This is a genomic window from Pseudalkalibacillus decolorationis, assembly GCF_024609785.1.
In the GTDB taxonomy this organism is placed as follows: domain Bacteria; phylum Bacillota; class Bacilli; order Bacillales; family Fictibacillaceae; genus Pseudalkalibacillus; species Pseudalkalibacillus decolorationis.
The window spans coordinates 1-57,671 of sequence record NZ_JANHJQ010000013.1 but is presented as its reverse complement, the minus strand read 5'-3'; the positions used below and the strand labels follow the sequence as shown (position 1 = coordinate 57,671).

Genomic DNA, 57,671 nt, shown 5'->3' with positions numbered 1-57,671 from the left:
TTCTTATATTGACAATCTTTCTATTAAATTGCACGAACATAGCGTGAACGGCAACAATTATATTATGCAGTCTAACGGCGGGACGACAACCTTTGAACAGGCAAAACAAACACCGATAAATATGGTCGAATCCGGACCGGTTGCCGGGATTTATGGATCTGCTGTTTTAGGTGAGATTTTAGGGGAAGAAAATATTATAGCATTTGACATCGGTGGAACAACAGCTAAATGTTCCTTAATCAGCAACGGTAAAGTGAAAATCACAACAGATTACTATATTGAAAAATCGGAAAGAACGTCTGGTTACCCGATTAAAGTTCCGGTCGTAGACATTATCGAAATCGGGAACGGCGGCGGCTCGATTGCTTGGATTGATGAGAGCGGTTCATTGAAGGTAGGACCGCAGTCTGCAGGGTCTACACCAGGTCCAGTCGCTTACGGTAAGGGCGGAACAGAACCCACTACAACCGATGCAAATCTCGTCACCGGCCGCCTTTCAAAAGAAAATTTTGATTATGAGGTAGATTTAGAAAAGGTAAAAGCGGCGGTTGATGAAAAAATAGCGAAGCCTTATGACACGACAGAAGAAGAAGCCGCTTTAGGTATCATTCGAATTGCAAATTCGAATATGTTGAATGCGTTAAAGTTAATTTCTGTTCGCAAAGGATATGATCCAAGCGAATTTTCATTGGTTGCATTTGGCGGCGGCGGGGCGATGCATGCGCCTGCACTTGCGAAAGAATTAGGGGTTAAAAAGGTCATTGTACCTGTTGCTTCTTCCGTATTTTCTGCATGGGGAATGTTGATGACCGATTTACGACATGACTTTATCCAAACGCATATTAAGCGCCTGAAAGAAGTGGATTTAACATCATTAAACGGGGAGTGGGAAAAACTGGATTCACAGGCCGTATCCCAATTTAAAGAAGAGGGAGTCGAAGAAAATCGCATCATGTTTAGCCACTTGGCTGATATGCGATATTTAGGGCAGGAGCACACGGTCAAGGTTCCCGTTCCAACTGGTGCTTGGACAAGGGAAACGCTAACAGAAATCATTGAGCGATTCCATCACCTTCATGAGCAAAATTATACGTTTAAACTTCCTGATACACCAACGGAAATTGTGAATTTACATGTAACAGCCTTCGGAAAAGTAGACAAGCCGGTGCTGCAAAAATTAACAGCGACTGGTAGATCATTGGATGCTGCTTTAAAAGAAAAACGTAACGTTTACTACGAGGAAGAAGGCTGGATGGAAACAGGCATTTATTCACGAGATTTTCTAGAGCCAGGCATGAAAGTGGAAGGCCCAGCGATTGTCGAAGAACGCTCATCTTCTACCGTTCTTTATCCAGGACAATCTCTCATAGTTGACGATTATGGTAATCTAATTGTTCATACAGGAGTGAAATAAAAATGCTATCGCAAACAAAAAGTGAAATAAATCCATTTACAATCGAAATTATTAAAGATTCGTTAATGTCCATTGGAGATGAGATGTTTTATGCGCTTGCCCGCACATCGATGAGCCCGATTATTTATGAAGTGCTCGATTACGCATGCGGCTTAACAAATGCAAAAGGAAAATTGATCAGTCAAGGGAACGGTGTTGCGAGCTTTATTGGAATGTTAAGTCCGATGGTTGAATCTGTCTTGGAAAGATATAATGATGGCAAGGATTTAAAAGACGGAGATATTATCATTATTAATGATCCGTATGTCGGCGGCGGATCGCATTTATCAGATGTCGGTTTGGTAATGCCGATCTTTCATAAGGGTGAGTTGGTTGCCTTTTCGGCGAATAAAGGGCATTGGACGGAAGTAGGAGGAAAAGATGCCGGTTCGTTTACAACAGATTCTACCGAAATTTATCAGGAAGGATTACAGCTTCCGGGTGTTAAACTATTTCATGAAGGCAACGTCAATCAGGCAGTTGTCGATATAATTGAGTCAAATGTTCGCTTTCCTGACTTGTCACTCGGCGATATGTGGGCTCAAGTAGCCGCATTAAAGACAGGTGCGAAAAGGTTTATTGAATTATGCGACAAATACGGGAAAGATTTAGTTGAGGCTTCGATCGAACATTTATTAGATCAAGGAGAACAGCTGGCGCGAAAAGAATTGACTAAATTGCCAATAGGATCCTTTACTGCTGAAACCTATATTGAAGATAATGCAGGCGGGCCGTATAAGGTTCAAGTGAAGGTAACAATTACAGATGATGCGTTTATTTGTGATTTCAGAGGCACCCACCCTCAAGTGTCGACACCTGTCAATTGTTCATACTATGGTTTACTTGCAAGTGTACGTGTCATGTATTTAGGGGTCATTAGGCCCACTCAAAATGTAAACGATGGCTTTTTTGCCCCATTAAAAATTATTACAGACGAGAGATCGATTGTTTCGGCTGAACGCCCAGCACCTGTTTCGATGAATTTTGAAGGGCGGATTTGCGGAGCAGAAGCTATTTGGGAAGCGCTCGCACCTGTTACACCTGATAGATTGACTGCAGGTCATTTGATGTCTGTTTGCTCAGTCGTCTTAACAGGAAATCATCAAGATTCGAAAGATCCCTTTTTAATTGTCGAACCATCTGTAGGCGGCTGGGGAGCAGGACAAGGTATGGATGGAGCACGAGGCCAGTTTTGTATGGGGCCTGGTGAAACCTATAACGTTCCGATTGAAGTGGCCGAGACAAGATATGGCGTAATGGTCGATGAATACAACTTCCGCTGTGACGGAGCTGGAGCCGGAGAATATATTGGTGGATCAGGTGTTATTCGCTCTTATCAAGCATTAAGTGACAATCAAAAGCTGTCGGTGATCTTTGGCCGTCACAAATTCGCACCGTGGGGAATGAAAGACGGAGAAAGCGGATCTCCAAACTATGTTTTCATTAAAAAGGCAAATGGAGAAACAGACGGTCCGTTTGGCATTACAGCGAGGTATCCGCTAAACAAGGGCGATGTCGTTCAACTCGTCACCGCAACAGGAGGCGGATATGGTAATCCATACGATCGACCAGCGGAAAAAGTAGCGAAAGATGCAAAGAACGGATACATCACTCTTGAACAAGCTAAGGAAACATTCGGTGTTATGGTTCATTCAGAAACGTTTGAGGTGCAAGATCTGACTTTCGAACGGAAAAATAGAAAATCAGAATAGAAACTATCGAGAGAAAGCCGTCCTTCATCTTGTTCAGTACAAGATAGAGGATGACCCCTAAATATAAATATAAAGCCCTTATGAAACGTTGGTTCATAAGGGCTTTACTTGGGTTAAAACACTTTAACTTTGAAGAGTCCTTTTAGGTCATCCTCTTTACTCTTTAGATCCAAACAAGCGATGGTTCCTTTTCCATTCAGAGTACTTCATTTTCGGTTGAATTATATTGAAAAGCTTTCTATTTCAATCTATAATAAACACAAAATGGTTCTAATATAGAGACAAAGGAGGTGCAACATGGCATTAAAAACGTTAGATAATTCATTAGAGGTTCTCAAATATTTCAATAAACGAAACCCTTCATGGGGTGTACGTGAGTTGGCAAAAGAAATGAATATTAGTCATTCTATTATTTATAGAATATTGTCTACATTTGAAAGTCATGGATTTTTGATTCAAAATCCAGATACAAAAAAATATGAATTGGGACTTCGCTTTTTAGAATACGGTCAAATCGTAAAAGAAAAAATGAATCTTTCCGATTTCGTTTTTCCAATTATGAAAAGTCTTTCAGAGGAAATCGAAGAGTCTGTATTTTTAACATGGCTTGACGGGGCAGAAGGTGTAACGGTAGAAATTGCAGAAAGTTCCCAAACCATTAAGTTTACGGTTACTATGGGAACAAGAACTCCTCTTTACGTCGGTGCATCTTGTAAAACGATCATGGCCTACCTTCCAGAGGAAAAGCAGATTGAAATTATCAATAAAGGAATTCAGAAATTTACTCCTATAACGATTTCAGATCCTGAAGACATGTGGTTAGATTTAGAGAAGATTCGAAAACAAGGATGGTGCTTTTCCATTGGGGAATACTCGCACTCTGTATTCGGACTAGGAGTACCGCTGTTTAATAGTAAGGAGGAAATTATTGCTTCACTAACAATAGCAGGACCGGAATACCGTATGCCTGAGGAAAAAGTTCCAGAAACATTAAAAATACTACAACATGCATCGGAAAAAATTCAACGTTATTTTGACCAATACAGCTATCGTTACTATAAGGAATAAATCAGGAATCTGTTTTTTGTAAACCATGACATGTTGATTTTAGACCCATTCCTTTTGGAAATAGCTCTAAAATCAACATGTTTTTGGAATGATCAAGGCTTTATTTACCTGCATCCCCGTTTTCTCCTAATTCTTTGATTAAAGCAACAGCCCGATCAATTTCGTCTTCAGTATTAAAGTAATGCGGTGAAAAACGAGCCATTTTGTTTATCTTATATCGTTCCATAATCGTATTTGCCATAAATGTGCCAGCTTCAATAATGATGCCGTGTTCTTCTAAATATTCTGTTATGTGATCAGGCGACAATCCTTCGACATTAAAAGGTGTGATTGATATGCGGTTTTCAATGTTTTCAGGCCCGTAAATCGTAACACCGGGAACCATTTTGAGGTGTTCAACCATATATACAGTTAATTCTTTTACACGATTATAAATGCTTTCAATTCCTATTTCGTTCGCATAATCGATCGCTGCACCTAATCCTAAAATACTTGGAATTACAAGGCACCCTGGCTCAAAACGTTTTGCTGTAGAAGGGAAAGAATATTCATTTTTCTTAAAATCCCAATCCGCACCTCCCCAACCGATCATGATTGGAGTTACATCTTTGATCAATTCTTGGCGAACATAAATGATACCTGAGCCTTCAGGTCCTCTAAGCCATTTGCGGCCGCAACTAATTAAGAAATCACAATCTAGATCATTTACATTCATTGGGACTAATCCAAGTGTTTGATTTGCATTAACTACTGTCAGGACGTTATGTTTTTTAGCAAGACGGCAAATTTCTTTTGCAGGCTGAAATGCTCCTGAAGCATTTGGCATATAAGCGAATGTGATGAGCCGGGTGTTAGGAGTGATTAACTTTTCAAGTTCCTTTACATCGATAACACAATCCGTACCTGTTTTTAAAACATTCAATTTAACGCCTTTTTTCTCCAAAGCAAGCCATGGCACATAGTTGCTTAACATTTCCGTATCAGGAACGATCACCTCATCGCCTTTATGCCAATGCAAACCGCCCGACACATAGTTTATAGGCATTGAACCATTTGGAACGAAGGCCACTTCCTCTTTTGTCGCTCCGATAAATGCTGCTGCTTTTTCACGAATCAATTCGACTTTGGCATATGTTTCTTTACGGAAAGCAGGCAAGTAAGGACCAATGCTTGCTTGTTTTTGCAAGTAATCTGTTATAACATCCACTACTGGCTGCGGCATAGCGGAAGCGGCAGCAGTGTTAAGATAAGCGTATTTTTCATGAAGCGGCATATCTTTACGGATTTTTTCAATATTTATTTCGGTAACAGTCATCGGAACCTCCTTTCTTATAAGACGATTAAATCTTTCGTATAAGACATTAAATTTAAATGGCCCTCTTCCGTGACAATAATGTTATCTTCGATACGAACGCCGCCTTTATCCTTCAAATAAATGCCAGGTTCAATTGTAAATGCCATACCCGATTTCAGAACAAGGTTATTTTGTTGCATCATATAAGGGTCCTCATGTGCGCTTAACCCAAGTCCATGTCCAAGTCGATGTGTGAAGTATTGTCCGAAACCCGCTTCACGAATAATACTTCTAGCCGTTTCATCAATATCATGTGCTGTCACACCGGGTTTAACAGCTTCTATGGCCGTTTCATTTGCTTTCTTGACGATCTCGTATACTTTTTTTAATTCATCAGAAATTTCGCCTACAGCTACAGTTCTTGTAATATCCGCTACATAGCCTTTATAGATGGAGCCGAAATCAAGAACGATTAGATCTCCCGATTCGATTTTTTTATCAGCAGCACGGCCATGCGGGAGTGCACCGCGATATCCGGAAGCAACAATTGTTCCAAACGGTGTTCCTTCCGACCCGCGCCGTCTCATTTCATATTCAAGCTGTGCGGCGATTTCAATTTCAACTGCCCCTGGCTTTATATAATCTAAAGTAGCCTCAAGGCTTTCTTCAACAATTTGAACAGCCTTTTTCATTAATTCAATTTCATTTGCCTCTTTTTGCATGCGCAATTCATTAATACAATGACTTAAATCAACTAAATTCTCGTAACCAATTGCTTCAGCTGCTTTCTGTTCCATAACGCGCATGTAACCAAACTCAACACCTACAATACCTAAAGAGCCGGCATGTTCTTTTAATTGACTAATCGCGTTTGCCGGACCCTCCTCATCCGTGTACCAAAAGGTTGACTTATTTGCAACCGTTTCAACTTTGCTTAATTCGACTTGCGGTGCTAAAAATGTCAGCTTGCCGTCTCTTGCTAAAATGGCAAGAGTTAATCGTTCGCTTTGTTTTAATTTCAAGCCTGTAAAATAATACAGGTTTGAACCAGGAACGAATACAACGGCGTCCATTTCTCTTTCCTTCATAAGAGAGAGTAGATTTTCACGTCTTTTTTGAAACATGATGAAGACCTCCTTGAACCAATATACAAAAAATGAATAGGGGATATTGCAGTCCCCATTATTTGCTTGCTTTTATTATAGAGTTGAAGAAGTTATACAGCGCATCTCCAGCAATAAATCCTGCGGCTAAAATAGACATTGGTATTTCTGCTTCTTTTCCTTTTACTTTTAACACAATAGATCTGATTAGGATCCCAGCCAATACAGTCCATCCGGCTATCGGATAAAAGATCAATAAACCAGTGGAAAAGAGGACTCCCATTTGTCTCTTCGGTCCGCCAATTAGCTGCAGCAAGGCACCAGGTATTGCCCAAAGGACTAATTGTTTGGCGACTTCGGTTGAAACACCAGCTTCAATTGTTGCTGCATATACACGATCTACAGGTGGCACGAGATCTTGCATAAAGTAGTTATTATAAGATAATAGAACAACAATTGCTGCAACTCCAAATGCAATTAGACCTGCATAAAGCTGTTGTCTTCTTCCGTTTTTTTCGAATTTCGGGTCTTCTCCATTCCCGCGAAGCATGTAACCAGTCTTTAAATCGTATCCCATATCTGCAAAGGCAACACCTGTTGAAGCACTAAAGCCAACTAAAATCGCCAAAGCTGTAGTCGGAAAACCGATTAACATCCCAATGATCAACGTTATGAGTGCTACGGCAAAGGCAGGAAACCAACCGGAATGCATCGCGGCTATTCCAACAATTAATTCGTGAACAAAAGCTGCAAAGGCAGCGAAAAGCATAAATCCAATTAACATTCCAAAAGACATATCTGTGATAATTCCACCTAATAAAGCTAGTAAAAGAGCGATAGCGGTATAAGCTATGAATCCATAACCAAAGCCTTGTGAAAGGTCTTTTTCTGAACGTGTAAATAATTGATCATCAGATGGATGATTTTGGATAATATTCTTCTTTTTCTTTACGATAATAAAGACAACTTGAATAAGGGCAACGAGTCCTGCACCGATCATAAACCCGTGCGGAATGTAGTGTTCATTTAAATCTATTCCAAGTAAAGGAGTTGAGTAGCCTCTTAAGAGCAAACCAATACCGAACATTGTTAATGCCCATATATTTCCGATAAAAGCGACACCAAAAGCAGACATTGGGATTTTCAGGATAGCTCCAAGTATTCCGATTCCAATTCCAACGCCGAGTAATTTTGCTCTATTTCCGCCTTCATCACCCGCTTTTATAGCTTCCGCAGTTGCAATACCAGGAGGCCAAGCTTCTTTTGCTGGAAAAACTTTCGTATCAAAAAATTTATAAAGAAGAATTGCATCGATGAACATCGCACATGTAACACCAATAAACATCGGGATGATTAACTCAGGCATCCCCATAACAAAAGGTATTCCGATTGGTAGAAGCAGGCTGTTTGCTGCCCCAAAGGTAGCTGCCGAAATGGCTGTCTGCACAATATTTTGACGGTGTACAGATCTGAATTTGATAAACATACGAATAGGAATTCTGGCAATAATCATTGCAAATAGCGCTCCAATGATAGAGGTATTCGCAGATATACCTAAGCTAGTAATTAATTGAAGACCAATAATCGCTCCGACAATGCCCAGTGCGACAATAATTAGAAGGGTAAGCGGTTCGAAAGCCGTTGGATGCTTTTTGGTCTCATTGTTTGAATTCTTCATAGAAGTCCTCCTTCTTTTTTAAAAACCTTCCAACATATAGCTATCCTTAAAAATTTCCTTCATTCGAAAAGCACATCACCTCCACAACTTAATTCCTGTCTTTCATTTCATAATGGGTTAAATAAATTAAACCGCTTTCATAAATAATTTTGTTTATTTCTAGGTTGAAAATCCATCAAAACTTTTTAAAAACTCGTTTCTTATTGTATCTATAATAGAAACATCGTATCTATAATTAATTCATAGCTTTATTATAAAACAATTAAAATGAATTTTCAATAAATTTCTTATTGCAAATAATAAGTGAAAATTTGAGGTTTAGGAACGAATTGAAAGACGAATTACAGTCAAAAGAGGCGTAGGTAGGTAAAGAAAATGTTATAATTATTAACTCAAACTTCGCACTTAAATAAGTAGACTCAATCGTTGAGCCTACTTAAAATCGGTAATATTTCCCTATTGGAATAAAAGTTGAGTAAGTTAAAGTATATGATATAAACTAATAGCTCCTAACTAGGGGTGTCCAATGAGTTGGGCTGAGAGAGAAACATGAGGAAGTTTCTTGACCCTCGGGGCCTGATCTGGTTCAAACCAGCGTAGGGAAGTTACACTGATATGCATTTTCGCTTACTTTTGATACGAGAAAATCAGCTGGGTCCTAAACATTAGTATCCGGGTTTTTGACACGTTAAGAAAGTATAAAAATACTTTCTATAGTATAAGCGCAACTAAGGCTCAGCCGGCGCCAAAGGCTTGGCTTTGCCAAGTTTTCTTTATTTTACAAGGAATTTTTATTTCCTTCTATATCATACATCCAAAAAATGCACTAAGTTGTTATAATGAATAATATTAGGGCTATTAAATATTAAAAGGCAATTAAGTTTCATATAAATTGCTCGTATTCGAAAGAAAGTTGACGAATAATTTAATGTAGTAGTACCTTTGAGAAAGGATTGAAAAAATGGCTGTTCAATCTGTTGATCGAGCACTTTCTATAATTGAAGTTTTAGGTAACCATCCCAATGGGTTAGGAGTAATTAACCTCTCCAAGACATTGAACTTACCTAAAAGCACCATTCATAGGTTATTAAATAGTTTAATAACAAGAAATTTTGTTTATCAAAATGAGGAAAATGAAAGATATTACTTAGGCATGAAATTAGCCCAGATATCATCGAAAATCATCGAAAACTTAGATATAAGAGTGCTGGCTAGACCATATATAGAGGATTTGTCACAAATTACAAATGAAGTTGTTCACCTTTGTATTAGAGATGGTAATGAGGTTGCGTATATTGACAAGGTGGAGAGTAACCGAACCATTCGGATGTATTCTCAAATTGGTAAGAGAGCGATGCTTCATTGTACTGGAGTAGGAAAGGTATTGATTTCAGGATTACCTGATCATAAAATAATCGACATCGTAGACCAAGTTGGACTACCTAAATTTACTGAAAACACCATTACCTCTAAAGAAGCATTCATTCAAGAAATACAATTGATTCGTCAAAATGGGTATGCTTTAGATCAGGAAGAGCATGAAGATGGCATTTATTGTATTGCTGCCCCAATTTACGACTACTCTGGAAACATTATTGCAGGATTTAGTCTTTCTGGACCTATCAATAGGATTAAAAGTAGTATAGAAAACGGTCACTATAAGTCCTATCTCCTTTCTACTGCTTATCAGATCTCAGAAAGATTAGGATATATAAAAGAGAGCTGAATCAGCTCTCTTTTTGGTTTACTCTATTTCCACAATCATTTCGATTTCAACAGGTGTATTAAACGGTAATTCGTTTGAAGAAATAGCGGAACGAGCATGCTTCCCTCTTTCTCCAAAGACTTCTTCTAACAATTCAGAAGCCCCATTAATGACATAAGGTTGTTCTACAAAACCAGGTGCAGAGTTAACGAAAGCTAACAGCTTGACTACTTGTTTAACTCTATTTAAATTCCCAATTTCTCCCTTTAATACAGCTAAACAGTTTATCATAGTTTGTCTAGCCGCCTCATACCCTTGTTCGATAGTTAGATCGCTGCCAACTTTTCCTTCATATAGTAACTTGCCGTTATCTCGGCAGTCTTGACCTGATGTATAAACAAGATTACCTACCGTTTTTGCCGGAACGTAAACTGCAGCAGGTTTTGGTGGGTTAGGAATCGTAATCCCTACCTCTTTTAATCTTTCTTCTACATTTACCATTTGATCACCCCATATGATTAATCATTTTCGTTTTGTTTGAAAGAAAGCAACCACATTTTTGTAACGTATGTTGCCTATTTTTCATTGTAAGTTTCCCATTAACTAATACGTATTGAATTCCTTCAGGGTACTTTGAAGGATCCTCATAGGTCGCTTTATCCTCAATATTATCGAAATTAAAGACTACAATATCTGCAGCATAGCCCTGTACTAATTGGCCTCTATTACCTAGCCCAAATCTCTTGGCCGGGAATGAAGTCATTTTTCTAACAGCATCTTCAAGTGAAATGATCTTTTCTTGTTTCACGTATTTTGAGAACACCCTTGGAAATGTTCCATACAACCTAGGATGTGGCTTACCGGTATAGCAAGTTAAACTATCAGAAGCTATTAACGAATATGAATATTTCATGACTTGTTGAACATCATTTTCTGCCATGTGAAAAAAGACGATCCCTATATTCCCATCTTCTTCTATTAGTAGATCTAAAGCTTGATCTATAGGATCCTTTCCACTTTCTTTACTTATATCAAGAATGGAGACTCCCTCATATCGTTTTAGGCTTTGCGACTGAACGGATGAAATAATGACGTTATCCCATCCAGTCGAAACCACAAGATTATCCCAATCTTCTTGTTCTTGAATGAGTTCCTGCTTAATTTTACTTCTTTCACTATAATCTTTTATTCGTTTCAATACAGATGATAAACCACCTTCTAGTGACCAGGGAGGTAATAGAGTAGTGAGCATTGTTGAACCCGCTGAATATGGATACACATCACAAGTGACATCCATTCCTCTATTTCTCGCGTTATCTATTAGATTCATAGCTTCTATTACTTTTCCAAAATTTCTTTTTCCAGCAGCCTTTAAATGGCTGATATGGAGAGTAACATTACTTTTTTCAGCAATCCATAATACTTCTTTAACGGAACGTATTAAGTTGTTTCCTTCTCCTCTTATATGAGTAGAAAGCAGCCCGTTATACTTATTAACAACAGTAGAGAGCTCTGCAATTTCCTCCTTTGTCGAATAACTGCCTGGAGAATAAAGAAGACCGATCGAAAGACCAATTGCTCCAGCCCTCATTCCTTCTTCTAGGATATATTTCATCTCATCCAATTCTTCCTTGGTTGGCGGACGTTTATCAAAACCCATTACCGCAATCCTTACAGAGCCGTGAGCAACATAAGACGCAACATTCTCTGAAAGCAAATTGTTCTGAAGTTCATTAAAGTATTCATTTATCGTGTTTAATCTCCAATCCTTATTCGCTTTTCCGAGAACAGGCTCAACATAATTTTGTAGCTCGTTTTTATATAACGGATTGACAGGTACTGGAGCGAGGCCGCAATTTCCAACAACCTCTGTAGTCACGCCTTGCTGTAGTTTGATTTCACTTTCTGGATAATCAAGGATCATTAGATCTGAATGGCAGTGACCATCAATGAAACCCGGAGAAACCATATTTCCAGTTACGTCCAATATCTCTACTGCTTCTTCTGTTACATTTCCTATGCTAACAATTTTGCCTGCCTTAATTCCAAGATCCCCATAAAACCAAGGATTCCCAGTCCCATCTATGATCTTTCCACTCTTAATAATAGTATCAAGCATTTGAATACCTCCTACTGGATCATTCCTCTTGCTTCAATTGTTAACTTTTCGTATTCATCATTATCTTTTTTCAAATATACAAAGTTGTGTAGATTAATCGTGCTACATATATGATTTGGAATAATCTTAAGCTGCTGGCCAATTTTCATTTCAGAACATACCGTACTGATAACCCCATGCTCTTCATTCATTCGAACGAATTCATTGTCTGGATAATCGACAATTGAGCCAAATCCTTTAATATTCAACGGTGAACAATTAGGTTGTACATCTGTAGCAAATGTTTTACTTCCCCCATCTATAACAGCACGATGTTGAGAAGGTGTACTTACAACGGTACTTACTACATGCGCTGCACAATCTTCCATTCTACAAACGCCAAATCTGACTTGCATAACATCATTAAATGCATACGTTCCTGGCCTAATCTCTGTAACCCCATCCACAGCTGATACTGAGGCTGCGGTAGGAGTAGAACCTACACTAATATCCTCAATGTTATGACCACTTTTCCTTAACTCATTTGCAAGTTTAACCATTAATTCTCCTTCTTCATTACCTGCTAAGTCTGTATCCAGGGTAGCCTCCCCCTTATAAACTGCACCTTTAAACGTGAAAATTCCTTGTAAGGTAAGGTTATCCATTTCAGCAACTTGTTTAGCTAAATTGACAGCCTCTTCATAATCGACACCCGTCCGTTCAAGTCCTGTATCTACTTCCAAACGGACTAGTAGACTTTGTTGATAGGCTTTAGCACACTCACTTAAGACCTTTGCTCCTTGTATACTATCCACACAGACTATCAAATTAGTAAGCTTATCGTTCAATTCACAAACTTCTTTTGCTTTCGAAGAACTAACAATAGGGTAAGCGATAAAAATATCATCAATACCAAAACTAGCCATAACCTTTGCTTCCGATATCTTAGCAACTGTAATCCCAACAGCTCCTTCTGCTATTTGAAGCTTAGCAATATAAGGTGTTTTATGAGTTTTAATATGTGGTCTTAGCTTTACATTTTGTTTTTTTGCTAATTGAGCCATTTTTCTGATATTTTCTAATAAAATTTTCTCATCAATAACAATATAGGGTGTCTGATCCATTTAAATCCTCCTATTGTGCAATTGTTTTCTCATTTTGGGTGGTCGTTCCTTCATCAACAAAGGATCTTTCCTCTTCTAATATTCGAAGGGCTTCTTCCTTCGAAATCTTTTGAGCAGGAGTTAATAAACTAACAATAACATTGGCTAGTAACGCAACTATAACAGATGGAATAATAGGATTTCCCCAAAAAGTTAGCAGACTTTCGTTTTGTAAGATGACAAAAGATGTAGCTGAGCCTCCAATTAAACTGGCAATCCCCCCTTGCCAATTGGTACGCCCCCAAAACTTTCCTAATAAAGCTGCCACAAATAATCCTGACATAACTGTTGAAATAAAATTCGATATATAGGTTATGATGTTGTTTGTAAATAAGGTGAAAAACATTGCTAATAATAAGGTTACAACTAATGAATACCTGGACAACAGTACTGTTTTGTCCTTTTTGGGTACACTGCCAGTGACCAACTGATAGATATCACGCAATAAAATGGCTACTGCTGCAATAAAATCTGAGCTTCCAGAAGACATTGTAGCACTGAGCCCCGCTATCAAAATAATGGCTCCTAACCACAATGGAAAAACTTCGGTTGCCAAATAAGGGAATGCATATCCTGATTCAAGTTCAGGGTTTAATATATAGGCTGACATACCTGCAATTGCTGGGAATAGAGAGAAGACCGCAAATAATATTCCGGTAAACCAAAAACCCTTTTTGATCGTATTTACATCCTTACTAGAGTAAATGCGATGTCTATAAGAAGGAGTAGCTAATACTCCAACAGCTATTACTACAGCCAAAGATAGAGCTGGGATAAATCCTAACTTCTCCAAGCCCAGGAATGAACCCATTTCCGGAGTGACTTGTTTACTTATTTCATCAAATCCACCAATCGTTACTACAGAGAGTACTGTTAGTAATACAAAACCTAAAAATAATATCACTCCTTGGATAACATCTGTGTATACAACAGCAAGGTATCCCCCAATTAAGGTATATACAGCAAAACCTAGCGCAACAATAATCTTTGACAAAATAGGATCAATACCTGTAATCCAAGTTAAGTATAAACTTCCTCCTAAAATATGAGCTCCTAGCCATCCAATACATGCGATATATAGAATGATAGAAGTTAAACCCTTAACCAATTTATTAGCACCGTAATAGAAACTAAGTTCTTCAGAAAAGGTCATAAAATTATATTTTCTCACATCTGCAAACAAAATGAGTAAAAGGATTATCCCGACTGAACCTCCAATCCCATAAAGTGCTCCAGCCCAACCATTACCAAACCCAAATCCTACTGCTCCCATACTTGATCCGGTTCCAACTAATGTCGCTAAGGTGGTTCCAATTAACAATGGTGTTGACAAGCCCCGACCGCCCATTAAGAAATCTTCTCCGCTTTTAACTTTTCTACTTACCAAGACACCTACACCAACCATTGCAATAAGAAAACCGAAAAACACCGAAAGATAAACGATTTGTTCTTTTTCCATTTGTAAGCCTCCTTCATAATTTTTTATTCAGAAAGTGCCTTCACACGGTTTATGAATTCTACTAATTTGTTATCTGATAAAGATGTAAGTGAAGAGCCGATCCCTAATGCCGTGGCCCCTTTATCGAGGAATTCATTGGCATTATCCTCGTTAATTCCCCCTGTAGCCATAAAAGAGGTATTTGAAAAAGGACCTTTTAAGTTTTCAATATACTCTGGCCCCAACGTGGATGCTGGGAATATTTTTATTAAATCAGCGCCATTTTCATGGGCTGTAGATATTTCTGTTGGCGTAAAAGCACCAGGGATACTATATAACCCATGCTCTTTTGTAGCTTTTATAACCTCCACATCAACATGCGGGGAAATTATAAATTCAGCACCCAAATCTTTAACTTTTACTACATCTTCAGCTTTCATAACCGTTCCTGCTCCAAGAAAAAGATCTTTACCGTACCTCTTTTTTAATTCTAAGATCGAATTGAAAGCTGATTGACTATCTAATGTAATTTCCATAATATTTAAACCCTGTTCCATAAGCAGGTCAACTTTGCGTAACAATTCTTCATACGGTACCTTTCTAAAAATCACAACAATTTTATCTTTCTTTAACCTTTCTATCGTAAACATTGATTCACCCCTACCTTTGTACATCACTCTTATTTTTATCAAAACCTATAATTTCTTCTCTAAATGGTAGTCCCTCACAATCACCATGGACCATTGTCACCATTGATCCGATCAAATTTCCTCTTTTCACAGAATCAAATAAGGTAAGTCCGTCTAGTAGCCCAGAAATAAAGCCAGTGGCAAAACCATCGCCTGCACCAACTGGATCTTTCACATGTTCATTTGGGTAACCGCTTACAACTATACCCTCATAGTTTGTATAGTATGTCGCTCCCGCTGATCCATTTTTCACAACGATAGCTTCAACTCCAAAGTCTAATATTTCAGTGATAATATCCTCAATATCTCTATTTGGAAACAGTAAGTTTAATTCATCAGCTCCCGGGAGAAAATAGTTTGACATTTTTATTAACTCTTTTAAAATTGGCTTGAAATCTATATTTCCCCACAACTTCTGACGAATGTTAGGATCAAATATAATCTTTACATTGTGTTTTTTGGCCAATTGTGTAGCATATAAGATTGTTTCATGACAACTCTTGCTTAATGCAGGGGTAATCCCTGTAATATGAAGAAACTTTGACATTGCTATCTCTTTCTCACTGATGTCGCTAGGCTTCAAAAGGCTAGCTGCAGAGTGTTTCCGATAATAATAAATAGATGTTTGATTAAAACCTCCAGTTTGTTTGAAGTAAACACCCGTAGAGGAATAAGAATCGAACTTCACTTGCCCTACATGAACACCCTCCCCACGAATAAAAGAATACAAATAACGCCCAAAAGGGTCATCACCTAATCTACTAATCCAAGATACAGAATGCCCTAGTTTACTTAGCCCTATGGCTACATTAGATTCGGCACCACCTACTCTTTTCTTGAAATTTTCTGTGTATTGTAGTAAGCCATTTTCATTAGGTTCAAATAAGACCATAGATTCCCCTAATGTTATAACATCCATATAAAAACCACCTTTGTTCCATAATACGGAACAATGTTCCGCATCTAATATAAGTATAGATTAAAGTTTTTAAAATATTTAGTCAATAACATTTCGAAATTTTCTATAAACTTTATTTTATTTAATCATTCTTTTTCGTTGAAAAAATCATAAAAAACCACAAAAAAGAAGAGTCAAAAAAACCTGACTCTCCCCGGTCTTGATATTTTTTTATTTGTAAATCCGTCGTATGATTTCATTGGTTACTTCTGTGGTTGTCGATTCTCCTTTTAAGTCTTGTGTTTTAAATCCTCTTGCAAGAACCTCTTCGATCACCTGCATCAATTTTTCAGCTGCATCAACTTCCCCTAGATGCTCGAGCATCATTTTTCCTGTCCAGATTTGCCCGATTGGATTAGCAATACCCTTGCCTACTATGTCTGGAGCGGAGCCGTGAACCGGTTCAAACATAGAAGGATACTTTCCGTTTAAATTAATGTTTCCTGCCGGTGCGACACCGATACTACCCATAACCGCCGCTCCGAGATCGCTGAGAATATCCCCGAACAAGTTACTCGCGACGATGACATCAAAGGATTCAGGTTTTGTTACGAAAAACGCGGACAGCGCATCGATATGATTCGATTCTGTCTGGAGTTCCGGATATTCTTCCGCTAATGTATTAAATGTCTTATCCCAAAACGGCATCGAGTGAACGATTCCGTTTGATTTTGTCGCACTCGTTACTTTTTTATTTCTATTTAGAGCTAGTTCAAAGGCAAATCGCATCGCCCGTTCTGTCGCTTTTCGAGTGAACACTGCGTTTTGTATTGCGATTTCATCTTCATCGCGGTGAATGGTACCCCCGACCTCACTGTACTCCCCTTCACTGTTCTCTCTGACAATGATAAAATCAAAATCTTTGGGATCACGAAGCGGAGACTGGATTCCTTTCAGTTGCTTGGCAGGTCTTACATTGATGACCTGTTCAAACTCCCTGCGGATTTTGATTAGAAGACCCCATAATGAAATATGATCAGGGACAAGATTCGGATTTCCAACAGCACCTAAGAAAACAGCATCGTGCTGTGATAATAGTTCAATTCCATCTTCAGGCATCATTTTTCCATGATCTAGATAATATTCACAACTCCACGGATAGTGGCTATATTCGAACTGAAAACCACCATGTGTTTCAGCAAGTGCATCCAACACCTCAAGTGCCCCTGGCATAATTTCAGGTCCGATCCCATCACCAGGTATCACACCAATTTTATATGTTTTCATTACTCTCACTCCTATGTAAGCAAGAAATCGAGCAATTTAGCTTGATTTCTCATTTTAGCTATTTCAAATAAGTACAATCTTTAAATATCTTTATATTTTAATTCTACATCTTTATTATCTTCATATTTTATTACTCTTGCAATTTCTGCCTTCATATGTTGGTCTGAATACTCTTTACCATACTTAGAGGCCGACACTTTATAAAGGACAATACCTAGAGCGACCCATACAAAAACGATTACCCACTCATAAGGCCAAACAAGTGCTGATGGCATCCCTGGCATATAAAGCACAGTTATTCCCAACGCCATGATAACTGCAGCCCATCCCAGTTTCGTACCACCTCGAAGACGAAAAGGACGTACCATGTGTGGATCCTTTTTACGTAAGATAATAAAGGAAATCGCTACCATTAACCATGATACAACTAATCCAAGTCCACCAGAATCAACTAACCATACTAGGGCAGGTCGACCGAGTAACGGTGCAATCGTAGAGAATACACCAATCAACAGAATCGCTTTATGGGGCGTATTATACTTAGGATGTAACTCCCCTAATGCTTTTGGCAACATTCCTGCTTTAGCAAGTGCATAGATTGCGCGACTTCCTCCCACATAAAAGCCAATCCAGCTCGTCAAAATTCCTCCAATACCACCTAGAAGAAGTATATTCGCCATCAGACGACTACCTCCAAAAGCCTTCGCCATTGCATCAGCCGTTACAAGACCTGATCTACTCATTTCATCTGGGGTCATTATTCGTGACACACCAAAAACAACGGCAATATACCAAACGACAGCAAAAACGACGGATAATATCAGTAATTGGCCAATTCTTTTTTGTGGTAAATTAATTTCTTCAGATGCCTGTGGAATGACATCGAATCCTACAAACATAAATGGAGTCATAATGACCACTGTTAACAGTCCAGCAATTCCTTTTTCAAATAATGGTTGCATATTTTGAGCATTGCCTGAAATCGTACTACCAGTGATCAACAAAACACCTGCAATAATGATTAAGAGGGTAAGAATAAACGTAATCGAGGTAGTAAGCTTGATTCCACGATAATTAATCCAAGTAATGAGGATAGAGCCCAATATCCCAACACCGGCCCAGGTTAGCGTAACATCCCAGCCCGCAATCGTATATAAATAGCCCTGACTATAATTCGGAATTAAATATTCAAAAACAGTCGGAAGGGCAACTGCCTCAAAGGCTACCACAGATACATAACCAAGAATAATCGCCCAGGTTGTTATAAATGAGGCACCCCTTCCCATTGCCTTGTAACTATAGGCATGCTCCCCTCCAGCAAGTGGAAGGGCTGAAGCCAACTCCGCATATGTAAGCCCGACAAGTATAACTAATAAACCACCGATTGCAAAAGCAAGAATAGCCCCCAATGAACCTGCACCTGTTATCCATAAACCAGTTGTTACTACCCACCCCCAGCCAATCATCGCTCCAAAGGCAAGTGCTAGAACATCCTTTTTTCCTAAAATTTTTAATAATTTCGGATCGTTCATGTATTCCCCTCCAATTAAACGATTTTGTTTTGTTTAAAATTGAATGAATACTGATTTACTTCGTATTGCTAACCGGCAATTTTTTGATTCCACCTCCCCTTGTATAAAAAACCCGAATGGATTTATTGAAATCCAACAAACCATTCCTTTAACGCGTCAAACTTTCTGATTAATCAAAAAGTTCGATAATAGAAATGAATATCCTCCTTTTTTAAAACATTAAGAAAATGATCCTGGTAGATTCATACTAGTTCAAAACAAAGGGTGACCCTTAAATCAGGCCACCCCTCTTAATCTATTTCATTGTCCTAATTGAAGTCTTCCATTATAAGCAGCTTCATACACTGCTCGTGTTGATTCGAGTGTAAAGGTTTTTGGACTTCTCGCGAGGATACGCTTCTGTTCAATGCCATTTGCAGCGAGTTGATCCAGATCACTTTCCTTGATTCCGTATTCCTTGATCGTGCTTGGAAGGCCAACATCCTTGACGAGATCCTGAAGTCCTACTACAACCGATATTGCTAGCTCTCTGTCACTTCTTCCTTCTGTCGGTAATCCAAACTCATGAGCGAGCGTCACCATCTTCGGTAAGCACGACGGCCAAATGTGATCAAATACATAAGGTAGTAACACAGCGTTTGCCTCCCCATGCGGGATTTTAAACAATCCGCCGAGCGGGTAAGCGAGCGCATGGACACCTGCAACACCCGCATTGTAAAAGCTAAGTCCAGCAATCACACTACCCCATGCCATTTCCCTACGAGCCTCTTTATTCGATCCGTGCCACACTGCTGTACGTAGGTTCCTTGTAATTTTACGAATCGCCTCAAGCGCCAGGGTATCCGTCAAGTCTGTCGCGTTGACTGAGACGTAAGCTTCGACTGCATGCGTCAGTGCATCGACTCCACTAGCTGCGGTAACCCGTGAAGGGAGAGTATACGTAAGCTCCGGATCGACAATCGCCACATCCGCAAGCAAGTATTCATGCGTGATGACATCCTTTGTGTCTTCTAATGAAAACACGGCAATGTCGGTTACTTCTGCCCCTGTACCTGCTGTTGTCGGAATCAGTATTTTCGGAAGTCCACGATCCGCTAACGTTTTTGTCCCAGTCAAATTCAAATACTCTGCAACTGAGCCTTCATTTTTCGCTAAAACCGATGCGGCTTTCGTAATATCGAGACAGCTACCGCCCCCCATTCCGATCACGAGGTCGGCCCTAAATTCACGTACTGCAGCAACCGCTCTATCACCGACTTCAAGTGGCGGCTCCGGTTTGATTTCTGTATAAAGTGAGTACTCGACACCTTCTTGCTGTAATACCTCTTCAACCCCCTTGGAAAGGCCTACTTCCACAACAACTGGATCGGCAAAAATCATCACTTTTTTCGCATGAAAGGAATGGACAACCTCAGCAACCTTCTGGACGGATCCTTCTCCAGTAACTAGTTTTAAGGGTGAAACGAATGAATGCATGGTATCTCTCTCCTCCTATTTAATCTATCTGTTCGTTCAACCGGTTAACTCTCGATCTTTTTGCTTCGGTACGACAGGAGTCGCTACTTTCGTATACACAAACATCGTCGTCATGCCTATCAATACCCCAAGACCTGCTGCTCCGAACGGGTTTGTAAAATTAAGTCCGAATGGCAGGTACACGAACCAATATGTTAACGTTCCGGCAAGCAGTGAAATGATAGCGCCTTTTTTCGTTGCGCGCTTCCATAGCCCACCGACAATTAATGGACCCGCTGTAGCAGAAACGATTCCACCGATTCCGATCCACATGAACACCGCTAAGAACTTCGGTGGTGACCACGCGAACAGGATACCTGCAGCAATAACGACAAACGTTGAGTAACGGCTGATTAAGAGCTCGTTTCGCTCCGCCTTCTCTTTTGAAATGTTGATTCGCGGCACGATTGTTTTACGATACAAGTCATTTGCAAGCAACTGTGTCAATGATACGATCAATCCATCTGATGTTGACATAACTGCTGATAATACCGCTACCGCAAAAAACGCTGCAACAATCGGTGGGAAGATTTGACTGAACAGAATCGGAATAACCTGGTCAGGTGAGATATTTGCACCTGGGTCGACAACTGCGATTCCAAGCATTCCACCAAGTGCCATAAGTGGTAAAATCGTCGCGATGATCGTACACCACATAATCAGTTTTTTCATATCCTTGTTCGAACGAACGGCCATGAACTTGTTTCCTAAGTGTGGCAAAACACTGAATGGTAAGTGGGCAACAAACAGCAAGGCAATCAGCCAGAATGCGCCGTACGTTTTGTCACCTGGTAGAAGAAGCTGATCAAATGCACCAGCAGGGTTCCGATCCTTAATAATCTGAACCATATCTCCAAAGTTTCCATCAACCCCAACACTAAAGACGAAACAAATTAAGACAGCAATGGCGGTTATCACCATCAAGAACCCTTGAACGGCATCTGTCATGATGTCCGAGTGCGAACCACCCATGAATACATAAACAGCCAGGACGATTCCTGTAATGAATAAGCCAGTTTCATAACTAATTCCCATCATCGTTTGGAACATCGTCGCAGCCGCAACAAACTGGGATACGACATAAAAGATTAATAGAATCGAAATGACCGTAAGAACAATTCGTAAAAATTCACTGTTAAAACGGTCACCTAAAAACTCAGGGATCGTCCGTGTTCCGAATTCATCGCCGTAATGCTTGATCGCTTTTGCGACGAATAGCATTCCGAAAACAGTTGCGATCGGATACAAGAGCGGGTACCAGAGGCTCGGTGTCCCAAGACTGTAAGCGAGACCCGGCATCCCCATAAAGGTGGAACCACTCGAGATCCCTGCCCCAATAACGAGCGCAATCGTGAACGGTCCGTAACTCGAACGTGCTGTTGCGAAATCATCTGAGTTCTTCGTTTTCTTCATTCCAAGATAGCCGAACCAGACCATCGCTATCAAAAAGATCGACATAAATATCCATGAATACGTTACAATTGCATTTTCCATTCTCTACACCCCTTTACTCCTGATCTTCATCTAGTATTCTTGTTTTGAAGATAATAAGCGCCATAACTCCCCATGTCCCTAGAATAAGAGTGGCCATTATATATAGAAATGTCATGAACAAACTCCCCTTCTTTGTAAGAAATTTTTTATTTCAGGATAACGGTCTACCTTATCAGTCGAACGTGAAATTGATTCATAGAGTACAAGCTGAGGCTTCTTCTTCACCTCCTCCAAGTAAATCTCGTAAGGTAAAAACACCTGATACGAATCAACTCGTTTGATACCCGGAACACTCCAGGACCGGACTTTGTGCACATAATGCCGTCGTAAAAATTCCTGTCCTTCCTCTGCCGCATGATCATTCGTCCATTTCGTAGAGAGAATGATTTCTGGATCAATCTCAGCGTCTTCCATTTCAAGACGTTGATCAAGAAACGTCGTCTCCCCTTTTACGAGATTCGTCATCAGAAACCTGCGATCGGTTTTCTTTCGTCCGATAAAAGGCTTATATTCAACCGTCCATTCTGAAAATAAATATGGATAGTAGAGTAATAGTTCTCTTGGATGTTTCGCTGCACGATCCTGTAGTGGTATCGCTTTCATATTCATCACCTCTTTTAAAAGCGGTAGTTTAAGCTGATCATCTTGAGCCGGGTCATTTCTCTGATAGCGTACTTGACGCCTTCATGACCATAACCGGAAGATTTCACACCGCCATATGGCATATGATCAAAACGTGTTGTCGGAATGTCATTGACAAGCACCTGTCCAACATCAAGTCCATGTGCCATCGCGAGTGCCTGTTGTAGATTGTTTGTGAAAACCCCTGCGTTGAGACCGAAATCACTGTCGTTCATCAAGTTAAGCGCCTCCTCATCGTCCTTTACCGGTTGTAAGATTACAACTGGGCCGAAAACTTCCTGACAGGACACTTTGTCCGTCGATCTAATGTCGGTTAAAACGGTTAGGAGAATGCCATTTGCCTTTGCTTCCCCACCTGTTAAAAGTGTTGCTCCGCTTTCGACGGCTTCGTTGATCCATTTAAGGATCCGTTGCTGCGATTTCTTGTTGATCAAGCTTGTCACCATCGTGTCGTCATCAAGCGGATCACCGAACGGTACTTTTTTCGTTTTTGAAACAAGCGATTGTTTGAAATCCTCGAATACTGATTCATGTACGTAAATCCGCTGGGTACTAATACAAACCTGCCCGTTATAAACAAATGCCCCGGTGACTGCTTTTGAAGCAATATCCTCAAGTGAATCTTTCGATGACTCATCGACATAAAGTGCTGAGTTGCTTCCAAGCTCGAGTGTCACCCGCTTCAGTCCTGCCTGGCTTTTGATTAGCTTTCCAACTTGTGGGCTGCCCGTGAATGAAATCTTTTGAACGCGTGAATCGTCAAGCAACACCCTCCCAAGCTTCGGTCCATCTCCAGGGATTACGTTGAAAGCCCCATCCGGTAACCCTGCTTTTATAAAAAGCTCTGCTAATTTCAAACTCGATAACGGTGTTTGTTCCGCTGGCTTCACGATGATTGTGTTCCCTGCGGCAAGTGCCGGACCGACCTTGTGAACGACTAGATTGAGCGGAAAGTTGAATGGCGTGATCGCTCCAACAATACCAATCGGTTCATGGATCGTGTACGCATCACGTCCTTCACCGCCTTTTGCTGCATCAAGTGGAATGTATTCCCCACCGATGTGCTTGGCTTCGTCAGCAGAAAACCGTAACGTTTGTACAGACCGATCGACTTCACCTCTTGCAGCAGTGATCGGTTTACACGCTTCAAGAGCGATTGTCCTTGCGAAGTCTTCCTTCACTTCCTCCAGTAAATCCGCAACCCGATTCAAAATCCCAGCTCGGTCTGCCGAGGAGAGCGCTTTCATTTCACCGAAAGCTTTATAAGCACTGTCAACCGCCTGTTGCATCTCACTTTCTGTAGCATCCGCCACCTGGGCGACTACCTCTTCTGTATGCGGTTGAATCACTGCATACGTATTCGTAGGTGTAACTTCCATACCTTCAATGAATAAGCCTTTTACCATATGATTTCTCCTCCACACACTTGAATACGTATTCAAATAATCTGAAAAAAGAGAGAGCCTTTAAAGCTCCTTCGTTGTTTTTCGAACAAACACTTTCGGTTCAACTGTAATGTTGATCTCTTCCTCTTTTTTCTCCGAATTCATTAAGTCCATCAAATGTTCAATCGCAAGCTGGCCAAGGTTTTTTGGTCCATCATGCCCAACCGTGGTCAGTTGAAAGCTGTGATGGGAACTCCACTCAATGTTATCCATCCCAATCAGACTGATATCATCTGGGACTGAATATCCTTTCTCATGCAAATAATCGAGAATAAAGATCGCAATCGAATCCGTTGCAGCAAAAATCGCAGTCGGTCGCTGTTTACGAGCAAGCATTGATTCTATCGCCCGATGAACTTCAACACGTGTCGTATCGTTCACCTGAATAAAATGTTCGGGTATCTGTATTCCTTGTTCAGTTACTGCATCAAGATACCCTTTGTGCCTACCATGAAAAGTGGATGTTTTAAGATCTCCACCAATCCAGGCAATATCCCGATGACCCAATTTGAGGAGATGCTCTGCCGCAAGCCTACCAGCAGCGATATTATCAATCTCCACATAATGCCCACCACTTTGGTGCTTTCGGTTGAACATTACAAAATGAACATCCAGCTTTTTAAGCTCTTCATAAATCGGATCCTTATAAAAGATCGACGATAAAATCAACCCATCAAATTGATGGCTTAGCACATCTTTATAGAGCGACATGTTATCTCCAAAGTTTTCAAAGTGAACATTCGTGTGATACCCATGCTGCTTTGCAGAGTTCACTATTGAGGTCGTCGTCTCTACAAAGAACGGATTATGAAGTGGTCCTGATATCAACGCGATTGACTTCGTTTTCTTGTTCACCAAGGAACGCGCAACCGAGTTCGGACGATAATTCAACTCTTCCATCGCATGGAGAACACTTTCACGGGCAATTTTACTCACTTTTAATGGATCGTTCATCACTCTGGATACCGTAGACTGGGACACACCAGCACGCTTTGCTACATCTTTTGACGAAACCATGACTGCATTACTCCTATGAATACGTATTCACAACTCTTTGTTATCACATTAATAAAAAAACAACCCAATGTCAACAATTTTCTGATAATTAAATTAGCCTAACCTCTACACTTGTAAGTTGTTAGTAAAAAAGCCTTATTAGTTTTAGATGAGGCCTTAAAGTGTTTTAGTTTATTAATATTTGTCTGTAAAACTAATAACTTGATCTCCAAATCGGCGCAATTGTTCCGAATCAAAGATTTCGTCGAATTCTAATTTCTTCACACCATATTGTATTTTTAAACGTCTCTCTAATATCCCGTCCTTAAACCAACTAACATCTTTGATCGTCTGATAACGATACTTTTGCTGGAAATCAATATGGTCTGCTATAAACCAAACCCTCTTATTGGTTGCAATCAGGTACCCCTTTATTTCTTTCCTACTTGATTTATCAAACTCACAATGTACAAATGTTAGCCCGAATTCTTCAGCTTCAAATACATTTTTTATAACCTTTTCAAAAAAGTGTTTGTTTCGTTTCAATTCATTGAATTCATACTCTGTATAACTTAGCTTATTTATATCGACTACTTTAGAAAGGACCGATAAGACTTCTTTTCTTTCCTCATTTTTCTTTTCTTCACGCTTCTTTTGGAGCTGTGCTTCCCTTTCTTGGGTTTCTACTTTTTTAAGATCCCTTTTTTCTTTTTGTGCTGTCCGGTAAGTAGCTACTTTTTCCTTAATAACTGTCGTATCTTCCTTTTTAGTTAATAGCTTTACAAATGCATCCTCAACTTTATAACAAACATTTTGATAAATACCCATCTATATCCCCCCTAAATAACCATTTTTTTAGCTACATAAAACCTGCGTCCAAGCCAACCAGCTAGAAGCACACCAAACCCAACAGTTGTTTGAACAGTTTCTTCACGTTCCTTTTCTTCGTACACTTTTGCACCTAAGTCATAATGATGATTAAAAATTTCTTCTGAAGCAATATACTTTTCAGGTATCTCTAGTTCCTTTCCGGATAATCCCATGTTGTATGCCATTTCCTGTATCTTGATTACTTCTTTATTAGATTCAAATCCTTCTTTATACCAATTAATGTAATTTTCCTTATTGAAGTTCGGTTTCTTATATTTAAGAATGGTAAACGCAGCTTGGTACCCTTTGTCAAAATACGATTGCTTTAATTCTTTTTGTCCCTTTTCATAACCCTCTTGATATGCTTTTAAATAATCTTCTTCTACATCTTTTAATGCATCCTTTACATCATCTTTTCCATTTTTATACCCCATCGCCTTATACTCTTCTTTTTTTGCCTTAACTTTTTCATTTATTGCACGTTTAAAACCTGATTCGAAGGCTGATTTTAAAATGTTGTTCTCATTGTATTTTGATGGTACCTTTAGTTCATCTGTCTCTTTGCCTATAGCATAGCCTTCTTCAACAGCTTGTTTTTTTTCAGCTTCAATTTTTTCATGTCCTTCTTCATAACCTTTTATGTAGTTGGTTCCATATCCCTTTTTATAGGCTTCAGAACCCTTTGAGGGAGTTGAGTTCTTCTCCTTTTCCATATATCCATCCTGAAGGCCTTTCGCATAACCATCTTCCTTGCCCTGTGCTTTATCTTTTGCTGCATTTTGTTCAGCAATTTGTTCAGGGCTCCCGTTTATCTGTGATGTGTCATAACCATTTGGAGGTTCACATGGTATTCCATCATCTACTTTGTTTCCAAAGCCGTCTAAACGTTCAGGGTCATTAGTCTTTGAATATCCTTTTGAATTCCAGTAATTAACGACTTCCTCATAACTTGAGAAATCACTGCAATCTTTGTCTGATGATTGTGTTGTCGTTGTTCCTAGTGTTCCTCCTGAAGAGGTATCCCCACCACCATTATGGTAATGATATCCTGTACATAGGCCTTTTGCTTGTGATTTTGCTGAACAATTATGCCCTCCACGGCTGTCTGTTCTACCGGAGTGAGCTTCTGCAATATCAGAAATTGAAAATATTAGAAAAAAAGCGAATAGTAATAACAATTTCCTCATGTTACATCTCCTTCTATTTATTTACTGTAGTACCATCTTACTATAATATTTATTGCATGAATACAACTTTTATATATAAATCTTTAGGTAAATACTATTTGTTTAATTTAAATATATGAACGATTATTACTATTTTTAACATAGAAAAACCCAAAAGCTAAATTCTCTCGGGCAATACGGTGCTATAGTTCTATTAAATTTTGTATAAGCATCTTGGACTTCGTTAAACCGTTTTAAACCTAAACAGCTAATAGGTGGCCTCGGTATTGTTCCGGGGTCATCTTTTTTAATCCCCATTGGTATCGGGATGAAGTATTATATTCACATATACTTTCTTTCGTAATTCTTCAACGGTTCTACTTCTTTGAGATAAACCCAAAAAATCCCGAATAATGGACTTTTTTAAATTGTCCATTATTCGGGATATAGTTTTGAAGCTTTTTTTATTATTCTACTTTTCGTAAAACATCTTGTTCATGCTCTTGATTTGCTTCTTTTTCAGCCTTTCCTTTTTTCATACGACCTATTAAAAGAACCGCCAAAACTACAATTAATTCAAAGCCATATTTGATGAATCCATTTTCAAAAAAGCTTTTTAAAAATGGCTCTGAGACAATCATTTTAGCAGCCGTCCATGCTAAAACAGCAGATCCGATTGTAATGATGGCAGGGAATCGATCCACCCATTTCAAAATGAGTGTGCTTCCAAACATAACCACTGGAACAGAAATTAACAATCCCAAAATGACTAATAGAAAATTACCATGGGAAGCCCCTGCAATCGCTAATACATTGTCTAACCCCATAAGAGCGTCAGCAATAATAACAGTTCGAATAGCAGCCCAGAAATTACCTGCCGCTTTTACATCATGATCCTTGTCATCGATAAGAAGTTTATACGCTATAACAACTAATAATAAACCTCCTACTAACAGCAATCCAGGTATATTAAGCAGCCAAACAACCGCTAATGTAGCCGCTACCCTTATGATAATTGCTCCTAGAGTTCCCCATAAGATAACTTTTTTCTGTTGTGTTTTTGGTAGGTTTCTTGCCGCAAGTCCAATCAGGATCGCATTATCCCCCGCAAGAACCAAGTCAATGACAACGATAGATAAAAGTGCAGTAAAAAATTCAGCGCTAAGTAATTCCATGTAATCTCTCCCATCTATTTTTTATAACAATCTTACCTTTTCCTATCAAAATCAAGATTGCTTAAATACTCGTCGATCAAGTTCTGTAAAAGCTTATTTTTAAGCTTGAAGCAGTATCTTGCAATCCCTCTGAAAAACAAAAATGGCCTTTACCATTTTATTTTGGTAAGGCCATAAATAAAGACCTCTACCCGTTTCGGTAAAGGTCTTGCTAACAACGTAATAGTTGCCAACAAAGCCGAGAGTTTTAAAACTCTGGAATGACGACTTTGCTGTAAAAGCTACTCCCCTTTAGGAGAATGATTATTATTTTATTAATTATAGAATACCGTCATAGAGCATGTCTTGTCAATAATTATTTGAGATTTAAACTGCAAATAGGTTGTTTTCATAAGTTAATAAGAATCCTAAGAATCTAAATAATCCCTTGCATCCTCAATATAATATCCGCAACGACCGCAGATCCTAAATACGAACCAAGTAATACACACATTCCAACAATAATCGTTTTCCAGCCCAGTTTCGTAAATAAATCCCATGACCGACCGATTGAAATTCCCGCGTAAGCTAGAATCGGTGTCGCGATCGCTAAAAGATTAACATCAGTAGTCCAGGCAACAATTTGCTCGGAACCAGGAACACCTGGAATCGTAAGGATGAACGCAAGAATACCGATATAGGCAATACTTGGGATTTTTTTATAAGGAACCAGCTGATGAATAATCAAGCCTGCTAAACTGATCAGAGTCAATGTGATGATACCGGGAAGTGCATCAAACGGCATAACACTATATCCAATCCAATTTCCTATAAGTACCATGAAGCCAATAATGATAAAAAGCAAAACCCATTCTTTAACACTTTTCAGCATTGTTACGACACCACCCTCGAGCTCTTTTCAGAATCTTGATCTTTTTTCCTTGTCATCACTTGATAAAGTTTTTCCGTTACTGGCAATCCTATTAAAATACTTGCGTATAATCCTGTTACTGATGTTAGGAGATTACTCGCTCCAGAAAATGCTGTTATTGTCTCAGCCTTATCCGGAAAGGCAGCAACAAGCGGTCCTAAAGATGCAGCCGTCATACTTCCACTTCCTATCCCTGTCGCCATTGCAAAAGCATACGGATGAATTGGTGTGATGGTGGCCAAAAATCCTGAAGCAAGTCCCATGAAAATGGAGCCGAATACGGTACCAAATATATAGATGGCCATGACACCACGACCCTCCGGAGAAGATAAACCATATTTATCCGTAATTAATGCCAAGTTCGGCTCTCTCCCTATGGAGTGCGTCATTCCAATACTTTCACGTTTCAGCCCCAGATATACTGCAACCGGAAGTGCTAAGAATATAGTACCTAAATTCCCTATTTCCTGAAACACCAAGGCCCAACCTGCTTCAATTAATTGTGGTAAAGCCGGACCTGCTTGTACACCAAATTTCGCAATAAGCAATGTCACTGAAATAAAGACAAGCGGCTCTGCATTGATGGATTGCTTTTCCTTTACGAGTGGTGTGAAAAATAATCCAATCCCGATTATGACAGCATAAAGCATTGGCAATAACAAAATAACGCCGGGACCTACTTGTATTTCATGTATACCAATAAATTCAGTTACGATGACAATTGCAAATACAAGTACGTGCAGTCGCCAGTCTTTCCACATATTAAGTGCTTGTACAGCCATTCTTCTCTGCCCCCTTCGTTTAAAACAGGAGCCCTGTGAAAAGGGCTCCTTAAAAGCATACTAACCAACTACATTAAACGATGAATTTGCATGTTCTTTCATATATTGTAATGAAGCCTTCCCAAGAACTTTCGCAGCATGTAACAATGCACGCTCATCGATATCAAATTTCGGATGATGATGCGGATATGTTTTTTCCCATTCAGGATTTTTCGCACCGGTAAAGAAAAATGTTCCTTTTACGTGCTGCAAGTAATAAGAAAAGTCTTCTCCACCCATGATCTGTGGTGTCTCATTAACCGATTCAATACCTGGTACACCTTTTGCAATCTCCGCGACAAATTCTGTTTCTTCCTTGTGATTCACCAAAGTTGGATAGCCGCGCATATACGTATATTCATAACCGGCACCAGACATTTGGCAAGTCCCTTGTACGATTCTTTCAATTTCTTTTTCTATGAAACTGCGTGTCTCTTCTTTAAAAGTACGAACCGTTCCTGTTAATTCGGCGGTATCCGCAATAACATTGTAAGGATTTTTGGCTTCAAAATTACAAACCGATACAACAGCTAAGTCCAGTGGGTCAATTCTTCTGCTGACAATTTGCTGTAAATTGCTGATGAGCTGTCCACCGATGACAATGCTGTCTTTCGTATCTTGTGGATATGCTCCATGTCCGCCTTCACCTTGAATTTTAATATCAAAACGGTCTGGTGCGGCTTGAAGTGCACCGGTTCGGTAGCCAATTTCACCTAGCGGCATTTGTGCTTGTAAATGGGTGCCGAATATGACATCAACATCGTCCAGACAGCCATCCTCAATCATCGAAACAGCACCACCCGGTGGCAGCTCTTCAGCATGCTGATGAAGGAAAACAATCGTCCCTTCTATATCAGATTTCATTCCGTTCAACACTTTTGCTAGTCCTAATAAAGTTGCTGTATGGCCATCATGACCACAGGCATGCATGACGCCATCATTGGCTGATTTAAATGGGACGTCGGTTTGCTCCTGAATCGGAAGTGCATCGAAATCTGCACGTAAAGCAACTGTCGGCCCAGGCTTTTCACCTTTCAAATAAGCTAAAACACCATTTCCTCCGACATTGGTGCGAACCTCGTGACCTAATTTCGTATGATATTCAGCGATATATGCTGCCGTTTTTTCTTCCTTAAAAGAGAGCTCAGGATATTGATGAAGATAGCGACGTATTTCTACCATCTCATCATAGACAGCATCCAATTTACGATATAACTGTTCCACTTTTCGACACTCCTTTTTATAATCTTAAGACTTATATTATTATAAATATTCAGACAAAACCATAGAAAATTTTGGATTTTTCGAAATATTTGATACGCTTAAAAAGCAACATAGAAAAATGTTCTTGTATTATTGCCTTACCACCACATCTTCCAATTCGGCAAATACTTCATAGATTGCTGATGAATCGAGGTTACCTTTCCCTTGGTAATGGGCCAAATGAAAGAGCTGGTGGACAGACTGACTCGAAAAAGTAGATATTTGATGCTCCTCAGCCAATTTTCGATATAAGTGAATGTCCTTTTTCATATTAGCTAGTGAAAACTTGATATTTTCAAAGGTTTGATCCACTATATTTCCACCAAAAACATCCATTACACGTGTATGTGCCGATCCCTTTTGTAAAATCGAGGCAAGCTTTTCTTTCGATACACCGGCTTTCTCACCGGTCAGAAACGCTTCACTTAACAAGGTGATTATCCCGCCAACAACCATATTGTGACAAAGCTTCACCGTTTGTCCGGCACCACTTGTACCAACATATTTGATGTGCTCGCCTACCGCTTGAAGAATAGGCAAAATAGAAGGGAACGCTTCCTCATTGCCCCCTACCATAATTGATAATGTCCCTTTTTCTGCACCATCAGGTCCACCGCTTAACGGACAATCAAAAAATTCAATACCATTTGTCTGGGCTTTATCATGCAATTCCCTTGTCACATGAACATCATTTGTACTCATATCCAAAATAAAGGCCTCATTTTTCATTGAATGTATGATTCCGGTTTCCTCATCCACCACAATTTTCTTTATCAATTCAGGCGAAGGCAGGGATAGAATCATAACATCCACCTTCGCAGCCATCACTTCTGTTCGATCCGAAGCAATGGATCCTTCCTTTACCAAATTCTCCACAGCTTTTTGATTAATATCATAGACATATACTTCATAGTTATTTTTTAATAGATTCTTTGCGATTCCGTTTCCCATCAATCCACAACCAATAACACCCACTTTTTTCATAAATAAGGTCCCCTTTAGGCTTTGATATAAACCGTTTTATAATCCGTCCAAAAATCCATTGCAGTTGATCCTTGTTCACGCGGTCCCAAACTGGAAGCTTTTTTCCCACCAAAAGGATATTGATTTTCAAAATAGTTAGAGGGTATATTAACATGTGTCACACCAGATTGAATATTCCGTACAAAATGCATGGCTTTCTTCAGATCGTTTGTATAAATGCTGGAAGATAAACCAAACTCACTGTCATTAGCGACTTCCAAAGCCTCTTCATATGAATCTACTTCAATGACAGCAATCACCGGAGCAAAAATCTCTTCGCTGAATATGGTATGGTGCTTCGTCACATTACTAAATACCGTTGGTGCAACAAAATAGCCTCTATCCCTGCCATTATCGACTAATCGCTTGCCACCGAACTCTAATGTTGCACCTTCCTTAATGGAAACTTCAACATAATGCAAATACGTATTCAGCTGGTGCTCATCGATAACCGGACCATTATCTACGTTATCCTCAAAGCCATCTCCAACCACGAGCGACTCCGCTCGTGCAACCAGTTTTTCAGTCACCTTTTTGGCAATGGACTTTGGTACAATAAGGCGACTGGTTCCCGTACAGCGCTGGCCATTGTCCAAAAATCCGCTTATAACCAAATTTTCGATTACTTCATCGATATCCGCATCTTCTAGAATAATGGACGGGTTTTTCCCTCCCATTTCTGCCTGCATCCTTCCCCCTCGATTCGTCACTGATTTCCCTAAAGCAACTCCTACATCCGTCGATCCTGTAAAAGATACCGCTTTTATCTTTGGATGATTTCCAATCGCCTTACCAATGACACTCCCTGAACCCGTTACCATGCTTATCACACCTGCTGGTACACCGGCCTGCTCGAATAATTCAATAATTTTCACACTGATTAACGAGGTATTGCTTGCAGGCTTGAAGACAACCGTATTTCCCGCGACGATTGCTGGTGCTATTTTCCAAATGCCAATTCCGAGCGGGAAGTTATAAGGCGCAATCACGCCAACTACACCCAAAGGTTCCCTTACTGTATATGCAAAAATTTCACTGTCATGAGACGGTACAGTTTCACCGGTCAACCGTGTAGCTTCACCACTGAATTGTTTCATGGCTTCTATCGTTTTCCGTACTTCTCCTCGTGCATCATGATACGTCTTTCCAACTTCTTTCGTAATCAAAGCCGCCAATTCTTCTCCTTGTTCCTCCAAAAGCTGGATTAAACGGAACAATACCTCCCCGCGCTTTGGTGCTGCAGTTCCCGACCATGCCGAAAAAGCATTTTCGCCGGCAGAAATAGCTGATTCAACATCCTCCTTATTCGAGGCTTGAAAAAACCCAAGAATTTCTTCTGTATTAGCCGGGTTAATACTTGAATAAAGTTCTCCAGTTACCGAAGATACCCAGTTGCCATTAATATAATTGAAATATGTCCCTGCCATCTAATTTACCTCCTTCAAAGTGTTCTAATTATTATAATACTTGGAATCTTATAAATAAATGGACAAGCGACAAAATTAAACATTAGAGAAGAGTTTTGTGTCTTTGAATACGATAAAGTGTTTATTCAAATTATTGTAGAATGATCTTCCATTAATAGGTCACTTTTTGTAATAAAAGGTGGATTTTTAAATTAGTGTCTATTCGTAAAAATATTATCGACTTCTTCGAATTTAAAAAGGAAATCATTATCGACATATAGAAAAAGTAATGAGTAACCTTTTAGGAATGACTAAAGGGTAGCATAATATTCTCTTAAACTGGTTCTGATATCAGATGTTGTGGTACCAAGAGAGTAATAGTTTCAAATGTATTACAGTTGTTATTTTAAAAAATTATTTTTAGGTACATAGTATGGCTTAAATTTTTCAGGAGGTCCAAAATGAGAAAAATATTGCCAGGGTCGATTTTATCTTACAATCAGTATGGTTATTTAAAAGTGGCAAAAACGATTAAAAGCAAGTGTCCTAAATGCGGTAAATCAGGAGAATTTACGTTAAAAGCAAACTTTTACCAGGTTAGAAAAACAGGAGTATTCGCAGAGGGGCACTGTTCTGAATGTAAAAAACCATCAGTATTTGTAATCATGATTAATGATTATTCCGATCAAAAAAACCAAGAACAAGAAGCAGAAGTTTATATTTATGATCCTTCGGCTTCAAGAAATCGTTTGGATCAGATTGAGCAAAATAAAAATATGCCCAGAGATCTTATCAGGTCATATCGCTCTGCCTTAAATGTTAGTCAGTCAAAAGATAATTCGGCTACTGCAGTAATGTCAAAGCGAGTACTCGAAAGTGTTTTAAAAAATTACCTTGGGGAGACAATTAAAGATAAGTCTCTTTCCCAGCAATTCGATCAATTGCCGAAACATATTGATTTAACTACGCCTATTCAATCCCTTAGCCACCTTGTACATCCGGACAGTCCTTTTTATGAGATGCTGGAATTAGAACGGGAAATTGATGATGAAACAGCCGTGTTATTAATGAAATTATTAGAAGGACTTATCGAATATTTATTTGTACTACCTGAAGTTATCCGATCTGTTCAGGATGAGATCGAGAAAAAACTTAATTAGCAAAGGTTGAAGACTTCAAACAACCGAACACGTTTCTTAAGATATGCCAAGGCCCAATTATACGATCTGTGTTCAAAATAAAAAGGCATCTTTATTCATGTTTCATCGAACCAGTAATCTGTTCGAACTTCCTGAGAGTACGTATAACCTGCTAGAAGGTGTGAACAATAATACCTTATAAAATCCCCAAAAAATCGGATATAAAAAAGAGCAAACCGACTGGCTTACATCGATTGAGTAAAACGATACGATGAAACCAGTCGGTATAATTGAATGTATGCCTCCCCAAGGAACGAGCATTTGGGAAGTTCCGGAATTGGACCAAAAGGTGGACTTTCTGTGGACCTTTTAGAAAATATTTAAATCCCATTCTCTCGCTATATGCTTTAACAACTTAACTCCTGCTGCGCTATTTCCATACTCGTCGATAGCAGGTCCATATATACCAATTCCGCAACCATCAGGAAAAGGGATATCAAGGGATTTAGCACGGAGAGGAACAGATGCCATAATCCCTCCAGATACCCCACTCTTGGCAGGGACGCCAACAAAAGCTGCGAATTTACCAGATGAATTGTACATTCCACAAGTTAACATTAGGGCTTTAGTCAACTTCGAAACCTCTTTAGAAATGATTTGTTCTTTGCGGATCGGATGGTAACCATTATTGGCAAGCATTAATCCGATTAAGGCAATATCCTCCGTATTGACTTTTAAAGAACATTGCTTGAAGTAAACCTCTAAGACTTCCTCTACTTCACATTCTAGAAAACCTGTCTCTTTTAAATAATGAGCTAAAGCTCGATTTCGATGTGCGGTTCCCCATTCGGATTCGTACACTTCCTGATTGATTGCAAGGCGTCTCCCCACCACTTTTTCTATGAAGGTGCTAAGGTATTCAAATTTATCCTGCGGTGATTCCCCTGGAAGGATGGAAGCAACGGTAATCGCCCCGGCATTAATTAACGGATTAAATGGTCTTCCCGGCTTATGCATTTCCAACCGAATAATGGAATTAAAGGCATCGCCTGTCGGTTCCACATCTACCCGTTCCAATACTTGAGGAATCCCACATGCTGAAGAGACGGCTAAAAAACTAATGACTTTTGATATACTTTGCAAGGTAAAAGAAACATTCCAATCTCCTGATTTAATAGTCGTTCCATCAGGACCTATCATAAAAATACCTAATTGCGACGGGTCCGTTTTTCCTAAAGCAGGAATATAGTTGGCGCATTGGCCATCCTTGGCATAAGTCCGAAAATGCTCTACCCATTCCTTTAAAGATTCCTGAAACGTCTGTTTCTTCGATGCTGTTCCCTTACTTAAACTCATTAATCCTTGTACCATATGCATCCCCCTTCCTACAATGTATAATAACTAAAGGACGTCATTCGTTTCCTGTAGAAAACGTAAAATCTTTCCTTACGATGATATCTTTTTATTATATTTAGGTCCTTTTAGGGACAATGTCTTCATTATCATTTTATGGGATAAAACCGCTTTTTACAATTCCTTTTTTTAAAAATTTTAAAGAAAACTTGGCAATGCCGAGCCTTTGGCGCAGGCTGAGCCTTAGTTGCCCTTATACTATAGAAAGTATTTTTATACTTTCTTAACGTGCAATAAAAAAAGCACCCAAATGATGGATGCTTATTTCAATCGATAAATTGTACTTGGTCTTCCCCGGGAAGAATGGGCTTCCTCTCCAATACGCTCCGCTAAATCAGCCGCGCACAATTCAGTTAAAATACGGCGTGTATGGCGTTCCGTCATATTCAAATGTGTCGCCAAATCCTTTGTCGTAAAATCACTCCAGCCCATTCTACGGGTTAAAGCATCGATTTTATTATACGTCTTTATGCCAACATTGCCTTTTTTGATCTTTTCCATAACCTCTTTATCTTCCGTACGGTAGGCATAGGTTAATTCCTTCTCCTGCCCTACTGACTCTACAATCGTACCATCTTCCTGGACGATCACAATTCCGCGTTGATCCTTCTCTTTCGATTGTTGAATCGCTCGACGAGCATTCGTTTCTGCTAAAAGGACCGTCTTTCCAAATCCAATTCCTACTGCAACAGTTGTCTCTGCTTCAACGGACAAGTAGCGGACTGTTTCTTGCAACATCCGAATCTCTTGTTCAATTACTCCTCTAGAACTGAAAATCACATACCGTCCATTCCCTTTCTCCGAGAGAGAGCCGTCTAACTTTTCACAGAGCTGAAGCAATGTTTCTTTCAGCTTAAGTTCTAAATACTGCAAATGGTATGAGGACTTTGCTTTTTCTATAAACTTATCAAAATGTTCAATTTCGATAATTTCGACACCGATTTGTGTATCTTTAAAGTAAGACGTCCTGACCTTTTCGTCAAATATTCGAAGCGATTGGAGAATTTCCATTCGGCTTGGCGATATCCAATACGTTGGAACTTCAGCTTTTTTCAGATCCTCGAAGACAGATGGAAAACAAGTGAAAACTCCTTCCGTCTTTCCATTTTCCCATAAATCGAAATGAAATTGAAAGAGTTCCTTAGGGTCAATATCGACATCAAACGTCCTCAAGTAAAGTTCCCGCGGCGCTGTTTCTAACTGCTGTAAAGCCTCTTCTACTGTATTCGTTGACGAAGGTATATCAATACTCACCCGTTCTAATAACTTCCCTTTGGAATAGATCATATCCAGGAAACATTTATACAGGCTGGATTCGGTAAGCCAAATATGCTCTAGGTTTTCATCCGAGCCCAATGTATCTTTGGCAATCTCATACGGGATCGGGCCGGAAAGAAGCCAGGAATCAATTTGATCATTACATTCTAAGATTATTCGTTTTGTCTCTTTTGGGTCTTTATAGGGGAAAGGGATGAATTCCATCCCCTGTTCAAATTCTTTAGCCATACTCAAAATCCGTTCAACAGATCGTTCTGGACCGACTACTCCGATCTTAAACATAACGTTCACCTGTTCCTTAGATAGTTTCACTTATTATTTTATACACCAGGAACAAAGGAAGTCCAGTCATTCCGTTTTTTAATCTAAATCGTCTCCTGAAACTACCATAAGGGAGTGACTCAAACATAAGAGTCACTCCCCATAGTAAATAAATATATTTTATAGCGTTTGTAATAAAATCGTCGCGATCACAACCGAACCTGTCGTCACTGTTGTAAATCCGCCGATCAACATCGGTGACAATATTTCATTAAATATCGTCTCTTCTTCCTCTTTATTCCTCCCGACACTTCGGCTGACCTCTTCACTAATTAAATAATCCCCGGGGAAACCGAAAGTAGCCGTAAGGGCGACAGGAATACCCTTTAGAGGATCCCATTTGAACAGCTTCGAGCCGAGAAAACCACCAAATACAATTCCTATAATTCCGATAATGATAATAAGGAAAACTTCAGGAAGATACCCAATAAACATTTTGAACGTGATTTCATTCATGAAGGCGATGACTAAAAAGATTAATCCGGCCATTCCGACAGTAAAGGCATTGGCACGTTCCATGACCCTGTCTTGATAAAAACCGACAAATCTCCCTAATATCCCGATCACTAAAGCCCACAAGCTATAAGGAACACCCGTAAGCTTACCTAAAACGACAGCGATTGCCCCACCGATAAAAAGTAGGAACAACAGAATAAGGTTGCTCTGATATTTTTTCGGAATCCAGCTTCTTGTTTCCGCTTTGGCTTTATCCGAATGTCCATGTGCAGCATCCTCTAAAGAAGCGGCAACAAACTCTCCAGAGTCCATCGATTGACGGAGCTTCAAGGCATGTCGTCGGAGAAGGTTTGCCGCAAGAGGCATACCAAACAAACTCTGAAGCGCAAGAACTAAAACAGGAATCGTGATCAAGCTGGTTAAGCCTAATTTTTTCAATTCTTCTGAAGTGACAAGAAACGCAATCAACCCGCCAGTTAACGGGCCGGCTCCCGCAACAGCTGTTTTATAATCGAAAACCGTTGTCACAATAAGCAGGACGAGTCCGGCTCCAAAAATGATTCCCGTTAGAGCAATGGCGATGGCTTTCCATTGACTCTTAATGAGTTTGAGCGGAATTAACGTACCCATATGCACCACAATCGGGGCAGTTCCTAATACCGCACCAACAGTAACGAACGTTGAATCCGCAATTAGATTTTCCGGCATAACGCCTGCCCAAATTAATAAAAGATATCCGATTAATGCGATGAGCAACATCGGTACCCTTGCTCTAGTAGCTATCGAAACAACTTCGCCTAGGGCGATTAATGCCATAATGATCATCGTCGCTACCACAGGATCTTGAAACATTTTAACACTCCCCTTTAGTTAACTACTTTTTTAATAAAAGACGTTGGTGAACAATACAATCCTTTTCTAACCGTCTCTGTTTTCGATAAAAGTTAATTCTTCATCCGTGTTCCGCCTTGCAAATGTCTACATTTTCGAACTGTATCCCTTTCTTAACCTAATAATTCAAAAGGTGCATTCACAAAAATCTTTACGCCAATCGCGAGCGCGTCTTCATCAACGGTAAAACGCGGGTGATGGTGTGGGTGCACAATTCCTTTCTCTTCGTTTCTAGCTCCAACCAAAATGAAGCAGCCTGGGGCCTTTTGTGAGAAAGCCGAAAAATCCTCACTTCCCATTGCTGGCGGAAGATGCTCGACATAATCATTTCCAAATTTCTCTTGTACCATTCCTTCTACTTTCTTTGTTAATTCATGATTGTTAACAATAGAACTGTATCCAAATTGATAATCAAGCTGGCAGGAAGCCCCATGCGCTTCTGTCACTCCTTTTACAATTTTTTCCATTAAACGTGGGACTTCTTCACGGACTTCCTGACTGAAGTTGCGGACGGTTCCACCGAGCTTAACGGTATCCGGTATGACATTATTTGCGGTTCCTCCATGAAACTTAGTGACGGAGACGACCAGTTTCTCCTGCGGATCGAAATTCCTCGCCACAATGTGTTGCAAGTTGTTTACGACTTGGGAGCCGATCGCAATCGGATCAACAGCCGCCTCGGGTTGGGAAGAGTGCCCGCCTTTTCCGAAAATCGTAATGTCGAAAGTGTCAGAGTTTGCTGTAGCTGGACCGGACAGTAGACCGATTTTTCCAATTGGAAGGAAGGACATTAAGTGAATACCGATTACTTCATCTACCCCGTCCATCACACCTGCAGCGACCATTTCCCGTGCTCCACCAGGTGGTACTTCTTCAGCATGTTGAAAGATGAAACGAACCTCACCTTGAATTTGTTCTTTTAATTGCGACAATACCTTAGCTGCACCAAGGAGCATTGCCGTATGACCGTCATGGCCACAGCCATGCATGACCCCTCGATTTTGAGAAATAAAGTCAAAATCATTTTCTTCGTTGATCGGAAGTGCATCCATATCGGCCCTCATCGCAAGTACTTTTCCCGGTTGTTTGCCGATTAACCTTGCCATCACACTTGTTTTTGTCGGCTGCGATACTTCAAGACCACCAAAGGATTGAAGGGTGTCAAATACAAATTGAGAGGTTTTTTCTTCCTCAAAAGATAATTCAGGGTTTTGGTGGAGAAATCGTCTCCACTCAACCACCTGGTCTTTCACTTCATCAATGAATGTGTCGCTGTTCTTTGTTTCGATCATATTAATCCTCCTTTTTAAAATGGATGAAATAACCAAATACATAAAGCGTTTATACATAACGTTAATGCATGAAATGAATACGCTTACAATGAGAAAGGGATTTTCAAACTTCATCGTTTATTTACTTCGTAAACTTGAAATGTTAACACTTTACATTCAGGTCTTATTTAGGTTATTGTCCTAAAATAATTATAAGAATATTTTATACAATACGTCAACTGGAAAATTTAATAAAACTGAATTTTTAATATTAATTAGAAGGATGAAAAGGGAAAAGCTGCCCAATAATGGCCAGCTTTCTCTTGTTTTTTGAATAATGAAGTAAATTTGTTCATTATTATCTTATGGATGAGGGCTTCACATCTTCGGGAATTGGACAAATATAGTCTTTGCCTGCCCGTTTGTTGTTAAGCTCTGCTTTCGCTTGTTCAATGAACTTCAGGGTTGTTTAGAAGTTCAATGGCTGTGGAAGCAATCACTTTTCCAGCTTCTGAATCCTCCCACGACTAAAGCCGTGGGGTTCGAATACACAGGCCTTCTTCTAAACCGGCAGCCACAGTTCATCCCTTACAGGATGCTCGGCATTTAGGGACTTAGACACTGAACCTACTTCTATCCGAACATTCGCAGTCCAAGCAACCTCTGCTGCCATTCACGACTGCTTCTTCTGCTCTCACGAGCTCGGTGGGATCACACCGCTTATTCTTTAATTCTTTATGGATGGAGGACAATTCCTGAATTCAAAATCATCTTATTTTCTGTAAGAATATGATTTACGGTCTCATCATGGTTCCGTTTAAAGAGGGGGTATGTTTCCTGGCATCGTTTTTGAACCGGTCGTGTGCCCGTTTGATTGGCATTCATCAACAGAAAAGCGGAATACAAATCCCGTTGAACGCGGGAGCCATCCTCGAAAGGATGCCATCGTTGAGCTAATGGCTTTTTCATATACGATCGACGCTGATGACAGTATTGACTGGCTTTGAAGGATTGGGTTTGGACATGAACAAACGTCCCCTCAAGTCGTTTGACTTTTTGCTCTATTAGCTGAACCAACATAGCAGGTGCTCGATGACCGATACTTTTTCCGAATCGCTTCTTCCGTTTCATTTTCCCGGTCTTCTCCGAAACTTCCGTGTCTTTTTTCCGTTTTTGGAGTGCTTTAAAATTCATCGTCTCGATGTAGAAGCAATCACCGAAGCTTAATAAGAGGTTGGACAAGTGGTTGTGGGACTGTTTTCGGACCACCCTTTGCTTTCGATAACATTCTTGTAACCGAGTACGTAGGAGTTGATAGCGTTTGGAATAGATCCAGGTTTTCTTCCCTTTCTTGATCGTACAATCCTCGTGGTAGTTCTCTGGGTTGACCGCCCTTTTCGATCGGTCCATCTTGCGTTGAAGAAGACGAATGTCACGAGAGAGGCGTTGAACCTGATCCGCTAAATTCCATAGACCGACTTTAGCGAGGGAGGAAACGGCCAGGGTTGAGGTTCCAATATCCAACCCGACCGGCCCCTTTCCGAGTGTTTTGGTTTTGATCGGTGGATACCCACCAATGACGAGATCGGCAAAATAACGGACGTTTCCACGGATTCCCTTTTTAACTACACGTACATATTTCACACGATACGGTTCGACAAATACAGTGGGTTTGCCTTCTTTGGTTTTGGTGTAGGAGAAGGAGGTTTGATTTTCAAGTTGAGACAGAATGGTGGAGGCATACCCGTCGTTGGGTTGGATTCGTAAAGACGTTGATAGATCTTTGTAGACGAGGTGACGATCTACATACCGCCAGCCTGTCGTGTTCGTCTTCCCTTCTAGACTCACCATCTCTCCTTTTCGAATGAACCTGACCTTGGTTGCTTTTCCGAATAGTTTCTGACGAAAAGCGAGCCATACACGTGAGGCGATTTTTTGAGCCACTGCGGCATTGACTTGATTGCCAAAGTGCTGACGGATGGGTTTGATCCATTGATGGGCGGCATATTCCGTGAGTTGGTACTTTTCGCGAAGCTGGTTCAGCTGAAGGTAGAGGTTCTTCTTTTCTTCTTTTAGCGTAGGATTATCCTCATCCAAACGAAGCTTCTGATGGATTCCTTTTAATTGACGTATACATCGTTTATACACTTTTTCACGTTTGTATTGGTGTTCTCGCTTGAGATAGATTCCGAGTACCGTATTATAGATGACACGGCAACCTTCCAGTTCCTTTTCAAGGATGGAAAATAACAGTGGGTTCCGTTCCAGTTCAAGTGTGAGTACAAAGCTCGGAGATTGCCCTTTCGCCATTTCTGCCCCTCCCTCATAAAACGAACATACGTTCTATAAAAGAATACTACAAGAAGGAAGAAATGACAAGGAGTTTGATCGCTATTTCTTTTTGGAGTGATCGAATTCATCCCATTGCTAAAGCAAATGGGCTTTCTTCGATCCTCACTCAAAACTTCATCGGCTGCCCACTTTACGAATTTCTAAAACAAGAACTGCCGTTTACAATCAACATAGGTTGGGGTATTGGCAATTCAATTGATGAAGCCCGGACGAATGCATTGATTGCCAACCAATTGTCAGACAGCCGTGAGGAACAAGCTTCATTTATAATTACGGAAGGTGAACAAATTATCGGTCCTTTAGGTGAGGGCAATTGTTTGACCGTCTCAAACAGCTTGAATCCCGAAATCGAGAAGGTGAGTGAGCAAACGGGTGTCGCCTCGCTCAAGATCCAAAAAATACTGGCGGCAATGTTAAAAAAGAACACGAATGAATTTTCTGCTGATGATTTAGCTGCTTATTTAGGTATCTCGACGCGAAGCTCCAATCGAATTTTAAATAAATTTGAAGAAGCGGGTACAGCACAGGTTTTATATAAAAAGCAGCAAAAGTTACGTGGGAGACCAAAGAAGATATATAGAATAATGCTTAATATTAAGAAAAGCGCAAGCGCCCTGCTTAGCCACGAAGGTCACTGGAAGACCGACGAGGAGGCTGTTGCCGCCGCAGGAGGCCTGAAGTGATCCAAGTGGTTGGGCGCTGAAGCTGGACATTACATCCATGCCGCAAACTTTTATACTTTCTTTACTCATGAAAAAATGAATACCCCTTAATTGACAAGTCCATAAAGATAATTTATTATTGACTCAAATAGTAAATAGTTCTCCTAAAGGGGAGTAGCTTTTATAACAAAGTCGTCATTACGGAGTTGTACACTCTCGGCTTTGTTGGCAACATAATGTTGTTAGCAAGACCTTTACTGATTGGTAGAGGTCTTTATTTGTATAAAAAACCTTTACCGAAAATTGGTAAAGGTTTTTTTAGTGAAGAAATGGAAAACAATCAGCATTTACTTGATGTTATACGTTATATCAAAAAAAATTAAAGAAAGGTTTTGATGGCACAATGAAAAAAGTAAAAGTATCCTTTTCTGAGTTAATCAAAGAAAACAAAGAAGAGCTCCTTAAAGATAAGGCACAGATTGAAAGAATCGAAAAACGTATTGACGCAAAATATACAAATCTAACAAAATAATGATTTAGGAGGTTGTTCATTGATACTGAGGAAATGCATGTCCCTTTTAGGAATTGGATCGGCACAAATAGATCTTATTCTGCCTAAGGAAACGTATAGGCCTGGTGAACATATTGTCGGATATTTCTTAATCAAAGGCGGTACCATCGAACAACAAATTAAACGAATTGACAGTGATTTGGTCATGATTGATCAAGCTACAGGTATTGAAAAAGTAATTGATACAGTAACCCTATTAACATCAAAACTTATCCACTCAGGAGAATTATATAAAAAATCACTGACGTATAAACTATCGTCTACAGTCCCAATTACGACAAAAGAAATATCGTACCGTTTTAAAACAAAGATCACTTTTAGCGAAGGGGTGGAAAGCAGAGACCAGGATATTATTCAAATCATCTAGTACTATATTTCGGGAAAAATAAAACAAACAGGTGCACATGGTGTAATCAAGGATGATGATGCTTATGTACAAATCGTCATCGTCCTGAAGTAAGCAATGTATAGGTATTCAAGAGCCATGCCGAAGCATAAACTGCATAAAAGGAAGCCGCATGAATCACTTCGACGGAGTAATGCGGCTTTTATTTTTCACGTTAACAGTTTGTTTGTGTTTAAATAATGCGGACAGTAACGATGCCTTCGATTTGGTTGATTTCTTCTTCTAAGTAAGGAATGACATCGCCGTTTACTTTATTGTCAATGTCGATCATCGTGTATGCGTAATTGTCTCGGCTTCTGTTGACCATATCGGCAATGTTCAAGTTGTAGTTTGATAGTGCAGATGTGATCTGGCCAACCATGTTTGGAACGTTTTCATGGTAAGCAGTCACACGGCGTTTTCCTGTAAAAGGAAGGGAGGCATTTGGGAAATTAACTGAATTTTTGATGTTTCCTGTTTCAAGAAAATCCTTTACCTGCCGGGCAGCCATGATCGCACAGTTTTCCTCTGATTCTTTCGTCGAAGCTCCAAGATGAGGAATTGGAACGACATTTTTCATTTTCAACACCGTTTCATTCGGAAAGTCTGTAATATACTTACCGACTTTTCCGCCTTCAAGTGCGACAGACATGTCTTTTTCATTCACAAGCTCACCACGAGAGAAATTCAAAATATGAACGCCATTTTTCATGATGCTTAAGGTTTCTTCGTTGATCATACCTCTTGTCTGTTCGGTTAACGGAACGTGTATAGTAATGTAATCACAGTTGGCAAAGAGCTGTTCAATCGTCATGGCACGCTGTACGTTGCGGGACAGGGTCCAAGCTGTATCCACAGAGATGAACGGGTCGAACCCCATCACATCCATATCCAAGTCGAGCGCATCATTTGCTACTAAGGCACCAATCGCCCCCAAACCGATTACTCCTAGTGTTTTCCCTTTAATTTCTTTACCGAGAAACTGCTTTTTTCCGGCTTCTACAAGCTTTGGAATTTGTTCTCCCTGTCCTTCCAACGTCTTTGTCCAGGCAACTCCATCAAACAAGTTACGAGAAGAAGCCATTAATGTCGTCAGTACAAGCTCTTTAACCGCATTCGCATTGGCACCTGGTGTATTGAACACAACAATTCCACGTTTTGTGCAATCGCTGACTGGAATATTATTGACACCCGCGCCTGCCCTTGCGATTGCTTTAATATTTTTGTCGAATTTCATGTCATGCATATTGAAGCTCCGAAGAACGATCGCTCCAAGGTCCTCACTGTCTGTATCGATTACGTAATTTTCGTTGTTGAATTCACTTAAGCCACGTTCAGCAATATTATTTAACGTTTTAATTGCGTACATTTGTTTCGGTCTCCCCTTTTATCTTAAGTTTATTTTCAAATTCTTTCAAACAAGCAATCAATGACTGGACACCTTCTACTGGCATCGCATTATAGAGGCTTGCGCGCATGCCGCCGACAGAACGGTGGCCTTTTAATGTTTCGAGCCCCACGGATTTTGCTTTTTTCAAAAACGCAGCGTCCAATTCAGAGGACGGGGATACAAAAGGAATATTCATAATTGAACGGCTGTCCTTTCGCACAGGAGATTTAAATATGGTGGATACCTCAAGGAAATCGTACAACATCTGTGCTTTTTCGCGGTTGATTCTCTCCATTTCCTTCAGGCCACCAAGCTCCTTCAACCATTCAAAGACAAGCTTAGCCATATAGATTCCATACGTTGGTGGAGTATTATACAAGGAACCGCTGTCGCTGTGTGTCTTGTATGCAAGCATTGTCGGGAAGCTTTCCGGTGCTTGCCCGATTAAGTCTTCTCGAATAATAACAACGGTCAACCCTGCAGGCCCGATGTTTTTTTGTGCTCCGGCATAAATCAGACCAAATTTCGAGACATCGATTTCCTCCGATAAAATATTGGAAGACATATCCGCTACAAGCGGCACTCCGCCTGTGTCCGGAATTTCGGAAAAGGCTGTTCCTTCTATTGTGTTATTTGTTGTGATATGAACATAATCCGCCTCTGGATCAATCATGCTGCTGTCCACAGCCGGTATATAGCTGAAGTTTGCATCCTCTGATGAAGCGATTACGCGAATATCTCCATATTTTTTCGCTTCCTTGATCGCTTTCTTCGACCAGGAGCCGGTGTTTACGTAGTCCGCTTTTCGACTTTTGGTAAGTAGGTTCATCGGCACCATAGCAAACTGCTGCGACGCTCCCCCTTGCACAAACAGCACCTTGTAATTTTTCGGAATATCCATTAGCTCTCTTAGCAGCTGCTCGGCTTTGGTGATGATCTCTGTAAATAATCCCGAACGATGGCTTAACTCCATAACAGACATTCCCGTATCTGCGTAATTGACTAACTCTTTTTGAGCCTTTTCTAACACTAGCAACGGTAGCATAGAAGGACCTGCTGAAAAATTATAAACTCTTTCCACGTAAACACCCTCATTCGCTTCTTATTTAAAAACAGAATATTTAATAATTAGATAATATTCATGAATTATAAATTGTAATGAACGACATATCAAGGGGTAGAAAACGAACATTTCCCCCTTCTTTTTATTGATACCGCTTACATAATTGATTTATCAACCTTTGAAAATGACGAACATTTTTTAAAGTTTTTTGTATTTCGTTCGTCTTATTTTTAAAATTAAAGAAAACTTGGCTCAGCTAAGCCTTTGGCGCTGGCGATCGCCTTAGCTACGCTTATACTATAGAAAGTATTTTTATACTTTCTTAACGTGCTAGAAAAATGAGGACTCGTAATAAAGGGCTCATCTTCTTAACTATAGTGATCCGCTTAATTTGTACGTATAAAAGAGTAATAGTTTGGTAATCATTAAGTTAAGGAAGAAATGAAGGAGGTAGATTAATAGTGTCGAGGGAAAGTAAATTAACGTTGGCTAATTTCGTTGATCAAGATCGATTTGAACTAAACTCTTACCTTACCTATTTGTTCCAGCAATTTTATGATAATGCTCCGGATCAGCCAGATGATAAACTGATAAAACCATAGATTAACTACTAGGGAGCATCCTCCCCTACTGATTATCCGCCGTTTAGGTTCTTATATAGGACTCTATGTGGAAAGCTCTGAAGGCTTATGTTGGTCAAGTTAATCAAAATAATTTATATTATGCTTTCAAGTTGATTTCACAACAATGGAAGCGCTTCATATAAAAGCACCGCTATATAAAGTAATTGACAGGATAAACATAGCTTAGTAGTATGTAATTTAATTAAATAACCGAACTTATCCAGAGAGACTGAGGGACTAGGCCCTATGACGTCCGGCAACCCCCAATTCGGGAAGGTGCCAATTCCTGCAGAATGTTTTCATTCTGAGAGATAAGCTGAGAAATAGATATGTTTCGATGCTTCTTTCAAGTGAAAGAGGCATTTTTTCATAGAAAGAAAAGAGTGATCGTTTCTAACTTCGGGATGAAAAAGGGGGGCATACTATGATTAAAATTCACAATTTATCAAAAATTTATAAAACGAAAAGTGGTTCCGTAAAAGGTGTCGATGATGTTTCGTTGACGGTTCATGAAGGAGAAATCTACGGAATCGTCGGTTATTCTGGCGCCGGAAAAAGTTCGCTACTTCGATGTATCAATCTGTTGGAGCGACCTACATCTGGAACTATTACCGTAGACGGCATCGATCTCACCTCTTTAAAGGGCGAAAAGTTGCGGTTAGCGCGGTTAAGGATCGGGATGATTTTTCAACATTTTTATTTAATCAGCCAAAAAACGGTTTATGAAAACATTGCCTTTTCCTTAAAAGCAGCTAAAACACCCGCCAACTTAATCAAAGCTCGTGTCGAGGAATTGCTCGAAATGGTTGGTCTAACAGACAAACGCGATGTTTATCCTGCACAACTAAGTGGTGGCCAGAAACAACGGGTAGGCATTGCTCGTGCCCTTACCAACAACCCGACGGTGCTCTTATGTGATGAAGCCACTTCAGCCCTAGATCCGACCACGACAAAGTCAATTTTGGATCTTTTGAAAAGAATCAATAAAGAGCTCAATATTACAATCGTTTTGATTACTCATGAAATGAAAGTTGTTAAAGAGATTTGTAACCGAATGGCGATCATGCAGGAAGGTAAAGTCATTGAAGAAGGGACTGTGTATGACACGTTTGCCGACCCACAAACGGAACTGACGAAGGAGTTTATCAAGAGTGTCGTTTCCTTTGAACTGCCAGACGCCATTTTAAACAAGTGTCAAGGAACGATTGTAAAGGTGATGTTTAAAGGGGACGTTGCTGGTGAGGGTATCGTTTCCGATATGCTTAAGCAATTTGAGGTAAAAGGCAACTTCCTCCACGGTTCGATTGAATATATACAAGAGGCACCACTTGGCATTTTCGTTATGGAACTGATGGGAGAAAGCGAAGAAACGAATAAAGCTCTGCAATTCATAGAAAATCGATCTGCACAGGTGGAGGTGTTACGTGATGGGGTTTGATTTCAATCATCTTATCGAACTTATTCCGGATATCAATCAAGCCTTCTTTGAAACGATGTATATGATTGCGATCTCCCTGGTGGTAGCAATTGTAATCGGCCTTCCTATCGGGATCCTTTTATACGTCACTGACAAAGGCTTGTTTTTGGAAAATCGTTGGGTTAAAAATACAGCGGGTTTTGTAGTCAATATGGTAAGGTCGGTCCCATTTATCATTTTACTAGTCGCTTTAATCCCGTTAACTGAATTTCTTGTCCATACAACGATTGGACCAGCTGCTGCGAGTGTTTCCCTTTCCGTTGCGGCCATCCCGTTTTTTGCCCGTATCGTCGAGTCTGCTTTTCGAGAAATTGATAAAGGTGTGATTGAAGCAGCGATAGCAGCTGGCGCAACCCCATGGATGCTCATTAAAGATGTGTTATTGCTTGAAGCTAGGTCCGGGATTGTCTCAGGTATCACATTGACGCTCATCAGTCTTGTCGGATTCTCGGCGATGGCCGGTGTTGTCGGTGGCGGTGGAATTGGAGATTTAGCCATCCGCTTTGGTTATTATCGCTATGACAACACAATTATGATTGCAACAGTCGTAATTCTGATCGTCATTGTTCAATTGATTCAAATTTTTGGTGATCTAATCACCAAAGTTGTAGATAAAAGGTAAGAAAAGCGGAAGCGCCTTGGTCAGGTACGACAAGCGCTGGAGATTTCTGGTCAAGCACGCGATTTCTAGCGTGATACCAGAAATCGAAGCGACCTCGAGTACCTAGGCGCTGGAGCTAGACATCACATCTATGCAGCAAATTTTTATACTTTCAACTTGGCTTGCACCAAGCCTCAGCAGGTGATCGCCGTTTTTGTAAAAAATACAGTTAAAAAGAGAGGGAGAGTATTCATGAAAAGATGGTTGTTAGGATTTATTGTATTAGTAGCTGTTACGGCTTTAGCTGCATGTGGCGGCAAAGAAGCAAGTACGACAGATACAAAAGATATCAAAATAGGTGCTACAGCAGGCCCTTATACCGATATGGTTAATAAAGCCATTAAGCCGGGACTTGAAGATAAAGGATACAAGGTGGAGGTTGTTACATTTAGTGACTATGTGCAACCGAATAAGGCGTTGAGCAAAGGGGATATTCAAGCAAATCTTTTTCAACATACGATTTACCTTGAAACGTTTTCGAAACAAAATGATATGAAATTAACAGGTTTGATTGCTGTACCGACAGCGCCGATGGGGATTTATTCAAACACATATAAGTCCTTGTCCGATGTAAAAGATGGAGCAACAATCGCTATTCCGAATGACCCGACGAATGCTGCTCGTGCTTTTAATATACTTGAAGATGAAGGCTTTATTACAGTGGATGAAAATGCAAATCCGATTACCATTTCTGAAAAAGACATCACTGAAAATAAGAAAAACCTGAAATTCCAACCGATTGAAGCCGGTCAGTTACCACGTTCTGTCGAAAGTGCAGATTTGGCTGCAGTCCCTGGTAACTACGCATTGGCTGCAAAAATGGATTTACTCAGCGCACTAGCACTTGAAAATATGGATGATCAATACCGCAATGTCGTCGCTGTCACAACAGAAAATAAGGATACTCAACTTGCAAAAGACCTCAAAGCTGTCGTCAAATCAGATGAATTTGAAAAGATTATTGATGAAGAATTTAAAGGCTTCGGAAAACCAAAATGGATGGAGAGTAAGTAAGACATAAAAATTAATGCATGAGTGAGGAAAAAGCTTATCGAAAGACCTAGTGTCTGACGATAGCTTTTTTTCATATCACTAATTCAACTATTGTGAATTCATAGCGGTTTTTTTCATCTTGATGGTATATTTTTCACCTTTGTGAATGGATTCCTTGTTTTTGAATACATCACTTGTTTTTATTTCGATGAAAGATAGGTTCTCTGCTTTTATGTTTTCTAATATGAATCCGAGTTGTCCGAATCTTTTCTCGCCCGGCTCATAAGCCCCATTCAGTTTCTCCAAATAAAAGTCATCTTCAAAGCTTTTCTGTTCTCCTGTATTTGTTATCAAATGGGAGACGGGTGCGAAATTCAGGCTTTCATCTGAAGTGTTTTCCACGACAACTCTTAGCTTCACATAATTGAAATTTGTTTCTTGATGCGTGTAGCCATGAAAGTAATCAACCAAATCATGAGAGGGGGAGTAATTCAATAGCTTCGCCTCTTTCACTGTGACCTCCATCGGTCCGACTGAAATCTGTTTATCTTCGGAATAGATCGCTAATAGTTTTATAACACCATCTTGATCGCGATATGTTTTTCCAACCTCGGTTAGTTTCCGGTCATCTGGGGCTTGTGGGCTTTCGATGAATGTATCTTGTTTCTTCCTAACTCGTTCCGCCTCATCTTTCTCTTCTACTTTTGCTTTTTCTTCGGGTTGTTCATTAGATGAGTCCGTCTTTTGTTCATCATTCATACAACCAGTCAACAAGATCATTGTAGCTATAAAAAGTAACCAAAAACGCTTCATGTTATTCTTCCCCCTGGTTGTCCAATCATTTACTAAAGACACAGTTGCCCCGTTGCCGGTTAGACAACGGGGCAACTGTGTAATCTTAGTGCTTTTTATGAGGTTGTACTGCTTTTAGTACTTCAAATAGTTTCTGCCCAGTTTCACTGTTTTCATTCAAACCACTGAATTCGTCACTTTGTGGACCATACGCGTAGACATTCACATCGACACCTGTATGGGCACTGGTTGTCCAGCCTGTTCCTGAGCGGACATTGTAAATGTGTTCAATCGCATTGTCTACTTCTGTAATATTAATGTTCCCATCAGCATCTGGGTGTGCAGCCTTTTTCACAGCGGCCACTTCCTCTTGTTTCAAATCCAGTCCGGAGTATTCGTTTAAGACCTCCTCAACATCTGCTCCTTCTGCAATTTCAGCAGCCATGTAATCAGGAGTCCGTTCTGCGGCTTTGATCACATCAGGGTTGAACACATAATCAGATCCTCGTCCGATAGAAATCCCGCCTGTGGAATGGTCGGCAGTTGCAATGACAAGCGTGTGTTTGTCCTTTTTCGCAAATTCGATCGCTTGCAGGAACGCCTTTTCAAAGTCTTCCATCTCACTCATAGCTCCTACAACATCATTATCATGGCCAGCCCAATCGATTTGGCTTCCTTCCACCATGAGGAAGAATCCATCTTTGTCTTTACTCAGTTTTTCAAGTGCTGTATTCGTCATTTCACTTAAAGAAGGAGTCTTTTCATCTCGGTCGATCGCTTTATCCATTCCTTTTGGTGCGAACAGACCTAGAAGTTGATCCTTATCAGCATTGAGCATTTCCTCTTTAGTCGTTACATAGCTATACCCATCTTCTTGGAATTCTTTTGCTAGGTTGCGATCTTCCCGAATAAAGTAATCGGTCCCGCCCCCAAGAAGGACATCTACTTTATGCTCACCTTCAATTAATCCATCGTAATAATCATCCGCAATATCATTATAGTTACTTCTTGATTCATCATGTGCCCCGAAAGCCGCTGGAGTGGCATGATTGATTTGTGAAGTGGCAACGAGTCCAGTCGACTTATCTTGCTTTTTTGCTACTTCAAGAACTGTTTTTACATCTTCTTGTTCCAGGTCTACAGAAATCGCGCCATTATACGTTTTAATACCAGCTGCCATAGCGGTCGCCGTAGCTGCAGAATCCGGGATGTTTTCTTTGACATCATCTTCTCCACCATCAAAATAAGGGTCCCATGAATAAGTAGCTTGTGTACCTACTAGATAGGGATCGAATGCAGTAGGTTCCATCATTTTAGTAGATTGATCGTCTTTTATGTAGCGGTACATCGTGGTGTAAGAAGGTCCCATCCCATCTCCGACCATAAAGATAATATTTTTGATTTCGGCATTGTGTTTCTTATCCGGCTTCGCTTCAACTTTTGGTGTACTAGCGACTGTACCACTAATGACCAATGAAGCGATAACAGCAAATGGTAGAAGCTTTTTTCTGATTTTTTTGCTAATCACAAGTATCCTCCTTAGTAAATGTTTTTAAACGATGATGTATAATATATACACCACGTAGATAATACTAGTAAATCACAAACATTGTACTTTTTGGGTGAAATTAGGAAAAACAGTAGTTGAGAACTAGCTATATAGAATGCTAGTGATAGTTTTTTAGTACAAAAGTTTTATATTAAAATCAATGGAAAAGTATTTTTATACTTTTAACGTGCAAAAAAAAAGAGAGGCGGACCCGACATCTTTGGGTCCGCCTCTTCTCTCTTTATTTAATCATCATCACGATCGATATCCACTTCAAGTACCTTTCCATCAACTGCGGAAACATCTACATCTGCTTCTCCGCCATCGGACATTCTTATTTCAATTTCATAACGGTATTCATTATCATCCTCATCCAGTTCAATTTCCGTTACTTTCCCCGCTGCTTCTTTCAAGGCAATCTTCTTGGCCTCTTCTTTAGAAATCAGGTTGTCTTTGTTTATTGGATTTGCTTCATCACGATCGTCATCATCCTCATCGTCTGTTTGGACCGCTAGCACCTCACCTGAATAGGCATCGACATGAACATTCTTATCTTCATCCTTCGCATCGATATCGACTTCATAATAGGCTTTGGCTTTGTCCGGTTCTAACTCAACTTCATCCACTTTACCATCGACTTCCTTCAATGCGATTTTCTCTGCCTCAGAAACTGAAATCATTTTTTTCCCTTTTGAACTACCATCCATTGCTTGAACGCCCATTCCAACTCCACCTAATACAATGGCCCCAACTAATGTAAGGGTTACGATTTTCTTTTTCATGTTCGATTCCTCCTCGTATTTGTTTGACACTTACATCTTATCCCCCACAGATTAGAACAAAAGGAAAAGAACATTAGAATACGATGAGAATTTCATACTGAAAAGCAACTAATGCAATAAAATCGTTAGTCTTCATAGGTTATCGTCGTCTCGCCTGTAAATCCATCGACGAGTACAGTAGCCTCTAAATCGTCATTGATTTCAAGCTCAATCTCATAAACCGGTATTCCGTTGATAGTGATGATCTCAATATCATCGACCTCCCCTTTGTTGACCTTAACCAATGCTTTTTGTTTAGCCTCTTCTTCTGATATCAACGTTTTCTTTGGTTCCTTAGGCTGTGGCTGTTCTGATTTGTCAACGATTTCTCCAGATTCTGCATGAATAGATACAATTGTTACCCCAGAATCCGTTTTGACGCTTATTTTATAAGCAGGTGGATTTTCCTTATTTGCAAGCTTTACATTATCCACCTCTCCTTTTACTTCTTTTAGAGCAATTTCCTTCGCTTTTTCTTCATCTATCCATTTTTTATTAATCTTAATCGCTTTTAAACTTTCAATGCTGCGTTTCTCTGCATTCACTACGATTTTGTATGATCCACTCTCACGATCAAGGAGAACTTCATATTTCTCTTCATTTTTAGCTGTGATTTCTTTGATTTGGCCAGAATATTTACTCGTAATAAATTCTTTCAGGTCTTTTTTCGATAATGGTTGATCATTTTTACTTGCTAGAATTTCTTGTGCCCCAATAATAATGCCTACTACAAATAAAGCTACTCCAAATATGATCAAACTATTGCGTTTCATGAATAAGCCCTCCTTTCTTACGAATTCGCTTTTTTGTGAAATTACTTACCTTCCTTCAATCGAATCGTGACACTCGTTCCTGATCCTTCTTCACTTTCCAGTGCAATTGTCCCTTCATGCGCGGCAATGATTTCTTTTGCGATGGAAAGGCCGAGGCCCGTTCCTCCCGTCTTCCTACTTCTTGCTTTATCAACCCTGAAGAAACGCTCGAAAACCATCTCGACATCCTCTTTAGGAATTCCGATCCCGTAATCTTTTATCGTGAGTGACGGTTGCTCATGTTCATAAGAAACAATAATATCAATCTCACGTTCACTAAATTTCTTGGCATTATCTAAAAGAATGAATAGTACTTGTTTAAGTTTTTGTTCATCGCCCGTGACCAAAACGTTGGATTGCTCATTAATAACATTTACTTCTCGTTGATAGGCTTGTTGAAATGTTTTCCCAGCTTCTTTACAGAGAGAAATGAGATCCAACGTTTTCCAATCAATATCCCATTCATTTTCACTACGAGCAAGGAGAAGTAACTGTTCGGTTAAATTCCTCATCCGGATCGATTCGGAATGAATCGCCTCAACTGATTCGTCAAACACCTCTGGCTTTTTCGTACCCCACCTCTTCAGTAAGCTCGCGTAACTCTCAATAATCGTAAGTGGTGTCCTTAATTCGTGAGAGGCATTTGAGACGAAGCTTTGTTGTTTTTCCGAGTTCGTTTGCAAAATATCGACCATGCTATTGAAAGTTGTTCCCATTTTATATAGCTCATCGTTCGATGTGTGATCCAATTCAATATGCTTGAATGTTTTTTTTCTTTGGATTTCTTCCATCGTGCTGATCAATGCTTCAATTGGTCTTAAAATTAGCCTACTTAACACTCTGGCAGAAAGAAATGCAGGTATGATCGCAAGCAAAGTTGCCAACAGCAAAATCATTCGCAGAACCTCTAAATTAGCCTGCACACCAGCCATACTTTCTGTGACTTCCAGTGAAACGATCTCACCATTCGTCCAAATGATAGGAATGGTTGCAACTGCATAGGATGACCCATTGTATTCTCGGACTTCAGCAGTTTGGGTAGACTGATAGTTGGCTGGACTATTCCGAAGATCATTTAATTTGGTTTGCGTCAAAATTGCTTTCGAATCTTCATAAACAATCCGAATCATCCCGTTATTAGGAATAAATGCAGGAAGCAACTTATTTGGTTGGATTTCATTTCCTGCTCTATTCAGTGCAGCAGCAATTGTTTCCGTTTGGTTTGTTACCCGATCCAATTCGCCTTCTGTCGTCACTTTGTAGAACAAGTAATAGATTGATCCGTTTATCAACAGTAAAATAATGAACAGAAAGATCGTTGAAAACAGATGAATTTTATTACGGAGGTTCATCTTATTGCTCCTTCATAACATACCCGACTCCTCTGATCGTATGGATCAAAGTCGAGTCTCCGTTATTATCGATTTTTTTCCGCAAATAACGGATATAAACATCAACCACATTCGTATCCCCATAGTAATCAAATCCCCAAACAGCCGATAATAACTGATCCCTGTTCAATACTTGCTGTTTGTTCTGAAGCAGATACACGAGCAAATCGAATTCTCTAGGTGTTAACTCGATCTTTTCTTTTCCTCGTATAACATCTCTCGTTTTTTCATTTACTGTTAGATTCCCAATCCGTAATTCCTGTCCGACTTCCTCAGATTGGTTAGACCCTTTATTTAGACGTAAACTAGCTCTTACCCTGGCTAGCAATTCTTCAATTTGAAAAGGTTTTGTAATATAATCGTTGGCACCATGATCAAGCCCCGCTACTTTATCCGGAACCGAATCTCTCGCAGTTAATAAAATGATCGGTGTATTTTGGTCATTAGTGCGAATTCGTCTTAACACCTCTAGCCCATTCAATTCGGGTAGCATTACATCTAGTAAGACCAAATCCCACTTTTCATTCCGGAACTTTTCAAGTCCAATTAATCCTGTTTCAGCTGTATCCACCTCATAGCCCTCGAATTCCAGCTCCAACTTTATGACACGGGCAATCTTCTCTTCATCTTCCACGATTAAAATTTTCTGATTGTCCATCGTTTCCCCACCTAATTTTTTTCTTCGACCTTATTTATAAAGTTATACAAATTAATTAGTTCAACTGAAACTATAAATTCATTATACTTTCCTTACATTAAAAAATGGTGAGAAAACATAAAGAACTGGATGAAATTCAAGCATAAAGTAGAGTAGGACGAGGGCTTTCACCCTCGGACCCCTCGTCAAACCGGACGTGCGGTTTTCCCGCATCCGGCTTTCACTGTGTCAGTTCCCCATTTCCGGGAGTGAGTTCTCTTCATCCGTCACCGGATTGCTTGAATTTCACTACCGGATTAAGAACACTAGGTGAGTAGTTCAACCAAGGAAACCAGACCGGCTTGTTCCAACCTTTTGTTCGGAATAAGCTGGTTGGATAGTGTTGACCTTCTTCTTCGTATAAACGCACGTAACCGCATGCGAATCCATTTATCTAATCGGTCAAAGACTGTTTTGACGTCCCCTATCTTGAAGTAGTTCGCAAAACCCCGAATTGACTTATTAAGTCTGACTATGACTTCCTCTAGGCTTTTTCCCTGTTGTCTTCTAGTAAGTTTGCGAACCTTTTCCTTGTACTTGTTGATTCGTTGAACCCAAGGAAACTGAATCCTTCCTTAAAGTGAACCACTTTCGTCTTTTCAGGATGCATCGTTAGGTGGAGTCGGTCTTCTAAGATGGTTTTCGCTACTTGGTGCGCTTTTTCTGCCTGCGTTTTAGTCTTACAAAATATAATGGCATCATCCGCATAGCGAACGACTGGGAATCCAGACGCTTTCATCCCCCAATCAAATTCATCCAAGTAGATGTTGGCGAGTAGCGGAGAAATGACCCCTCCCTGGAGACCTCCGAAAAACGAGG

50 protein-coding genes, 1 pseudogene and 2 riboswitches (1 of these 53 running past the window's edge) are annotated in these 57,671 nt (G+C 39.9%); of the genes and pseudogenes, 12 read left to right on the top strand and 39 right to left on the bottom strand.

The annotated features are described in order from the left end of the window. The 3 genes from NON16_RS13785 to NON16_RS13775 form a co-directional block, all read left to right on the top strand. Positions 1 to 1,414 carry the 3' portion of a hydantoinase/oxoprolinase family protein gene (locus NON16_RS13785; protein ID WP_257349827.1) on the top strand. The gene continues 632 nt to the left of window position 1, outside the view, so 1,414 of the gene's 2,046 nt are visible here — the last part of the coding sequence; its start codon lies beyond the left edge, outside the window; the stop codon is at positions 1,412 to 1,414. Positions 1,415 to 1,416: 2 nt separating this feature from the next. Beyond that, positions 1,417 to 3,165 (top strand): hydantoinase B/oxoprolinase family protein, encoded by a 1,749-nt coding sequence (locus NON16_RS13780; RefSeq protein WP_257349826.1) that lies wholly within the window; start codon positions 1,417 to 1,419, stop codon positions 3,163 to 3,165. Between the two features lie 297 nt (positions 3,166 to 3,462). Next, a complete protein-coding gene (locus tag NON16_RS13775) occupies positions 3,463 to 4,233 on the top strand; it encodes an IclR family transcriptional regulator (protein ID WP_257349825.1) in 771 nt (256 codons plus the stop codon). Positions 4,234 to 4,333: 100 nt separating this feature from the next. On the opposite strand, the gene NON16_RS13770 is transcribed toward NON16_RS13775, so the two are convergent. From NON16_RS13770 to NON16_RS13760, 3 genes are read right to left on the bottom strand one after another with little or no spacing between them, the layout of a single operon-like run. Then, positions 4,334 to 5,548, bottom strand: coding sequence for an aminotransferase class V-fold PLP-dependent enzyme (locus NON16_RS13770; protein WP_257349824.1), 1,215 nt, complete (start codon positions 5,546 to 5,548; stop codon positions 4,334 to 4,336). Positions 5,549 to 5,562: 14 nt separating this feature from the next. Beyond that, a complete protein-coding gene (locus NON16_RS13765) occupies positions 5,563 to 6,651 on the bottom strand; it encodes a M24 family metallopeptidase (RefSeq protein WP_257349821.1) in 1,089 nt (362 codons plus the stop codon). 58 nt (positions 6,652 to 6,709) lie between these two features. Next, positions 6,710 to 8,308 (bottom strand): OPT/YSL family transporter, encoded by a 1,599-nt coding sequence (locus NON16_RS13760; RefSeq protein ID WP_257349819.1) that lies wholly within the window; start codon positions 8,306 to 8,308, stop codon positions 6,710 to 6,712. 505 nt (positions 8,309 to 8,813) lie between these two features. Then, a riboswitch (TPP riboswitch) is annotated at positions 8,814 to 8,928 on the top strand. Between the two features lie 341 nt (positions 8,929 to 9,269). Here NON16_RS13760 and NON16_RS13755 point away from each other — a divergent pair. Beyond that, positions 9,270 to 10,034 (top strand): IclR family transcriptional regulator, encoded by a 765-nt coding sequence (locus tag NON16_RS13755; RefSeq protein WP_257349816.1) that lies wholly within the window; start codon positions 9,270 to 9,272, stop codon positions 10,032 to 10,034. Between the two features lie 18 nt (positions 10,035 to 10,052). Here the strand turns inward: NON16_RS13755 and NON16_RS13750 are convergent, their stop codons facing one another. The 21 genes and pseudogenes from NON16_RS13750 to NON16_RS13645 all read right to left on the bottom strand — a co-directional run bounded on the left by NON16_RS13750 (position 10,053) and on the right by NON16_RS13645 (position 33,865). Beyond that, positions 10,053 to 10,514, bottom strand: a complete 462-nt coding sequence (locus NON16_RS13750) for a RidA family protein (protein WP_257349814.1) — start codon at positions 10,512 to 10,514, stop codon at positions 10,053 to 10,055. Between the two features lie 4 nt (positions 10,515 to 10,518). Then, a complete protein-coding gene (locus NON16_RS13745) occupies positions 10,519 to 12,132 on the bottom strand; it encodes an N-acyl-D-amino-acid deacylase family protein (RefSeq protein ID WP_257349812.1) in 1,614 nt (537 codons plus the stop codon). Between the two features lie 11 nt (positions 12,133 to 12,143). Further along, positions 12,144 to 13,235 carry an alanine racemase gene (locus NON16_RS13740; protein ID WP_257349811.1) on the bottom strand — a complete coding sequence of 364 codons (1,092 nt, stop codon included), beginning with the start codon at positions 13,233 to 13,235 and terminating at the stop codon, positions 12,144 to 12,146. Positions 13,236 to 13,245: 10 nt separating this feature from the next. Further along, entirely contained in the window at positions 13,246 to 14,733 is a 1,488-nt protein-coding gene (locus tag NON16_RS13735) for a sodium:solute symporter family protein (protein WP_257349810.1), read from the bottom strand. Between the two features lie 23 nt (positions 14,734 to 14,756). Further along, complete coding sequence (locus NON16_RS13730; RefSeq protein ID WP_257349809.1) at positions 14,757 to 15,362, bottom strand: bifunctional 4-hydroxy-2-oxoglutarate aldolase/2-dehydro-3-deoxy-phosphogluconate aldolase; 606 nt, start codon at positions 15,360 to 15,362, stop codon at positions 14,757 to 14,759. 10 nt (positions 15,363 to 15,372) lie between these two features. Beyond that, complete coding sequence (locus tag NON16_RS13725) at positions 15,373 to 16,320, bottom strand: sugar kinase (RefSeq protein ID WP_257349808.1); 948 nt, start codon at positions 16,318 to 16,320, stop codon at positions 15,373 to 15,375. Between the two features lie 210 nt (positions 16,321 to 16,530). After that, a complete protein-coding gene (locus NON16_RS13720) occupies positions 16,531 to 17,586 on the bottom strand; it encodes a tartrate dehydrogenase (RefSeq protein ID WP_257349807.1) in 1,056 nt (351 codons plus the stop codon). 80 nt (positions 17,587 to 17,666) lie between these two features. Further along, on the bottom strand, positions 17,667 to 19,118 hold the full coding sequence (locus NON16_RS13715) for an APC family permease (RefSeq protein ID WP_257349806.1): 1,452 nt from the start codon (positions 19,116 to 19,118) through the stop codon (positions 17,667 to 17,669). A gap of 300 nt (positions 19,119 to 19,418) precedes the next feature. Continuing rightward, positions 19,419 to 20,594, bottom strand: a complete 1,176-nt coding sequence (locus tag NON16_RS13710; protein ID WP_257349804.1) for an iron-containing alcohol dehydrogenase — start codon at positions 20,592 to 20,594, stop codon at positions 19,419 to 19,421. 36 nt (positions 20,595 to 20,630) lie between these two features. Further along, entirely contained in the window at positions 20,631 to 22,127 is a 1,497-nt protein-coding gene (locus NON16_RS13705) for a sodium:solute symporter family protein (RefSeq protein ID WP_257349803.1), read from the bottom strand. A 111-nt stretch (positions 22,128 to 22,238) separates the two neighbouring features. Continuing rightward, complete coding sequence (locus tag NON16_RS13700; protein WP_257349802.1) at positions 22,239 to 22,730, bottom strand: hypothetical protein; 492 nt, start codon at positions 22,728 to 22,730, stop codon at positions 22,239 to 22,241. 14 nt (positions 22,731 to 22,744) lie between these two features. Beyond that, positions 22,745 to 24,175 carry an aldehyde dehydrogenase family protein gene (locus NON16_RS13695; RefSeq protein ID WP_257349801.1) on the bottom strand — a complete coding sequence of 477 codons (1,431 nt, stop codon included), beginning with the start codon at positions 24,173 to 24,175 and terminating at the stop codon, positions 22,745 to 22,747. A 60-nt stretch (positions 24,176 to 24,235) separates the two neighbouring features. Continuing rightward, positions 24,236 to 25,231 (bottom strand): LacI family DNA-binding transcriptional regulator, encoded by a 996-nt coding sequence (locus tag NON16_RS13690; RefSeq protein ID WP_257349800.1) that lies wholly within the window; start codon positions 25,229 to 25,231, stop codon positions 24,236 to 24,238. A gap of 174 nt (positions 25,232 to 25,405) precedes the next feature. Beyond that, the gene (locus tag NON16_RS13685) at positions 25,406 to 26,038 is read right to left on the bottom strand and encodes a hypothetical protein (protein WP_257349798.1); all 633 of its coding nucleotides are present in this window, start codon (positions 26,036 to 26,038) and stop codon (positions 25,406 to 25,408) included. A gap of 11 nt (positions 26,039 to 26,049) precedes the next feature. Continuing rightward, positions 26,050 to 27,267 (bottom strand): YHYH domain-containing protein, encoded by a 1,218-nt coding sequence (locus NON16_RS13680; protein WP_257349797.1) that lies wholly within the window; start codon positions 27,265 to 27,267, stop codon positions 26,050 to 26,052. A gap of 446 nt (positions 27,268 to 27,713) precedes the next feature. Then, positions 27,714 to 28,421, bottom strand: coding sequence for a TerC family protein (locus tag NON16_RS13675; protein WP_257349796.1), 708 nt, complete (start codon positions 28,419 to 28,421; stop codon positions 27,714 to 27,716). A gap of 415 nt (positions 28,422 to 28,836) precedes the next feature. Then, a complete protein-coding gene (locus tag NON16_RS13670; protein WP_257349794.1) occupies positions 28,837 to 29,292 on the bottom strand; it encodes a hypothetical protein in 456 nt (151 codons plus the stop codon). Between the two features lie 2 nt (positions 29,293 to 29,294). Continuing rightward, the gene (locus NON16_RS13665) at positions 29,295 to 30,113 is read right to left on the bottom strand and encodes a DUF3100 domain-containing protein (RefSeq protein WP_257349793.1); all 819 of its coding nucleotides are present in this window, start codon (positions 30,111 to 30,113) and stop codon (positions 29,295 to 29,297) included. 60 nt (positions 30,114 to 30,173) lie between these two features. Then, a complete protein-coding gene (locus NON16_RS13660; protein WP_308216612.1) occupies positions 30,174 to 31,376 on the bottom strand; it encodes a M20 family metallopeptidase in 1,203 nt (400 codons plus the stop codon). Positions 31,377 to 31,505: 129 nt separating this feature from the next. Then, positions 31,506 to 32,402: pseudogene (locus NON16_RS25670) on the bottom strand (NAD(P)-dependent oxidoreductase); the annotation flags it as partial. Between the two features lie 11 nt (positions 32,403 to 32,413). Further along, positions 32,414 to 33,865, bottom strand: a complete 1,452-nt coding sequence (locus NON16_RS13645) for an aldehyde dehydrogenase family protein (RefSeq protein WP_257349792.1) — start codon at positions 33,863 to 33,865, stop codon at positions 32,414 to 32,416. Positions 33,866 to 34,305: 440 nt separating this feature from the next. Here NON16_RS13645 and NON16_RS13640 point away from each other — a divergent pair, with 440 nt between their 5' ends. Further along, positions 34,306 to 35,004, top strand: a complete 699-nt coding sequence (locus tag NON16_RS13640; protein ID WP_257349790.1) for a hypothetical protein — start codon at positions 34,306 to 34,308, stop codon at positions 35,002 to 35,004. A 348-nt stretch (positions 35,005 to 35,352) separates the two neighbouring features. On the opposite strand, the gene NON16_RS13635 is transcribed toward NON16_RS13640, so the two are convergent. The 5 genes from NON16_RS13635 to NON16_RS13615 form a co-directional block, all read right to left on the bottom strand. Further along, complete coding sequence (locus NON16_RS13635) at positions 35,353 to 36,339, bottom strand: glutaminase (RefSeq protein ID WP_257349984.1); 987 nt, start codon at positions 36,337 to 36,339, stop codon at positions 35,353 to 35,355. A gap of 318 nt (positions 36,340 to 36,657) precedes the next feature. Beyond that, complete coding sequence (locus NON16_RS13630) at positions 36,658 to 37,956, bottom strand: helix-turn-helix domain-containing protein (RefSeq protein ID WP_257349789.1); 1,299 nt, start codon at positions 37,954 to 37,956, stop codon at positions 36,658 to 36,660. A 159-nt stretch (positions 37,957 to 38,115) separates the two neighbouring features. Further along, complete coding sequence (locus NON16_RS13625) at positions 38,116 to 39,303, bottom strand: hypothetical protein (RefSeq protein WP_257349787.1); 1,188 nt, start codon at positions 39,301 to 39,303, stop codon at positions 38,116 to 38,118. A gap of 152 nt (positions 39,304 to 39,455) precedes the next feature. Then, on the bottom strand, positions 39,456 to 40,634 hold the full coding sequence (locus NON16_RS13620; RefSeq protein WP_257349786.1) for a M20 family metallopeptidase: 1,179 nt from the start codon (positions 40,632 to 40,634) through the stop codon (positions 39,456 to 39,458). A 714-nt stretch (positions 40,635 to 41,348) separates the two neighbouring features. Continuing rightward, complete coding sequence (locus NON16_RS13615) at positions 41,349 to 42,923, bottom strand: hypothetical protein (protein WP_257349784.1); 1,575 nt, start codon at positions 42,921 to 42,923, stop codon at positions 41,349 to 41,351. A gap of 62 nt (positions 42,924 to 42,985) precedes the next feature. On the opposite strand from NON16_RS13615, the gene NON16_RS13610 reads away from it, so the two are divergent. From NON16_RS13610 to NON16_RS13600, 3 genes are all read left to right on the top strand, one after another. Continuing rightward, positions 42,986 to 43,648, top strand: coding sequence for a helix-turn-helix domain-containing protein (locus tag NON16_RS13610; protein WP_257349782.1), 663 nt, complete (start codon positions 42,986 to 42,988; stop codon positions 43,646 to 43,648). Positions 43,649 to 44,030: 382 nt separating this feature from the next. After that, positions 44,031 to 44,159, top strand: coding sequence for an FbpB family small basic protein (locus tag NON16_RS13605; RefSeq protein ID WP_257349781.1), 129 nt, complete (start codon positions 44,031 to 44,033; stop codon positions 44,157 to 44,159). A 19-nt stretch (positions 44,160 to 44,178) separates the two neighbouring features. After that, positions 44,179 to 44,565, top strand: a complete 387-nt coding sequence (locus NON16_RS13600) for a sporulation protein (RefSeq protein WP_257349778.1) — start codon at positions 44,179 to 44,181, stop codon at positions 44,563 to 44,565. Positions 44,566 to 44,776: 211 nt separating this feature from the next. Here the strand turns inward: NON16_RS13600 and NON16_RS13595 are convergent, their stop codons facing one another. Both NON16_RS13595 and serC read right to left on the bottom strand, forming a co-directional pair. Continuing rightward, positions 44,777 to 45,952 carry a phosphoglycerate dehydrogenase gene (locus tag NON16_RS13595; RefSeq protein WP_257349777.1) on the bottom strand — a complete coding sequence of 392 codons (1,176 nt, stop codon included), beginning with the start codon at positions 45,950 to 45,952 and terminating at the stop codon, positions 44,777 to 44,779. Beyond that, positions 45,939 to 47,054 carry a 3-phosphoserine/phosphohydroxythreonine transaminase gene (gene serC, locus NON16_RS13590; RefSeq protein ID WP_257349775.1) on the bottom strand — a complete coding sequence of 372 codons (1,116 nt, stop codon included), beginning with the start codon at positions 47,052 to 47,054 and terminating at the stop codon, positions 45,939 to 45,941. The genes NON16_RS13595 and serC overlap by 14 nt, the downstream gene beginning before the upstream one ends. A gap of 443 nt (positions 47,055 to 47,497) precedes the next feature. Here serC and NON16_RS13585 point away from each other — a divergent pair, with 443 nt between their 5' ends. From NON16_RS13585 to NON16_RS13570, 4 genes are all read left to right on the top strand, one after another. Continuing rightward, positions 47,498 to 47,638, top strand: a complete 141-nt coding sequence (locus NON16_RS13585; RefSeq protein ID WP_257349774.1) for a hypothetical protein — start codon at positions 47,498 to 47,500, stop codon at positions 47,636 to 47,638. A gap of 234 nt (positions 47,639 to 47,872) precedes the next feature. Next, a riboswitch (SAM riboswitch) is annotated at positions 47,873 to 47,977 on the top strand. A gap of 106 nt (positions 47,978 to 48,083) precedes the next feature. Beyond that, complete coding sequence (locus tag NON16_RS13580) at positions 48,084 to 49,097, top strand: methionine ABC transporter ATP-binding protein (protein WP_257349772.1); 1,014 nt, start codon at positions 48,084 to 48,086, stop codon at positions 49,095 to 49,097. After that, positions 49,087 to 49,758 (top strand): methionine ABC transporter permease, encoded by a 672-nt coding sequence (locus tag NON16_RS13575; RefSeq protein WP_257349982.1) that lies wholly within the window; start codon positions 49,087 to 49,089, stop codon positions 49,756 to 49,758. The genes NON16_RS13580 and NON16_RS13575 overlap by 11 nt, the downstream gene beginning before the upstream one ends. Positions 49,759 to 49,989: 231 nt before the next feature. Then, positions 49,990 to 50,811, top strand: a complete 822-nt coding sequence (locus NON16_RS13570; protein ID WP_257349769.1) for a MetQ/NlpA family ABC transporter substrate-binding protein — start codon at positions 49,990 to 49,992, stop codon at positions 50,809 to 50,811. An 87-nt stretch (positions 50,812 to 50,898) separates the two neighbouring features. Here NON16_RS13570 and NON16_RS13565 read toward each other — a convergent pair whose 3' ends face one another. The 8 genes from NON16_RS13565 to NON16_RS13535 form a co-directional block, all read right to left on the bottom strand. Next, positions 50,899 to 51,603, bottom strand: a complete 705-nt coding sequence (locus NON16_RS13565) for a DUF4352 domain-containing protein (RefSeq protein WP_257349767.1) — start codon at positions 51,601 to 51,603, stop codon at positions 50,899 to 50,901. An 85-nt stretch (positions 51,604 to 51,688) separates the two neighbouring features. Then, positions 51,689 to 53,107 (bottom strand): alkaline phosphatase, encoded by a 1,419-nt coding sequence (locus tag NON16_RS13560; RefSeq protein ID WP_372508810.1) that lies wholly within the window; start codon positions 53,105 to 53,107, stop codon positions 51,689 to 51,691. Positions 53,108 to 53,376: 269 nt separating this feature from the next. Continuing rightward, complete coding sequence (locus NON16_RS13555; protein WP_257349763.1) at positions 53,377 to 53,913, bottom strand: PepSY domain-containing protein; 537 nt, start codon at positions 53,911 to 53,913, stop codon at positions 53,377 to 53,379. A gap of 125 nt (positions 53,914 to 54,038) precedes the next feature. Next, positions 54,039 to 54,725, bottom strand: a complete 687-nt coding sequence (locus tag NON16_RS13550; RefSeq protein ID WP_257349761.1) for a PepSY domain-containing protein — start codon at positions 54,723 to 54,725, stop codon at positions 54,039 to 54,041. A 41-nt stretch (positions 54,726 to 54,766) separates the two neighbouring features. Continuing rightward, complete coding sequence (locus NON16_RS13545; protein WP_257349760.1) at positions 54,767 to 56,116, bottom strand: HAMP domain-containing sensor histidine kinase; 1,350 nt, start codon at positions 56,114 to 56,116, stop codon at positions 54,767 to 54,769. Position 56,117: 1 nt separating this feature from the next. Further along, entirely contained in the window at positions 56,118 to 56,813 is a 696-nt protein-coding gene (locus NON16_RS13540; RefSeq protein WP_257349758.1) for a response regulator transcription factor, read from the bottom strand. A 305-nt stretch (positions 56,814 to 57,118) separates the two neighbouring features. Beyond that, on the bottom strand, positions 57,119 to 57,397 hold the full coding sequence (locus NON16_RS25665; RefSeq protein ID WP_372508809.1) for a group II intron maturase-specific domain-containing protein: 279 nt from the start codon (positions 57,395 to 57,397) through the stop codon (positions 57,119 to 57,121). Further along, positions 57,337 to 57,671 (bottom strand): reverse transcriptase domain-containing protein (locus NON16_RS13535; RefSeq protein ID WP_257349757.1); only part of this gene is annotated, 335 nt, incomplete at its 5' end. The genes NON16_RS25665 and NON16_RS13535, both read right to left, overlap by 61 nt.

What these genes read in the sequence shown, in the direction of transcription:
- NON16_RS13780 (WP_257349826.1), top strand. Translation starts at nt 1,417, where the DNA reads ATGCTATCGCAAACAAAAAGTGAAATAAATCCATTTACAATCGAAATT.
- NON16_RS13775 (WP_257349825.1), top strand. Translation starts at nt 3,463, where the DNA reads ATGGCATTAAAAACGTTAGATAATTCATTAGAGGTTCTCAAATATTTC.
- NON16_RS13770 (WP_257349824.1), bottom strand. Translation starts at nt 5,548, where the DNA reads ATGACTGTTACCGAAATAAATATTGAAAAAATCCGTAAAGATATGCCG.
- NON16_RS13765 (WP_257349821.1), bottom strand. Translation starts at nt 6,651, where the DNA reads ATGTTTCAAAAAAGACGTGAAAATCTACTCTCTCTTATGAAGGAAAGA.
- NON16_RS13760 (WP_257349819.1), bottom strand. Translation starts at nt 8,308, where the DNA reads ATGAAGAATTCAAACAATGAGACCAAAAAGCATCCAACGGCTTTCGAA.
- NON16_RS13755 (WP_257349816.1), top strand. Translation starts at nt 9,270, where the DNA reads ATGGCTGTTCAATCTGTTGATCGAGCACTTTCTATAATTGAAGTTTTA.
- NON16_RS13750 (WP_257349814.1), bottom strand. Translation starts at nt 10,514, where the DNA reads ATGGTAAATGTAGAAGAAAGATTAAAAGAGGTAGGGATTACGATTCCT.
- NON16_RS13745 (WP_257349812.1), bottom strand. Translation starts at nt 12,132, where the DNA reads ATGCTTGATACTATTATTAAGAGTGGAAAGATCATAGATGGGACTGGG.
- NON16_RS13740 (WP_257349811.1), bottom strand. Translation starts at nt 13,235, where the DNA reads ATGGATCAGACACCCTATATTGTTATTGATGAGAAAATTTTATTAGAA.
- NON16_RS13735 (WP_257349810.1), bottom strand. Translation starts at nt 14,733, where the DNA reads ATGGAAAAAGAACAAATCGTTTATCTTTCGGTGTTTTTCGGTTTTCTT.
- NON16_RS13730 (WP_257349809.1), bottom strand. Translation starts at nt 15,362, where the DNA reads ATGTTTACGATAGAAAGGTTAAAGAAAGATAAAATTGTTGTGATTTTT.
- NON16_RS13725 (WP_257349808.1), bottom strand. Translation starts at nt 16,320, where the DNA reads ATGGATGTTATAACATTAGGGGAATCTATGGTCTTATTTGAACCTAAT.
- NON16_RS13720 (WP_257349807.1), bottom strand. Translation starts at nt 17,586, where the DNA reads ATGAAAACATATAAAATTGGTGTGATACCTGGTGATGGGATCGGACCT.
- NON16_RS13715 (WP_257349806.1), bottom strand. Translation starts at nt 19,118, where the DNA reads ATGAACGATCCGAAATTATTAAAAATTTTAGGAAAAAAGGATGTTCTA.
- NON16_RS13710 (WP_257349804.1), bottom strand. Translation starts at nt 20,594, where the DNA reads ATGCATTCATTCGTTTCACCCTTAAAACTAGTTACTGGAGAAGGATCC.
- NON16_RS13705 (WP_257349803.1), bottom strand. Translation starts at nt 22,127, where the DNA reads ATGGAAAATGCAATTGTAACGTATTCATGGATATTTATGTCGATCTTT.
- NON16_RS13700 (WP_257349802.1), bottom strand. Translation starts at nt 22,730, where the DNA reads ATGAAAGCGATACCACTACAGGATCGTGCAGCGAAACATCCAAGAGAA.
- NON16_RS13695 (WP_257349801.1), bottom strand. Translation starts at nt 24,175, where the DNA reads ATGGTAAAAGGCTTATTCATTGAAGGTATGGAAGTTACACCTACGAAT.
- NON16_RS13690 (WP_257349800.1), bottom strand. Translation starts at nt 25,231, where the DNA reads ATGGTTTCGTCAAAAGATGTAGCAAAGCGTGCTGGTGTGTCCCAGTCT.
- NON16_RS13685 (WP_257349798.1), bottom strand. Translation starts at nt 26,038, where the DNA reads ATGGGTATTTATCAAAATGTTTGTTATAAAGTTGAGGATGCATTTGTA.
- NON16_RS13680 (WP_257349797.1), bottom strand. Translation starts at nt 27,267, where the DNA reads ATGAGGAAATTGTTATTACTATTCGCTTTTTTTCTAATATTTTCAATT.
- NON16_RS13675 (WP_257349796.1), bottom strand. Translation starts at nt 28,421, where the DNA reads ATGGAATTACTTAGCGCTGAATTTTTTACTGCACTTTTATCTATCGTT.
- NON16_RS13670 (WP_257349794.1), bottom strand. Translation starts at nt 29,292, where the DNA reads ATGCTGAAAAGTGTTAAAGAATGGGTTTTGCTTTTTATCATTATTGGC.
- NON16_RS13665 (WP_257349793.1), bottom strand. Translation starts at nt 30,113, where the DNA reads ATGGCTGTACAAGCACTTAATATGTGGAAAGACTGGCGACTGCACGTA.
- NON16_RS13645 (WP_257349792.1), bottom strand. Translation starts at nt 33,865, where the DNA reads ATGGCAGGGACATATTTCAATTATATTAATGGCAACTGGGTATCTTCG.
- NON16_RS13640 (WP_257349790.1), top strand. Translation starts at nt 34,306, where the DNA reads ATGAGAAAAATATTGCCAGGGTCGATTTTATCTTACAATCAGTATGGT.
- NON16_RS13635 (WP_257349984.1), bottom strand. Translation starts at nt 36,339, where the DNA reads ATGAGTTTAAGTAAGGGAACAGCATCGAAGAAACAGACGTTTCAGGAA.
- NON16_RS13630 (WP_257349789.1), bottom strand. Translation starts at nt 37,956, where the DNA reads ATGTTTAAGATCGGAGTAGTCGGTCCAGAACGATCTGTTGAACGGATT.
- NON16_RS13625 (WP_257349787.1), bottom strand. Translation starts at nt 39,303, where the DNA reads ATGTTTCAAGATCCTGTGGTAGCGACGATGATCATTATGGCATTAATC.
- NON16_RS13620 (WP_257349786.1), bottom strand. Translation starts at nt 40,634, where the DNA reads ATGATCGAAACAAAGAACAGCGACACATTCATTGATGAAGTGAAAGAC.
- NON16_RS13615 (WP_257349784.1), bottom strand. Translation starts at nt 42,923, where the DNA reads ATGGCGAAAGGGCAATCTCCGAGCTTTGTACTCACACTTGAACTGGAA.
- NON16_RS13610 (WP_257349782.1), top strand. Translation starts at nt 42,986, where the DNA reads ATGACAAGGAGTTTGATCGCTATTTCTTTTTGGAGTGATCGAATTCAT.
- NON16_RS13605 (WP_257349781.1), top strand. Translation starts at nt 44,031, where the DNA reads ATGAAAAAAGTAAAAGTATCCTTTTCTGAGTTAATCAAAGAAAACAAA.
- NON16_RS13595 (WP_257349777.1), bottom strand. Translation starts at nt 45,952, where the DNA reads ATGTACGCAATTAAAACGTTAAATAATATTGCTGAACGTGGCTTAAGT.
- NON16_RS13580 (WP_257349772.1), top strand. Translation starts at nt 48,084, where the DNA reads ATGATTAAAATTCACAATTTATCAAAAATTTATAAAACGAAAAGTGGT.
- NON16_RS13575 (WP_257349982.1), top strand. Translation starts at nt 49,087, where the DNA reads ATGGGGTTTGATTTCAATCATCTTATCGAACTTATTCCGGATATCAAT.
- NON16_RS13570 (WP_257349769.1), top strand. Translation starts at nt 49,990, where the DNA reads ATGAAAAGATGGTTGTTAGGATTTATTGTATTAGTAGCTGTTACGGCT.
- NON16_RS13565 (WP_257349767.1), bottom strand. Translation starts at nt 51,603, where the DNA reads ATGAAGCGTTTTTGGTTACTTTTTATAGCTACAATGATCTTGTTGACT.
- NON16_RS13555 (WP_257349763.1), bottom strand. Translation starts at nt 53,913, where the DNA reads ATGAAAAAGAAAATCGTAACCCTTACATTAGTTGGGGCCATTGTATTA.
- NON16_RS13550 (WP_257349761.1), bottom strand. Translation starts at nt 54,725, where the DNA reads ATGAAACGCAATAGTTTGATCATATTTGGAGTAGCTTTATTTGTAGTA.
- NON16_RS13545 (WP_257349760.1), bottom strand. Translation starts at nt 56,116, where the DNA reads ATGAACCTCCGTAATAAAATTCATCTGTTTTCAACGATCTTTCTGTTC.
- NON16_RS13540 (WP_257349758.1), bottom strand. Translation starts at nt 56,813, where the DNA reads ATGGACAATCAGAAAATTTTAATCGTGGAAGATGAAGAGAAGATTGCC.